The sequence below is a fragment of the Rhizobium sp. 768_B6_N1_8 genome (assembly GCF_051811225.1).
GTDB lineage: Bacteria > Pseudomonadota > Alphaproteobacteria > Rhizobiales > Rhizobiaceae > Rhizobium.
This window is the reverse complement of sequence record NZ_JBPWPV010000001.1, coordinates 2,393,987-2,448,595: the sequence shown is the minus strand read 5'-3', so window position 1 is coordinate 2,448,595 and position 54,609 is coordinate 2,393,987. Positions and strand designations below refer to the sequence as shown.

At 61.4% G+C, this 54,609-nt stretch carries 59 protein-coding genes, 1 pseudogene and 1 riboswitch (2 of these 61 only partly in view); of the genes and pseudogenes, 30 read left to right on the top strand and 30 right to left on the bottom strand.

What is annotated here, in order from left to right; genetic code table 11:
• Together AB8B33_RS12600 and AB8B33_RS12595 are read right to left on the bottom strand one after the other, a co-directional pair.
• Window positions 1-236: the start of a catalase gene (locus AB8B33_RS12600; protein WP_439015633.1), read on the bottom strand. The gene continues 1,879 nt to the left of window position 1, outside the view; 236 of the gene's 2,115 nt are visible here — the first part of the coding sequence; it begins with the start codon at window positions 234-236; its stop codon lies off the left edge, out of view.
• Between the two features lie 150 nt (window positions 237-386).
• Window positions 387-1,193 carry a hypothetical protein gene (locus AB8B33_RS12595; RefSeq protein WP_439015632.1) on the bottom strand — a complete coding sequence of 269 codons (807 nt, stop codon included), beginning with the start codon at window positions 1,191-1,193 and terminating at the stop codon, window positions 387-389.
• A 194-nt stretch (window positions 1,194-1,387) separates the two neighbouring features.
• On the opposite strand from AB8B33_RS12595, the gene AB8B33_RS12590 reads away from it, so the two are divergent.
• Window positions 1,388-2,221: a hypothetical protein gene (locus AB8B33_RS12590; protein WP_439015631.1), complete on the top strand. Its 834-nt coding sequence runs from the start codon at window positions 1,388-1,390 to the stop codon at window positions 2,219-2,221.
• Window positions 2,222-2,420: 199 nt separating this feature from the next.
• Here the strand turns inward: AB8B33_RS12590 and AB8B33_RS12585 are convergent, their stop codons facing one another.
• The 5 genes from AB8B33_RS12585 to AB8B33_RS12565 form a co-directional block, all read right to left on the bottom strand.
• Complete coding sequence (locus AB8B33_RS12585; RefSeq protein ID WP_439015630.1) at window positions 2,421-2,816, bottom strand: hypothetical protein; 396 nt, start codon at window positions 2,814-2,816, stop codon at window positions 2,421-2,423.
• Entirely contained in the window at window positions 2,813-3,016 is a 204-nt protein-coding gene (locus AB8B33_RS12580; protein WP_025669549.1) for a hypothetical protein, read from the bottom strand. Before AB8B33_RS12580 ends, AB8B33_RS12585 begins: the two co-directional genes overlap by 4 nt.
• A gap of 153 nt (window positions 3,017-3,169) precedes the next feature.
• The gene (locus tag AB8B33_RS12575; protein ID WP_113325223.1) at window positions 3,170-3,421 is read right to left on the bottom strand and encodes a hypothetical protein; all 252 of its coding nucleotides are present in this window, start codon (window positions 3,419-3,421) and stop codon (window positions 3,170-3,172) included.
• Window positions 3,422-3,476: 55 nt separating this feature from the next.
• A complete protein-coding gene (locus AB8B33_RS12570; RefSeq protein ID WP_439015629.1) occupies window positions 3,477-7,343 on the bottom strand; it encodes a hypothetical protein in 3,867 nt (1,288 codons plus the stop codon).
• Window positions 7,344-7,373: 30 nt separating this feature from the next.
• Entirely contained in the window at window positions 7,374-9,827 is a 2,454-nt protein-coding gene (locus AB8B33_RS12565; RefSeq protein ID WP_439015628.1) for a hypothetical protein, read from the bottom strand.
• A 74-nt stretch (window positions 9,828-9,901) separates the two neighbouring features.
• Between AB8B33_RS12565 and AB8B33_RS12560 the strand changes: the two genes are divergently transcribed.
• A complete protein-coding gene (locus AB8B33_RS12560) occupies window positions 9,902-10,237 on the top strand; it encodes a hypothetical protein (RefSeq protein WP_439015627.1) in 336 nt (111 codons plus the stop codon).
• A 35-nt stretch (window positions 10,238-10,272) separates the two neighbouring features.
• Here the strand turns inward: AB8B33_RS12560 and AB8B33_RS12555 are convergent, their stop codons facing one another.
• The 3 genes from AB8B33_RS12555 to AB8B33_RS12545 form a co-directional block, all read right to left on the bottom strand.
• Complete coding sequence (locus AB8B33_RS12555) at window positions 10,273-11,172, bottom strand: hypothetical protein (protein WP_439015626.1); 900 nt, start codon at window positions 11,170-11,172, stop codon at window positions 10,273-10,275.
• 196 nt (window positions 11,173-11,368) lie between these two features.
• On the bottom strand, window positions 11,369-12,385 hold the full coding sequence (locus AB8B33_RS12550; protein WP_439015625.1) for a carbon-nitrogen hydrolase family protein: 1,017 nt from the start codon (window positions 12,383-12,385) through the stop codon (window positions 11,369-11,371).
• A 284-nt stretch (window positions 12,386-12,669) separates the two neighbouring features.
• Window positions 12,670-13,539 (bottom strand): aldo/keto reductase family oxidoreductase, encoded by an 870-nt coding sequence (locus AB8B33_RS12545; protein WP_439015624.1) that lies wholly within the window; start codon window positions 13,537-13,539, stop codon window positions 12,670-12,672.
• Between the two features lie 133 nt (window positions 13,540-13,672).
• On the opposite strand from AB8B33_RS12545, the gene AB8B33_RS12540 reads away from it, so the two are divergent.
• Both AB8B33_RS12540 and AB8B33_RS12535 read left to right on the top strand, forming a co-directional pair.
• Window positions 13,673-14,590 (top strand): LysR family transcriptional regulator, encoded by a 918-nt coding sequence (locus AB8B33_RS12540; RefSeq protein ID WP_439015623.1) that lies wholly within the window; start codon window positions 13,673-13,675, stop codon window positions 14,588-14,590.
• Window positions 14,591-14,694: 104 nt separating this feature from the next.
• The gene (locus tag AB8B33_RS12535; RefSeq protein WP_439015622.1) at window positions 14,695-15,366 is read left to right on the top strand and encodes a VOC family protein; all 672 of its coding nucleotides are present in this window, start codon (window positions 14,695-14,697) and stop codon (window positions 15,364-15,366) included.
• Between the two features lie 67 nt (window positions 15,367-15,433).
• Here AB8B33_RS12535 and AB8B33_RS12530 read toward each other — a convergent pair whose 3' ends face one another.
• The 7 genes from AB8B33_RS12530 to AB8B33_RS12500 form a co-directional block, all read right to left on the bottom strand.
• Window positions 15,434-15,847, bottom strand: coding sequence for a hypothetical protein (locus AB8B33_RS12530; protein WP_439015621.1), 414 nt, complete (start codon window positions 15,845-15,847; stop codon window positions 15,434-15,436).
• Between the two features lie 228 nt (window positions 15,848-16,075).
• Complete coding sequence (locus AB8B33_RS12525; protein WP_439015620.1) at window positions 16,076-16,828, bottom strand: hypothetical protein; 753 nt, start codon at window positions 16,826-16,828, stop codon at window positions 16,076-16,078.
• A gap of 59 nt (window positions 16,829-16,887) precedes the next feature.
• Complete coding sequence (locus tag AB8B33_RS12520) at window positions 16,888-17,523, bottom strand: hypothetical protein (protein ID WP_439015619.1); 636 nt, start codon at window positions 17,521-17,523, stop codon at window positions 16,888-16,890.
• 607 nt (window positions 17,524-18,130) lie between these two features.
• Window positions 18,131-18,928, bottom strand: a complete 798-nt coding sequence (locus tag AB8B33_RS12515) for a class I SAM-dependent methyltransferase (RefSeq protein ID WP_439015618.1) — start codon at window positions 18,926-18,928, stop codon at window positions 18,131-18,133.
• A gap of 343 nt (window positions 18,929-19,271) precedes the next feature.
• The gene (locus tag AB8B33_RS12510) at window positions 19,272-19,994 is read right to left on the bottom strand and encodes a DUF6892 domain-containing protein (protein WP_439015617.1); all 723 of its coding nucleotides are present in this window, start codon (window positions 19,992-19,994) and stop codon (window positions 19,272-19,274) included.
• Window positions 19,995-20,148: 154 nt separating this feature from the next.
• Window positions 20,149-20,334: a hypothetical protein gene (locus tag AB8B33_RS12505; RefSeq protein ID WP_439015616.1), complete on the bottom strand. Its 186-nt coding sequence runs from the start codon at window positions 20,332-20,334 to the stop codon at window positions 20,149-20,151.
• A 166-nt stretch (window positions 20,335-20,500) separates the two neighbouring features.
• A complete protein-coding gene (locus tag AB8B33_RS12500) occupies window positions 20,501-21,445 on the bottom strand; it encodes an AEC family transporter (RefSeq protein ID WP_439015615.1) in 945 nt (314 codons plus the stop codon).
• A 115-nt stretch (window positions 21,446-21,560) separates the two neighbouring features.
• Here AB8B33_RS12500 and AB8B33_RS12495 point away from each other — a divergent pair, with 115 nt between their 5' ends.
• Window positions 21,561-22,451, top strand: coding sequence for a LysR family transcriptional regulator (locus tag AB8B33_RS12495; protein WP_439015614.1), 891 nt, complete (start codon window positions 21,561-21,563; stop codon window positions 22,449-22,451).
• Between the two features lie 113 nt (window positions 22,452-22,564).
• On the opposite strand, the gene AB8B33_RS12490 is transcribed toward AB8B33_RS12495, so the two are convergent.
• Both AB8B33_RS12490 and AB8B33_RS12485 read right to left on the bottom strand, forming a co-directional pair.
• Entirely contained in the window at window positions 22,565-23,509 is a 945-nt protein-coding gene (locus tag AB8B33_RS12490; protein ID WP_439015613.1) for a DUF3616 domain-containing protein, read from the bottom strand.
• Window positions 23,510-24,027: 518 nt separating this feature from the next.
• Complete coding sequence (locus AB8B33_RS12485) at window positions 24,028-26,655, bottom strand: ATP-binding protein (protein ID WP_439015612.1); 2,628 nt, start codon at window positions 26,653-26,655, stop codon at window positions 24,028-24,030.
• A 153-nt stretch (window positions 26,656-26,808) separates the two neighbouring features.
• On the opposite strand from AB8B33_RS12485, the gene AB8B33_RS12480 reads away from it, so the two are divergent.
• The 6 genes from AB8B33_RS12480 (at window position 26,809) to AB8B33_RS12455 (ending at window position 30,509) form a co-directional block, all read left to right on the top strand.
• The gene (locus tag AB8B33_RS12480; RefSeq protein ID WP_310386499.1) at window positions 26,809-27,096 is read left to right on the top strand and encodes a DUF4242 domain-containing protein; all 288 of its coding nucleotides are present in this window, start codon (window positions 26,809-26,811) and stop codon (window positions 27,094-27,096) included.
• Between the two features lie 488 nt (window positions 27,097-27,584).
• Window positions 27,585-27,959, top strand: a complete 375-nt coding sequence (locus AB8B33_RS12475) for a hypothetical protein (protein ID WP_113324795.1) — start codon at window positions 27,585-27,587, stop codon at window positions 27,957-27,959.
• Between the two features lie 69 nt (window positions 27,960-28,028).
• A complete protein-coding gene (locus AB8B33_RS12470) occupies window positions 28,029-28,745 on the top strand; it encodes an SDR family oxidoreductase (RefSeq protein ID WP_439015611.1) in 717 nt (238 codons plus the stop codon).
• 104 nt (window positions 28,746-28,849) lie between these two features.
• Window positions 28,850-29,311: a MarR family transcriptional regulator gene (locus AB8B33_RS12465; RefSeq protein ID WP_113324793.1), complete on the top strand. Its 462-nt coding sequence runs from the start codon at window positions 28,850-28,852 to the stop codon at window positions 29,309-29,311.
• Between the two features lie 84 nt (window positions 29,312-29,395).
• A riboswitch (Fluoride riboswitch) is annotated at window positions 29,396-29,457 on the top strand.
• A gap of 76 nt (window positions 29,458-29,533) precedes the next feature.
• On the top strand, window positions 29,534-29,965 hold the full coding sequence (gene crcB, locus AB8B33_RS12460; RefSeq protein ID WP_439015610.1) for a fluoride efflux transporter CrcB: 432 nt from the start codon (window positions 29,534-29,536) through the stop codon (window positions 29,963-29,965).
• Window positions 29,916-30,509, top strand: a complete 594-nt coding sequence (locus AB8B33_RS12455; protein ID WP_439015609.1) for a GNAT family N-acetyltransferase — start codon at window positions 29,916-29,918, stop codon at window positions 30,507-30,509. The genes crcB and AB8B33_RS12455 overlap by 50 nt, the downstream gene beginning before the upstream one ends.
• A gap of 273 nt (window positions 30,510-30,782) precedes the next feature.
• Here AB8B33_RS12455 and AB8B33_RS12450 read toward each other — a convergent pair whose 3' ends face one another.
• Together AB8B33_RS12450 and AB8B33_RS12445 are read right to left on the bottom strand one after the other, a co-directional pair.
• Entirely contained in the window at window positions 30,783-31,865 is a 1,083-nt protein-coding gene (locus tag AB8B33_RS12450) for a MerR family transcriptional regulator (protein ID WP_439015608.1), read from the bottom strand.
• A 316-nt stretch (window positions 31,866-32,181) separates the two neighbouring features.
• A complete protein-coding gene (locus AB8B33_RS12445; RefSeq protein ID WP_439015607.1) occupies window positions 32,182-32,874 on the bottom strand; it encodes a hypothetical protein in 693 nt (230 codons plus the stop codon).
• Window positions 32,875-33,138: 264 nt separating this feature from the next.
• Between AB8B33_RS12445 and AB8B33_RS12440 the strand changes: the two genes are divergently transcribed.
• The 3 genes and pseudogenes from AB8B33_RS12440 to AB8B33_RS12430 form a co-directional block, all read left to right on the top strand.
• Window positions 33,139-33,897 carry an SDR family oxidoreductase gene (locus AB8B33_RS12440; RefSeq protein WP_113324787.1) on the top strand — a complete coding sequence of 253 codons (759 nt, stop codon included), beginning with the start codon at window positions 33,139-33,141 and terminating at the stop codon, window positions 33,895-33,897.
• A 153-nt stretch (window positions 33,898-34,050) separates the two neighbouring features.
• Window positions 34,051-34,377 (top strand): hypothetical protein, encoded by a 327-nt coding sequence (locus tag AB8B33_RS12435; protein WP_113324786.1) that lies wholly within the window; start codon window positions 34,051-34,053, stop codon window positions 34,375-34,377.
• A gap of 72 nt (window positions 34,378-34,449) precedes the next feature.
• Window positions 34,450-34,707: pseudogene (locus AB8B33_RS12430) on the top strand (SDR family oxidoreductase); the annotation flags it as partial.
• Here AB8B33_RS12430 and AB8B33_RS12425 read toward each other — a convergent pair.
• The 5 genes from AB8B33_RS12425 to AB8B33_RS12405 form a co-directional block, all read right to left on the bottom strand.
• Window positions 34,628-35,695, bottom strand: coding sequence for a DMP19 family protein (locus AB8B33_RS12425; protein ID WP_439015606.1), 1,068 nt, complete (start codon window positions 35,693-35,695; stop codon window positions 34,628-34,630). The pseudogene AB8B33_RS12430 and the gene AB8B33_RS12425 sit on opposite strands and share 80 nt — an antisense overlap.
• 130 nt (window positions 35,696-35,825) lie before the next feature.
• Entirely contained in the window at window positions 35,826-36,122 is a 297-nt protein-coding gene (locus tag AB8B33_RS12420; RefSeq protein ID WP_439015605.1) for a hypothetical protein, read from the bottom strand.
• A gap of 71 nt (window positions 36,123-36,193) precedes the next feature.
• Window positions 36,194-36,526, bottom strand: coding sequence for an HNH endonuclease signature motif containing protein (locus AB8B33_RS12415; RefSeq protein ID WP_439015604.1), 333 nt, complete (start codon window positions 36,524-36,526; stop codon window positions 36,194-36,196).
• Between the two features lie 43 nt (window positions 36,527-36,569).
• Window positions 36,570-36,974, bottom strand: coding sequence for an SMI1/KNR4 family protein (locus tag AB8B33_RS12410; protein WP_439015603.1), 405 nt, complete (start codon window positions 36,972-36,974; stop codon window positions 36,570-36,572).
• On the bottom strand, window positions 36,962-38,281 hold the full coding sequence (locus tag AB8B33_RS12405) for a DUF7256 domain-containing protein (RefSeq protein ID WP_439015602.1): 1,320 nt from the start codon (window positions 38,279-38,281) through the stop codon (window positions 36,962-36,964). The genes AB8B33_RS12410 and AB8B33_RS12405 overlap by 13 nt, the downstream gene beginning before the upstream one ends.
• A gap of 228 nt (window positions 38,282-38,509) precedes the next feature.
• Here AB8B33_RS12405 and AB8B33_RS12400 point away from each other — a divergent pair, with 228 nt between their 5' ends.
• The 4 genes from AB8B33_RS12400 to AB8B33_RS12385 all read left to right on the top strand — a co-directional run bounded on the left by AB8B33_RS12400 (window position 38,510) and on the right by AB8B33_RS12385 (window position 40,281).
• On the top strand, window positions 38,510-38,953 hold the full coding sequence (locus AB8B33_RS12400) for an SRPBCC family protein (RefSeq protein ID WP_439015601.1): 444 nt from the start codon (window positions 38,510-38,512) through the stop codon (window positions 38,951-38,953).
• 269 nt (window positions 38,954-39,222) lie between these two features.
• Entirely contained in the window at window positions 39,223-39,744 is a 522-nt protein-coding gene (locus tag AB8B33_RS12395) for a cytochrome P460 family protein (RefSeq protein ID WP_439015600.1), read from the top strand.
• Between the two features lie 88 nt (window positions 39,745-39,832).
• Entirely contained in the window at window positions 39,833-40,102 is a 270-nt protein-coding gene (locus AB8B33_RS12390; RefSeq protein ID WP_439015599.1) for a DUF4952 domain-containing protein, read from the top strand.
• On the top strand, window positions 39,991-40,281 hold the full coding sequence (locus tag AB8B33_RS12385; protein WP_439015598.1) for a DUF4952 domain-containing protein: 291 nt from the start codon (window positions 39,991-39,993) through the stop codon (window positions 40,279-40,281). The genes AB8B33_RS12390 and AB8B33_RS12385 overlap by 112 nt, the downstream gene beginning before the upstream one ends.
• A 50-nt stretch (window positions 40,282-40,331) precedes the next feature.
• Here the strand turns inward: AB8B33_RS12385 and AB8B33_RS12380 are convergent, their stop codons facing one another.
• Both AB8B33_RS12380 and AB8B33_RS12375 read right to left on the bottom strand, forming a co-directional pair.
• A complete protein-coding gene (locus tag AB8B33_RS12380; protein WP_439015597.1) occupies window positions 40,332-40,838 on the bottom strand; it encodes a hypothetical protein in 507 nt (168 codons plus the stop codon).
• A 156-nt stretch (window positions 40,839-40,994) separates the two neighbouring features.
• Window positions 40,995-43,130 (bottom strand): M48 family metallopeptidase, encoded by a 2,136-nt coding sequence (locus AB8B33_RS12375; protein ID WP_439015596.1) that lies wholly within the window; start codon window positions 43,128-43,130, stop codon window positions 40,995-40,997.
• Between the two features lie 226 nt (window positions 43,131-43,356).
• Here AB8B33_RS12375 and AB8B33_RS12370 point away from each other — a divergent pair, with 226 nt between their 5' ends.
• The 12 genes from AB8B33_RS12370 (at window position 43,357) to AB8B33_RS12315 (ending at window position 53,779) form a co-directional block, all read left to right on the top strand.
• Window positions 43,357-44,763, top strand: a complete 1,407-nt coding sequence (locus AB8B33_RS12370) for an adenylate/guanylate cyclase domain-containing protein (protein ID WP_439015595.1) — start codon at window positions 43,357-43,359, stop codon at window positions 44,761-44,763.
• A gap of 72 nt (window positions 44,764-44,835) precedes the next feature.
• Window positions 44,836-45,507 carry a VIT1/CCC1 transporter family protein gene (locus tag AB8B33_RS12365; protein WP_439015593.1) on the top strand — a complete coding sequence of 224 codons (672 nt, stop codon included), beginning with the start codon at window positions 44,836-44,838 and terminating at the stop codon, window positions 45,505-45,507.
• Window positions 45,508-45,710: 203 nt separating this feature from the next.
• Window positions 45,711-46,157 carry a DUF805 domain-containing protein gene (locus AB8B33_RS12360; protein WP_439015592.1) on the top strand — a complete coding sequence of 149 codons (447 nt, stop codon included), beginning with the start codon at window positions 45,711-45,713 and terminating at the stop codon, window positions 46,155-46,157.
• A 310-nt stretch (window positions 46,158-46,467) separates the two neighbouring features.
• On the top strand, window positions 46,468-46,911 hold the full coding sequence (locus AB8B33_RS12355) for a DUF805 domain-containing protein (RefSeq protein WP_439015591.1): 444 nt from the start codon (window positions 46,468-46,470) through the stop codon (window positions 46,909-46,911).
• 29 nt (window positions 46,912-46,940) lie between these two features.
• The gene (locus tag AB8B33_RS12350) at window positions 46,941-47,669 is read left to right on the top strand and encodes a hypothetical protein (RefSeq protein ID WP_439017246.1); all 729 of its coding nucleotides are present in this window, start codon (window positions 46,941-46,943) and stop codon (window positions 47,667-47,669) included.
• On the top strand, window positions 47,662-48,942 hold the full coding sequence (locus AB8B33_RS12345; protein ID WP_439015590.1) for a hypothetical protein: 1,281 nt from the start codon (window positions 47,662-47,664) through the stop codon (window positions 48,940-48,942). The genes AB8B33_RS12350 and AB8B33_RS12345 overlap by 8 nt, the downstream gene beginning before the upstream one ends.
• A complete protein-coding gene (locus AB8B33_RS12340) occupies window positions 48,929-49,885 on the top strand; it encodes an AAA family ATPase (RefSeq protein WP_439015589.1) in 957 nt (318 codons plus the stop codon). Before AB8B33_RS12345 ends, AB8B33_RS12340 begins: the two co-directional genes overlap by 14 nt.
• A complete protein-coding gene (locus tag AB8B33_RS12335) occupies window positions 49,886-51,193 on the top strand; it encodes a DUF58 domain-containing protein (RefSeq protein ID WP_439015588.1) in 1,308 nt (435 codons plus the stop codon).
• Complete coding sequence (locus AB8B33_RS12330; RefSeq protein WP_439015587.1) at window positions 51,190-52,269, top strand: stage II sporulation protein M; 1,080 nt, start codon at window positions 51,190-51,192, stop codon at window positions 52,267-52,269. Before AB8B33_RS12335 ends, AB8B33_RS12330 begins: the two co-directional genes overlap by 4 nt.
• Window positions 52,266-53,174, top strand: coding sequence for an RDD family protein (locus tag AB8B33_RS12325; RefSeq protein WP_439015586.1), 909 nt, complete (start codon window positions 52,266-52,268; stop codon window positions 53,172-53,174). The genes AB8B33_RS12330 and AB8B33_RS12325 overlap by 4 nt, the downstream gene beginning before the upstream one ends.
• A 62-nt stretch (window positions 53,175-53,236) precedes the next feature.
• The gene (locus AB8B33_RS12320) at window positions 53,237-53,566 is read left to right on the top strand and encodes a hypothetical protein (RefSeq protein ID WP_439015585.1); all 330 of its coding nucleotides are present in this window, start codon (window positions 53,237-53,239) and stop codon (window positions 53,564-53,566) included.
• A 12-nt stretch (window positions 53,567-53,578) separates the two neighbouring features.
• Window positions 53,579-53,779, top strand: a complete 201-nt coding sequence (locus tag AB8B33_RS12315; RefSeq protein ID WP_310386452.1) for a hypothetical protein — start codon at window positions 53,579-53,581, stop codon at window positions 53,777-53,779.
• A gap of 167 nt (window positions 53,780-53,946) precedes the next feature.
• Here AB8B33_RS12315 and AB8B33_RS12310 read toward each other — a convergent pair whose 3' ends face one another.
• Together AB8B33_RS12310 and AB8B33_RS12305 are read right to left on the bottom strand one after the other, a co-directional pair.
• Window positions 53,947-54,231: a copper-binding protein gene (locus AB8B33_RS12310; protein ID WP_439015584.1), complete on the bottom strand. Its 285-nt coding sequence runs from the start codon at window positions 54,229-54,231 to the stop codon at window positions 53,947-53,949.
• A gap of 23 nt (window positions 54,232-54,254) precedes the next feature.
• Window positions 54,255-54,609, bottom strand: partial view of a cupredoxin domain-containing protein gene (locus AB8B33_RS12305; protein WP_439015583.1) — the 3' portion only. Its footprint extends 125 nt past the window's final position; the window shows 355 of its 480 coding nt (coding positions 126-480); its start codon lies off the right edge, out of view — the gene reads right to left on this strand; it ends in the stop codon at window positions 54,255-54,257.

Here is a 54,609-nt window from a genome sequence, read left to right as displayed (position 1 = left end):
TGGTCGAAGTGGAATATCTTTTCGCGGAAATGGAAATCCTCCATCAGGGCTGGTCCGCGCGGGCCGACCTTCAGCGTGTTCTGATCGTCCGCCACGGGGGCGCCCTGTGACGTCGTCAAGACCTCGGCGCCCTCTTCGGCGATCTGGTGGAGCTCGCCGCCGACGCCCCTGTGAAGGCGCTGATCGTGGATGGTCACTGTGGCGGATGCGGCAGTTTTTTCGGTCTTGCGTGACATTGGTCCCTCCTTGGGTCGATGAGGGAATGCACTCGGCTGTTGATTGTTCCTGTCCGGGAAACGGCGTTGGCGGACGCTGGAGCGTGCGCTTTTTATGCCCATAGCCTCGGCGTCATCGATTGGAGACATGCCTGACAGCCGTCCGCACCATCAGCGCGCGGAAACCTCCAGCCTATGCCGCATCCAGACATTCGGTTCCTCATAGAGCCCGAGGCCAGTCTCGCAATCGGCCATTAGCGGCGCCAGCCCGCCCTCTACATGATACGGCCCTGATACGGGGAAGCGTAGCCCGCTCCATCCCGTCCATTGCGACAGCGGCGCCTGAACCCGCATCGAGCGCGGTGCAATTTTCGCGATCCGCGCGCCAAGCTGCCAATGCTTGCGCACCCACGGATCGAAGGGCGCGCCGTCGGCTGTCGTCCAGCCCATGTAATCGGCAAAGGACGTCAGCGGATAAGCCGGTTTCTTCGTGGGCCGCACGGGTGCGACGAGCGCATCGAGGCCGCTTTGCCGGGCACTGTCCTTCATGTTGGCGATCAGGCGTTCGGCGAGATCCGAGCCGCGCATGTCGGGCGCCACGACGATGGCGAGCGCGGAGAGAGCGTTGGGCTTTTGCCCGGATGCGGCGGCTTCGACGCCGGTTGTGAGAACCGCATCCCACCCCTCGTCGGGTAGGGAGGTTTCATCATCGGGCTCGGGCCAATGGAAGGGAATGCTGTTCGATGTCGCCAGAACCCTCTCGTTTTCGTGCGCGTCCCGGCCGAGGATGAGAAACTGGTGGCGGCGCAGGCGCTCAGAAAACAGGCTGTCCCAGTCTCTTTCGACGACCGCGTCGCTGCCGATGAATTTCGGCCAGACGGCCGCCCCCAGTTCGGCGAACGCGGGGATGAGATCTGGCCGCTCCTCGGCGGAGACAAGGGTCAGCGTGCTATCGGTTTCATGCGGGTTGGCGGGCATGGTGGGCGTCTTTTCTCCCTGATACCGAAACGAGCCTAGAATAAGCATAGGTGAACGAAGGCTTTGCGAAATTCGCCGGGAGATGCCGGCAAGGCACGAGGCAGCTTCGCGCCACAAGCGAACGTTGCAAACAGAGCAACTGATCCGTAATTTCAAGTGATTTCAGCAAAGTTCTTAACGACGGATCGATGGTTATGTTAGACGTATTTTCTGCGAGCGATCGCTTTGGCTCCTTTGTCTTCAAAGACCACGCGGCAGGGAAGCGGCAGTTTCTGCGCGTTTTCTATTTCCTACCTGACAAAATCACCGCCGACACCCGTATCGCTGTTGGAATGCACGGACTTGACCGCAAAGCATCCGATTTTCGAGATGTGCTCGGGCAACCCGCAGACCTCCACCAAATGATTGTTCTCGTTCCTGAATTCGATACGGAGGCGTTTCCGGATGTATATGCCTACAACTATGGAAATGTGAGGCCTGATGGCCCTGACGCTGCGGTCCTTCCACGGGAACATTGGACCTTCGGCATTATAGACAGGCTGTTCAAACAGGTCAGAGACAGCTTGGGATCGCGCCGAGAAACCTTTGGGTTATTCGGCAACTCAGCAGGCTCCCAGTTTGTTCTCCGTTATCTGGCACTCAACGGAGCCGCCCTTGTCGACCAGGCGGTCGCATCGAACAGTGGAATCTATATGCTTCCCGATCTGGAAGTCGCGTATCCGAGCGGAATGGGTGGTCTTGATCTGGATGCGGTTGCACTCAACCGATATTTCGGCGCGCGCTTGACCATCTTGCTTGGGGAGTGCGACTGCGATGGAACAGCTTCTGATCTTCCACGCAACGAAGAAGCCATGGCGCAAGGCCCACATCGCCTTGCACGCGGCCTGTGGCATTTTAAGCTCTGCCAGGGCCTTGCGACCTCATGCGGGGGACAACTTGCGTGGAGGATGGAAATCATTCCTGGCGCAGGACATGTCGATCAGAAGATATTCGACCGCGCTATCCGTATCCTTTCAGGCTCATCGTGAAATTTCGTCCGCTTCGGGCTGAAGGCGGCCATTAGCGGCATTAGCTGAGTGATCACGGGTTTTCCTGGAATGGGGTATCAAGAGAGCGCCTGGCGCCGGCCGAAGGCGTTTCGCAAGGTCACCGGAGGAATTCGGCCCCCAACCCGTCGCTCTCTTGATGGGGTGATGATGACAGGCAATGGTTGAGTCGGTGTCTTGCCTATCTGTTCAATCGCCGTGCCAAGAGTGCCCCGGCATCGCCGATGACGATGGCGGGGATCAGCACCAGCGCCATGTCATTGATGCGCGGCGGCACGTCGATGACGACCAGATCGAGCGCGAACCAGGGATTGAGGATCTGCACCATGTAGATCGCCGCCCACCAGAGCCCGAAAGGCACGACGATCAGCAGACGGCCGAGGCGGGTGGCGCTCCAGCGGTCGGCGGCTTCGGCCACGGCGATGTCGCGGGCGGCCTCGATGCCCTTGATGACTTCCGCGGCGGCAAGCTTCTGCTGGTCGGTCTCGGCCGCGAGCTTGGCCTGATAGGCCGAGAGCAGCGGGCCGGTGAATTTCTCTATGATGCCGCCGAGCAGCAGGTCCGTCAGCCACTTCATTTCGCCCATCCGCAACGGTGCGCCAGATAATACCAGCCTTCGGCTGTTGCCGCGATGAGTGCGCCGGAGGCCACCTGAAGGGCCATGGCGATATCGGGATCGCGCGAGATCATCTCGCCGAGATCGGGTGCGATCAGCCCGCGGGTGACGAGGACGGCGGCGAGGTAACGCAGGAGAATGCGGATGAAGACGAGGGTCATGTCTGCTGCCCTGATGGTGATGGATGGCGGCAGGATGGCCTGGGAAGAGTTGTCAGGCTGAACTCGGAGAGTTTAGATCAGGAAAATACTATATCTCTTTGTTTTTGCGTAATTCCTTACGCAAAACAACTACGCACTTTTGTTGGAATTGCTCTAGAGAAAGCGGGCGAGCGCGCCGGACGCAATCACTTTGATCAGCAGGCCTGCGAGCGGTGTCAGCACGATGGCGACGACTGCCCAGAGCGCCTTGCCGATGCGGTTTGCGAGCTTCTCGACGCTGCCTTCGATGCGCAGCAGGGCGGCATTGATATGCGGCTGCTGCGCTTCCAGAGAGACGACACGCTCCTTCAAATCGTTGATCCTGCCATGCAGCTTTTCAAGCTCGTTGCGGGTTGTTTCGTCCATGATGCCATTCCTCTTTTGGCATCATGGATAGGGGGCGAACGGTTGAGAGCGAAAATCACTGCCCCGCGATCTTTGCCAGGCCGGCATTCGCCGTGCTGAGCATCGCGTCGGCGGGCGACTCCGCCGAGAGGCCGGTGGCTTCGAGGATTTCGGTGATATGCTCGTTGCCGATGCCAAGATCGCCGCGCGGCGGGTGGATGGCCTTTGCGAGCGCCCTTGTATCGCTCGTATCGCTCGCCCTGCCCGCGGACGGGCTTTGCGCATGGCGGATTTCGGGCAGGGCGGCCATGATTGAATAGCCGGTATGCTCTGCGAGATATGCCGGCCATGTACCGTCATGATCGTGTCCGCCGAGGGCGGCGGTAAACACCCTGTCCGTCATGGTGAGCGCGATCAGATCCATGGCGAGTGCAATGCCCTGCCGGGCGGCCGCGTCCTGATCGGTGGCTTCGGCGCTCTGATCGATGGCTGCGGCGCTCTGATTTATGCCTGCGGCGCTAGCCTTGAACTTCTCCGCAAGATGTGCGCCGAGGGCCTTGAAGATGCGTAGGGTTTCGCCCCCGCCGGCATGGGCCGGGAACGGGTTGAATATTGCCTGCTGCATGGCGGTATCGGCATGGGCAAGGGCATTCGCTTCATCCCCGCCGAATTGCTTGAGGCCCTGGTGATAATGCGCGAGCCAGGCCGGTATCTCGATGAAACAATATCGCAGCGTCTCCTCAAGCCAGCGGGCCAACGTCTCCCACGCCGTTCGGGCATCCGAAAAAGCCTGACGACCCCGCATGAGGGGCGAGCGGATGGTGACTTGGTCGATGATGCCGGTGCGGAAGGCATCTTGAAGCGCGGTGGCGAAATCGCCCCTGCCTGTTGCGGCGATGATGTCGTCCAGCCGGTAGCGGTGCGAAAGCGCTGTCGCGAGATCATTGGCGAGGCTTGTCGCGGTGAGGTTCTTCTTCATGAGGCGTGCCATGCGGCCGATGCCATCTGCGGCGCGCAGCTCGCCGGCGCCGGCTTCGTCCAGCCAGACTTTAAGGCGGTGCGAAGTTGCGAAGTTTTTGGTCCGCACGAAGGCGGCCCCCAGCTTGGGATCGTCCAGCAGGCGCCTGGCATTGGCAAGCGGCTCGCAGAATTCGAGATCGTAGAGCAGATGATTGACGTGCCGGTGCATCACGGCGATATCGAGATCGAGCGGCCGACCCATGAGATCGGTGCGGGACCGGCCGTGGCCGGCCTCGGTTTGCGACTTGGTGACACGGCCCGATGCCAGCGCCTGCGCCCGGTCCGGCGGCCCGTCTGCGCTGTCATAGGCCAGCGGATAGTAGCCGCCCTTCAGCGCCTTGCCGGCGATGGTGATCGGGGCGGGCTCTACCCATTGCGGCGCGATGCCGGTCAGGCGCTTTTCGCGCGTGGCGATATCGGGCTGGAAACGGCCAAGAAAATCCCAGACGGATTGCACGAAATCCGCGTCGCGCTCATCCAGCGAGGCGAGCACGGCGCCAAGTCCGGCCTCATCCAGCGCGCCGGGGATGCGAGTATCCGTCAGTCGCCGGCGGTTTGCATCATTGCCAGCATTGAGTGCAATGGCGATCGCCTCCCATTTTGACAGGGACTTGCCGAGCGCCGGCAGGTAAAGGGGCTGCGCCATCTCGCTGATCTCCTCGGGCGAGTAGAGATCATAGAGCGCCTGCAGGTCGGCGGCGGTCTTCTCTCTGCGCAGCGCAAGCCGGTCTGCAGCTGCATCGAGCGGCGCCTTGATGGCCTGATAGGCGATGCCGCCGATCTGCCGCAACTGGGCGCCTGCTTCCAGCGCGTGATCGAGATGCGGGAGGTTCAGGAATCCGTCGTCGGCGGGTGGCGAGGTCTTGACGATGGCGTCGCCGAGCGCGGTGACGGTCTCGTCATAATCCGCCTCGCCATCGGCATCGGTCAGCCGGCTGGCGCGCTCTGCTGCATGTTCGAGATTCTTCACCGCAGCCATGACGGCGCGGAAACGCTCCAGCGTGATCTCCTTGTAGGACTGGCGCCCGGAGGCGATCAGCACGCTATCGGGAATGGCAAGCTCGTTTTCCCGGCCGGCTTCCTTCATGGCCAGGATGTAGTTTCTAAGCGCCATGCGTGGATCATTCTGCCCGGCTTGCCGGCCATTTGTTTCGCCGCCAAGGCCGTAGCGCTCGAGCAGGGCATCAATCGCGCCGAGATAATCAATGTGGCCATTGTCGCGGCGGCTCGCCTCCGCAAGCTTTTCGCGCGCCGGGCCGCTTGCCAGACGCGCGGCATCAGTCTCAAATGTTTCGACTTCGGCTGATATTTTGAGGCCTTCGGCATAGATCGCATGATTGAGAAGCTGCCGGCGCTTGGCCGTGATCAGCTTGCCGATCCGCTCGTCTTGATCGGGGTGAGGGGCCGTCTGCGCCTCGCCTTCGCTAGCGAACCCCCGGCTTGCCCTCTCTCGCCAGCTTTCATCCTGCGCCAGCTCATGGCCGATCCGGGCCGCCTCCATGCCGGTGCGCCGGCCGGCAGCGAGAAAACGCGCGCCGTCCATCGCATCGCCGACCTCCATGCCCGCGGTGGCCGAAAGCGCATAGGCTTCAGCCTCATCGACCGTCAGCCCCTCGCCACCACCGGCGACCTCGACGATCGCCTTCAGTTCGGCCGCCAGCCATTGCGCCCGCCTGTCATTATGGACAGCGGCAATCGCCCGCTCTTCGGCCGAACCATCGATCAGCATATCGCCGTGGCGCCGCAGCATGACACGCTCGACTTCGAACGCGATCGCATCCGCGCGGGCCGGCGCCAGCGCCATGGCCGCCACCAGCTCATCGCCGGAACCAAGGCCGAAGAGATCGGCAACGATATCGGGATCGAGCCCGCCTTCATCGGCATAAAGCGGATGCTCGCCCCGTGGCAGGGCGTTGAGAATGGCGGCGCCATAGCGCGCCACGAGGGCAGTCTTGTCGAAACGGATGTTGTCTTCCGGTGCGGGTGTTTCTACATGCAGCCAGCGGCGGTTCGCCATCCATTCGATGGCGCGGTAGAGGCTGGTGGCGTTGATCTCCTTCTCCACCTCGCGCTGCACGGAAGCCTTTTCCGCCTTGTAGGTCTTCTCGTCCTCGCGCCGTACTGGCTCCATCATCTGGCGCAACAGCTGGGCTTTCGCCTCCTCCGAGGCGAGCGCTCGTAGCTTCAGCAGGTGGTCGTATTGCGGCTGTGTGAGGGCGGCGGCTCGGGCATCGGCAAAGACGGGCACTTCGCCGCCGACATCCTGCCGGGCCATCTCGATGGCTGTGTCGCAGGCCAGCAGGCGGAAGAAAATGGCGGCGATGTCGGGGGCGATGGAGATGTCGAGGGCGACGAGGCGGCGGTAGATCGACAGCAACCAGTCGCGGAATTGCTCGAAGACGCTGCGCATCTCGGGTGAGGGGGCCTTGGCTTCGATCAGATAGGTTTCGGCGGCATGTGCGAAGCGGGACTGAATGGCGGTGTCGATAGCAGCGTCTTTGATACGGCTGCCGGTGGTTCCGTGGTCGAGAGCGGCGAGCACGTCTTTTGCGGTGATCTTGACGCCGGGCGTGGCGCGACTGCCATCGGCGGCGGCGGCGCGGGCGTTCTCGCGCCACCAGCTTTCGAGATGGGCGAAATCTTCGGTCACCGGACGGATGCCGTGGGCCGCCATGTCCTGCATGGTTTCAAGGAAGTAGCGACTTGCTCCAAACAGCATGGCGGAGAGATCGGGCTTGCGGAAAATATCGAGGATCGTCAGGCCGTCGGCGCTGTTTGGCGCGCGGGCATCGGGATTACGATCCGGATGGACAAAGAGAAGGTTGGTTGTGGCGGGAATATGTGCTTCCGCCGCCTGGCTGTTGGGCAGAGCTTGCGCGAAAAGGTCATCGCTATCAGCTGGATTGTTGGTCAGATTGTTCAACGGGAATCCCCTTGGGAAATCGACTGGCGGTCAGGGCTGCTGCTGGTGGCTGGTGATGCTCAGCCCGTCTGGATTGCGTTTTGTGTTTCCGGAATTTGCGACGCGGCCCGTTTTCTTCAGGACAGCAGAAGGCGACGCCGCGCCATCGCCGACCCTTACGTAGCCAAGGGGTATCGGTTCGGGATCGGAATCGCTGCGTTTGCTCATCGGGACGGGGCGGTGCGCAGGCGCGCCCATGTGCGAGGCAAGGGCTTCGGAATAGTTAAAGGCGTCGGCGCCAAAGCGCATACTGTCCCTAAAGTCCGCGTCCGCTTTGGAGGGGGAGGAATGGGCTAAGTAGCCGCTCATAGGGAGTTTGAGATCACTGCCGGTATCTTTTACTACCTGCATGTCGTGAGTGCCGCTCAGTCCGAAAGGATCCTTGCCCGTCGCCTTGACATATTTCTCAACACTCTCGCTCGCCGCGTAGGCATGTTTGGCTTTCGTGTCTTCCAGCACTTCAGCAGTATATTGCCGGTGCCCTTCGGGGTCGCGTTCGCGAAACTTCGACGACTCTACCGTCGTTGCTAGTTCCTCAAATTGCTGGCGGTCTTGAACGGCCGCTTGGGGTTTTGATGCGGAAATGTGTGAGGAACCGCGCTTGCGTAGAAGCAGTTTCTCGCCGAGATCAAGCAAGAGTTCTTTGCCCACACCGGCAAAGCCGCCCGCGATGAACGTGTCCTTGACCTTTTCGAGAATCTCTTGCTTTGGGTCGATGAGAAAGTGCTTGATGGTGTTCTGGGCTACGAGCTGAGTTGCCTGTGCCGCACCATCCTTGACGATTGTTTTGACTAAATGTTGCACGACCGTGCCTACGGGAAGGAACTTCAGTACCGACGATGCAGCTTTTCCGAATGGGATCAGATCGGCGAGCGCGGTCGGAGCGTAGAGCATGGCCGCTAAGGTCTGCTTATCCTCCGGCAAATTCGCTTCTCTCGCAGCAGCAGTTCCGTCTCCTGCCGCTCGCAACGATTCCACAATAAGGCCGCCTATGATGCCTGCGATGCTTGAGGGGCCGAGAGCAAATGTCGTTCCCGTCGCAGGCAGTGCCTGGCCGAGGGTTTCCCCGATCTGCCGGCCGTAACTGTTTTCGTATCCAGGCGCTGCCGGCAGCATGGTCTTGCCGTAATCGGCGACGTGTTCGCCTCCATGCTGCAAGTTTTCGGAAATCTCTTTCAACAGAGGTTCGAATCTCTGCTCGACGTCTTCGGGCGTCAGGTCCCCTGCCAGCACTTCGGACATCGCCCTCTGGGCGAGATCGCGCGGAAGGATGCTTTGCTGATCGATTTTCAATCGCAGCTTATCGATTTCATCAGGAGTTAGCGTTCCTGCTCGGGCGATTTCGTCTATGAGCGCCTTTTTCCCTTCAGCGGGGCGGGTGTTGAGAAGCTGACCCGTGCCCTCCATTATGCGGCCACTGCCTACAACGACACCCGTAGCGGTACCCTTGCCCAGCTCCTTAAAATTTTGGATTCCGCTCTCTGTCGTTACCTTGCTGTACCGAGACTGTAGCTGCGCATTGATGTCATTGATGTCATCAGCTGTAGCCCTTCCTTCATACACGGCACCCAAGTAGAGCGTAGCAGTGGCGGCGTCGAACCAAGGCTGCGTCCGGACTTTTTCTTTGAGTACCTCGTACTGTTCGGGAGACAGCTTCCTTGCGTTACGGATCTCAGCGATGAGTTCTTCTTTTTTCCTATCGTCTTCGCTGAGACTGCTTTCGGCGGCGGAAGGAGCGTTTTCCGCGATCGGCGCGATGGAGCTTGGAGGAGAAGCGGCCGGTTGCGCAGCGTTCTCCGTGGCCGGACCCGCTGGCTGCGCTGTGGGCTGGATCGGTCCTCCCAGTGGATCAGGAGGTGGAGCGTTCGAACCCGCTGGATCGACCGGCGAAGACACGGGCTGCGGATTCGAGCCCGCATCTTCTGGTGGTGGATTGGGGGGGGTGTCTGGCCTAACGGCATTTGAGGCTGGCGCCTGTTGCGGTGTCGCTGGGCTTACGGGGCTTGTCGACGGAGGAGCTTCGGGATTTGTGGATGAGGCGACCGGCTCCTTCGCTGGAGGCTTTATGTCACCGAAAGCCTTCGGCACCTGGCCGAACCGCTGCGCCATCTCTTCGAAGGAAGAGAGGTTGTGGATATCGTCCTTCGCCAGAATCGCTGCAGAGGGGTTTTCGCTGAGCCAGCTTGCCGTCCGCGGCGACATTGACAGAATAAGTCTGTTGCGTTCGGCGTCGATAATTCTCTGAAAAAACTCGCGATTCCCCGGCATCATCTGGGGAGGCGGGGGAGGATTTCCAGTAACGCGCACGTACGTGACCGCGAGATCCCTATCTTCCGCAACCTGCTCTGGATTTTCATCCGAGGATTGAATAATGCTGCTTGCAGTGGCTGCGGCCTGCCGGGCTTGTTTCCGCGACAAGGCGTTATTGTTCTGCACATTATCCATGTCTGTCTCCCGTTCGGCCGAGAGACAGGGGTAGGTGCGCAAGAGTTGTTTTCTAAATCGGGGGAGGAATGCCGATGGCTGATGGGACTGATATGCGTGGGGCTTCGACCGCTGGCAAAGGCGGCGTGGGAACGGGAATTGCGATCCTGGCGGCAGTCGCGCTGGTCTGCACTGTCGCGCGGTTCATCGCGACGGGTGCGACCTATCCGGCGGCAGGGGCGCCCCGATTTATCGGCGAGATGATTGGCGGATCTCTGCCGTCGTTCGTCGTCGGGTTGATCGTATTTTTCATCGTCCGTTTTGTGAGGCGCAAAAGCGCAGATCGCTTCGCAGGCGTGTTATCCGGCTTGATTGTCGTGCTTGTGCTCGCGGGCCTTGGTTATCTCGGTGACCTCAAACATCTCGCTTAGTGAGGGTGGGGCAGGCTGCGTCTTTCGCATCTCTGTCAGCGTATTGCGGCCGCCGGCCGGAATGGTGGTTCGGGATGCTCGGGCGGAACCCGGTCATAATGGTCGAAGCGCCTGCTGTAGCTTGCCCGTCCATCGGACCGGGCATTGAGCTGGTTGCCGTAGCCGAGCAGGTTTGCCAGCGGGGCGAGGGCGTGGATGATAGCAGAGTCTTCATCCAGATTCAGCCGCTCGATCCGGCCGCGCCGCGCCCGCAGATCGGCGGCGATCAATTCGGCGTAGTCTGCCGGGGTGACGACGTCCAGCCGCATGACCGGCTCGAGAATGACAAGCTCCCCCATATCAAGCACCTGGCGCAGCGCCATACGCGCGGCGGTTTCGAAGATGAGGGGTGAAGAATCGATATCGTGGAAGGCGCCATCGAACAGGATGACGCTGATATCGACGACGGGATCACCGGCGATCATGCCTGGGCCGATGACCGATCGCAGGCCTTTTTCGACAGCAGGAATATAGGCTTCCGGCACCGCGCCGCCGACGATCTCTGACCGGAATTTAAAGCCTCGGCCGATATCGTTTGCTGTGGCGGTCAGCTTGATGCGGGCGAACTCGCCGGTTCCGCCGATCTGTCGTTTGTGGGTGTAGTCGATCTCGGTGACCCGCGCGATGGTCGCCCGGTAGACGACCTTCGGCGGACTGATGTCGGCGTCGATTGCGTAGGCGCGCTTGATCTCATCGAGAGCGATGGCGAGATCGGCTTCGTTTGCGGCTCTCAGGAGCGCGTTGCCGGTTTCAGCCTCAATCCAAGTGATGGATGGCCAAGTGATGGATGGATCATTTTCGGCAAATGCGCTGAGGGCGAGCCGTAGTCGCTGCCGGTCTTTGGAGGATCGGGGTGCAATTGACGCCTGAACAAGGTCCTTCCTGGTCTCATCCATAGTGGGGCTCGATGAGAGAGGACATGGCAGACGGGCTGGGCTTACCACGCAGCCCGCTCAAGTCTCCACATCAGATCTCCCGTGGTCGGCTTTCGGGCTCGACGATAGGGATTTCACTGATAGTTGCAATTCCTGCGAAAGGCGTAGGCGGACGCGATCGGATGCCGACGAGCAATTTGCCCGCCGGCTATGGACTTCAGAACGCCTCGCGGCTGTCGCTTCTGGGGTCGCCTTCGATCTGGTGCAGCCGGTAGAGATCGCCGCGGGCGGTGCGCCGCCAGGGCCGCGCGGGGTTCTCCGGATTGGTGGTGATGTCGGCAAAGGCGATGCCGGGCGTGCCGTCCGCTGGGCAGAGGGCTGCCCATTGGCCATTGGGAGCAGCGATCCCGCAGGGGGCGATCACGCTCTGCGGGGCGTGGGAGGCGTAGCTGACCCAATAGGTGTTGCTGGCGGCGAGACCCAGCACTTCGGCGGCAAAGGGCGGGGCTGCGGAGGGTGTTTCTCCCGATGTCGAGAAGAGCACGCAGTCCACATCGAGCCTCTCATATTCGATGAAGATTTCGGGATAGTGCGACTCCATGCCGGCAGCGCAGCCGAAGCGCAGGCCGTCCACTTCGAAGGTGACGGGGATCTTGCCCGGCGAATACATGAAGGAGATTTTGGTGTGGGAGAGCAGGCGCTCGTCATAGCGCGTCACCAACTCGCCCCGGTCGGAGACGACGTAGAGGCTGTTATGCGGCCGGTGCGGCGGGGTCAGCCGGTGGGGTGCGCCGAAGACCGTCCAGAGTTTGAGCTCCCTTGCGAGCTTTCTTATCTCCTCCAGCTCCTCGTGTAGAACCTCCCATTGGTAACGGCTCCAGTCGGCAGCGCCGATCTCGGCGGGGCCGATTTCGGAGAGGATGCGCTTGTTGGGAAAGCAGATCGTTCCCTCGGAAAAGTGGAGGAGGCGGGCGCCGGCATCGTGCGCCTGGCGCATGAGGCGGCGCATTTCGGCGCCGTTGGCGCGGAAGGCGTCGGCATCGCGTGGGTCAAGGCGGACCGTCGTCTGGGCGACCGCCAGCCGCAGGGATTTGCCGGCGGGCTCATCCGTTTGCGGTTCTGTTCGGGATGTTGCTTGCGGTGCGCGGATGTGGCTGAGGGCTGAAGTATAGGATTCGCCGGTCTTTGCGGCGCGGGTGCGCACCCTGCGTTTGAAGTTTCCGTTTCGGGTCATTGTCAGGCCTTTCCGTCACGGGCGCATGTTCCCCGGCAACCACGCCCGAGCGATCGGACCAAGGTTTTCGAACCCGAGACGGAAGTCCCTTTGCCTCCGTTTAAAAGACCCTGCCGGGGAGGATCGATGGAGGTTGGGCGCAGGCCACGCCTGACCCAGAAGATGTCGCTGCCGGCGCGATTCGTCAATCTGGGGAGGTGCCCGTGAGGAGGCTGTGACGCGACTTCCTGGATGGCGGCGGATGATCCGCCGCCATATGTTTGCCTTGCGTAGAGTCAGGCGCCTTACGCTGCGGCAATGCCGTTGAGCTCAGCCATTACATCATCGGGCAGCTCGATATCGGCAACTGCGAGGTTTTCCCTGAGGTGACCACGCGAGGATGTGCCGGGGATGAGCAGAATGTTCGGCGCGCACTTGAGAAGCCAGGCGAGCGCCACCTGCAGCGGCGTGGCGCTGAGGCGGGCGGCGACATCCGAGAGCGTCGAGGACTGCAGGGGCGAGAAACCGCCGAGCGGGAAGAATGGCACGTAAGCCGTGCCTTCGTCTGCGAGCTTGTCGATCAGCGCGTCATCCTCACGGTTGGCGAGATTGTACTGGTTCTGGACGCAGACGATGTCGGTGATCTTGCGGCCGTCATCCACCTGCTTTGCGGTTACATTCGAGAGGCCGATATGCTTGATCAGGCCCTGCTGCTGCAGCTCGGCGAGAGCCGTCAGCGGTGCCTCGAGCGAGCCTTCGGCCGGACCATGCACATCGAACATGGCGCGCAGGTTCACCACTTCGATAACATCGAGGCCGAGGTTTTTCAGGTTGCTGTGGATCGCCGCCGTCAGCTCTTCCTTTGAAAAGGCCGGCCTCCAGGAAGCATCGGACCCGCGCAGCGCGCCGACCTTGGTGACGATGACAAGATCGTCTCTATAGGGGTGCAGCGCTTCCCAGATGATCTGGTTGGTGACGAAGGGGCCGTAGAAATCGCTGGTGTCGATGTGGTCGACGCCGCTTTCGACGGCTTCGCGCAGCACGGCGATCGCCTCGTTTCGATCCCGCGGCGGGCCGAAGACACCCTTGCCGGCGAGCTGCATGGCACCGTAGCCGAGCCGCTTTACCGTGCGGTCACCGAGCTTGAAGGTTCCGGATTTTTCGACAGTGGACATGAAATCTCTTCTCCGATTGAAGGCAGGCCCCGATTGAAGGCACGAGGGAGATAGGCCCGTATCATTGCTGCGACAATCGGCTATAATCCGGACGGGCTGTCCTGTATGGAGGACAATCGGTGAGATCAGGATTATGAAGCAAGGTTCGCCAGAAATCAGTGATGTCAGCGCTTTTCTCGCTGTGTCAAGGGCCGGTGGTTTCCGCGAGGCGGAGCGGGCAGGGCATATGAGCTCATCGGCGCTCAGCGATGCGGTGCGGCGGCTGGAGGCGGAACTTGGCGTTCGGCTGCTCAATCGCACGACACGCAGCGTGGTGCCGACGGAGGCCGGCCGCGGGCTGATGGAGCGGCTCGGCCCCGCCTTTAGCGAGATCAATGCGGCGCTCGATTTCGTCAAAGATTTTCGCGATCGGCCGGCCGGCACGCTGAAGCTCAATGTGCCCGTCAGCGCGGCGCGACTGGTGCTGCCGCGCATCGTGCCGGCGTTTCTAAGAGCTTATCCGGATATCCGCCTCGAAATCGTCACCGAGGAGAATTTCGTCGATATCATTGCCGCAGGCTGCGATGCTGGCATCCGTTATGACGAGCGGCTGGAACAGGACATGATCGCCGTGCCGATCGGCCCGCGCGTCCAGCGTTATGCCGGCGGTGCTTCAGCCGCCTATCTCGCAGAACACGGGCGACCGGAGCATCCGCGGGATCTGCTTCAACATGCCTGCATCCGCGGGCGTTTTGCCGGCCGCGCCATCCCGGTCTGGGAGTTCGAGCGCAATGGTGAGATCGTCAGGGTCGATCCGCCGAGCCCGCTGATCGTCCAGAATGGCGGCGGCACGGATCTCGCCGTGGATGCTGCAGTCGCCGGAACCGGCGTCGTCTTCACCTTCGAGGATTGGCTGAAACCCTATTTTGCAAGCGGCGCTCTGGAGCCGGTGCTGGAGCCCTGGTGGGAGAGCTTTTCCGGCCCTTTCCTTTATTATCCCGGACGGCGGCTGGTGCCGGCGCCGTTGCGCGCCTTCATCGATTTCGTCAAGGTGATGCCGCGGGAGGCGTGAGAAGAGATCATCGGCCCGCAACGTGGTAGAGTGGGGCGGGCGATGCATTCGCCGCATCGCCATCATCAACAACACCATCGTGGTGACGATGGGAGGGGGAGATCATGAGCAGCGCAAGCAATATGACCGGCAACGGCACGAGCGAGATGAAGCTGGAAATCATTGTCGTGCCCGTTTCGGATGTAGACCGGGCCAAGGCATTTTACGGCGGGCTCGGCTGGCGCCTCGATGCCGATTATTCCTCTGGTGACAATTACCGGGTGATTCAGTTCACCCCGCCGGGCTCGAACGCCTCCGTCATTTTCGGGAAAAACGTGACACCGGCGGCACCGGGCTCTGCGCAGGGGCTCTATCTCATCGTCTCCGATATCGAGGCGACCCGCAAAGAGTTGCGAGCGCGCGGTGTGGAGGTCAGCGAGGCCTTTCATCCCGAGGGCGAGGTCTATAGCGGGCCCGACGTGCCCTATCTCTTCGGCCGGCGCCGGGTCAGCGGTCCCGATCCCGACCGCGGCAGCTATCGCTCCTTCGCTTCCTTCAGCGACCCTGACGGCAACGGCTGGCTCTTCCAGGAAATCACCGCCCGGCTGCCGGGTCGCATCACCTCCGACCTTGCCGCCTTCGGCACGGCGAAAGACCTTGCTGCAGGGCTGCGCCGGGCAGCCGAAGCCCATGGCGAGCATGAGAAGCGCAATGGCGGCAAGCATGACGAAAACTGGCCGGACTGGTATGCGGAATACATGATGGCCGAGCAGACGGGCAAGCCGCTGCCGCAATGAAATCATTGGCGAGCGGGGCCGGCCGGATTGGCTGGCCCCGCCGACCATTTTACGGCAGCTCACATCATCAAGGCTCGATCTGGGCCGCCCATTTCCAGAGATCGTCCATCTGGTTCGGCGGAATGCCCATCGCCACCGCGAGCAGATCGATGCGGGGATCGTTGCGGGAATATTCCTGTGCGTCCTCGATCATGATGCGCACGGTTTCCTTGTCCTTCACCGACATGTCAGCCATGCCGTTGATGAGGGAGAGGACATCGGCCTTGAAAACTGGCGGCTCGAGTTCGAGTGCGGCGAGCCAAAGCTGCCATTTCCTGAGGGAAGGGAAGGCGTCTTCGAGGCCGAGCGGGTCGCGGAGGAATTTGGCGATTAAGGGTTCCTGGTCGTCGTGAGGGGTGACATCTGGCATCCCTGGTTGCGGAGCCCCCAGAATTTCGAGGATTTTTCCCTCACTGTCCTGTCTTACATAAACCGTGGTCATGCCCAAAACCTCTTGCTTTGCCAATCATCCCAGCCTGTCAAGTATGCTGCCACACTTGCTGTACCGGCTATGTCCACCTCGCGCATTACCTGAGCCGAGGCATTCGTCCTGACTGGGGTTAGAGCCCCAAGTTCAGTTCCGCCACCTCCTGAGTTACCCGTGGCGCGGCTACGAGCAATCATCAGGCCAGTGAAGAGAGAGGATACTGGGCCTATAGCGGAGATGGCGTCACCATTCGTCCCTGTGCTTATGTCGATAAATACCAAGGCATCCACCGAGATGCGTGATGTTCTCGTCATCGAAGCTCAGGCCCGTCGTGCCGCCGACATAGCCGAAAATGCCGTTATCGTCGCGGTAGACGATATAGCGCGCCGCACCCGCAACGGCGCTCCAGGCCACGCGGTTAATGCCGCCCTGGATGGCGAGGTCGTTGACGGTGGCGCCGGCATTGGACGGCAGGCTTTCCTCGCCGCTATCGGCGACGGAAGAGACACGGTAGCGGTATGTGGTTGCCACATAACCCGGCTTGCCTGCTGTATCGCCGGGCTTGGTGACGACAGGTGTTCCTGCCGGCGGGTTGATCAGCGGCTTGAACTGGACCGTCGTCAGTGTCCAGTTGTTGTCGGCCAGCCGCCCGAGTTTGCGTACGGGGTGATTGACGTGGCAGAGGTAGAGCACGTCGGCTTCCTGCACGAACACGAGGTCCTGCACGTCTGCTGCCGTATAGGCGGTCGCAACCTCGTAAGGGGCGGCGCCCGTCAGCACCAGCCCGCCATCGCGGAAGATGCGGATGTATTTGTCGCCGAATTCGAGGATATAGGTCTGCTCGGTATTGAACTGGAAGCGGATCAGCCTGGCCTGTTTCGAGCTGTCCTTGATCTCGTGGATGAATTGCAGCCCGGCCCGGTTCGACACACCACCATGCGGGTGCACGAAGACATTCAGCGCCGTGCGCAGTCTGATATTTGGTGAGATCGACACGGGCGCCGAGGGCGGGCGAAAGTTCGCCGGCGGTGAAGGAAGGCTGGTAGGCGCGAAAATCAGCCATGGGCGCGCACCGCGATCAGTTCGCTCACGAAATTCTCGCTCGTGTGCCTCACCTGATTGGCCTCGGCCTGCTCAGCCGCCCGCTGGCTGCTCTGCGCCAGCGCCATCGCATCGGCGCGGATCTTCGGATCGCGCGTCAGCGGCATGGCAAGGCGCACGGCCAGATGCCAGGCGAGCGCCTCGATGAAGAGCGGCGAATATTTCGTCGGGTCGGTGAGCCGGCAGGTATAGCGCAGCAGCGCCGGCGAGAGATCGCAATAGAGCCGGTCGCCCTCGAGCGCATAAGCATATTGCATCTCGCGCCCGGCCTCATCGAGATCGGGCTTCAGTGTTTCGGGCGGTATGACGGCATCGGCGGAATAACGGGGCCTGATCCAGCGGATCTGCAGGCAATCGGCCGGCCGTGCATAGGAGTGGCGCCACACACCCGGCTTGTCATTGTCGAGCGCGCCCAGCGCCACGGTCTTGCCCGCCACAGCCCAAGGGAAGGATTGCAGCAGTACATCGCGGGTCTGCGCATAGAACTGATTGCAGGCGCGCGCCTCGGCGCTCTTTTCCGTGAGATCGTTGATATTGTCCTTGCCGATATTGGAAAGGGCGAGATTGCAGATAGAGACGACGGTAGCCATGAACCAACCTCTTGAGTTGGGATAGGGCTAACGTGGGGATGGTTGTTGGGGTGAAGTGGGGGCGGCGTAAGGCGGAGGAATGGGCTGGAGAGGGGGCCGCGTGCTGTGTTCGGGCGACAGGGCACGCGCTTTCCTCCCTTGTATCTGCACATTGGTGATTTTGTGCGATTGAGCCTCTTGTCGGGTGGCCACCCGGCAAGAGGCGTGGCAGCGTCGCCCGTTCTCCCCTCCGGTTACAACCGTGGATGAGCCAGGGATCGTCACCATCGTCACGTACGACCGAACAGTCGCTTGGTTCCAACCGCACGCACAAGGCAGGTTACCGTGAACAGAATCATATGTGGAGTGGATGTTTCGAAGGGTTGGCTGGATGTGTTCATCCGCCCGTCCGGTGTTTCCCGACGGTTCAGCAACGATGCAAGACTGGCTAGACGACGCCTGATCCGAACTGGCGAGGCGGCACCCCCAACCTCCCTCATTCCTGTGACAAGCACAGGAATGAGGGGAGGAGGGATGCCGCTCCATAGCAAGGTCCATGCCGGAGGAGATGCCCTTCGCCGGTTCTCATGCTGCCGACCGCGCTCGAGCGCGGTCGAGCCCGAACCACTCACCCCGCCTTGCGGCTGACAAACAACCCCGTCTCCTTGCCCACCTCCAGCACGCCGCCGCCCGTCTGGAACGCCTCCGATATCGCCGCCCGGAAAGCCGTAAGCTCTTCCTCGCTTGCTCGGTCACCTGGTGGATACGATGTCAGCGCCAGAAATACATCCTCCGGCTCCGTTATCCGCATATGCGCCGGGTGCTCGCGCATGGTCACATTGCCGAACTCGGCCAGCATCAGCCGTTCGGCCGTCTCATAGCCGAAGGCGGCGCCGGCGGGGTCGTAGGGCGGGCTGCCGAAAACTGCGGTCAGCGCATACATGCCGCGCATATTACCCGCGCCGTTTGTCGTCACCGCAAGGTGACCGCCCGGTTTCAGCACGCGGTGCATTTCGGCGATCGCCTTGGCCTGATCGGCCACATGGTAAAGCATGTGCATGGCGATGACGGTGTCGAAGGAGGCGTCGGCAAAGGGCAGGGCGGCGGCATCGGCCTGCTCCCCGGAAACGGCGGCGAAGCCGAGCGCCTGGCAGCGCTCCAGCCCTTCCTGCAGCATGCCGGGGGAGAGATCGGCGAGCGTGAGGTTCAGGCCCTCCGGCAGCTCGTTTGCCACCGAGGCCCAGAACCAGCCGGGGCCGCAGCCGATGTCAAGAACGGCATCGCCCGGTTTCAGCGGCAGTTGCTGCGCCACCCAGGGAAACCATCCGGTTTCGGCAATCGTATATTCGCGGTTCAGGCGCCCACGCGCGGCTAGCTTCTTGCTGTCGCTATATTGCTCGGCATTGCCTGTGGTGATCGATGACATGATCGGCCCTGCTTCCCTCAATGCCGGCTGGAATGAATACGGCAGCTGATCCTGCATCTTTGCGGCGTGGCGGGCAATTACGATATCCGGCTTTTGAGGTGTCGAATTGGCCGGTGTCGATGATGCGGCCCGCCCGCAGACGGGTCTGTGACAAACAAGTCGTCGGCGGAATGGTTGTCGCTGTTGTCGGCAGCTGCTAGGTCACCCTCCAGCCATCGCCCGGCCTCGAAGGAGAAACAGTGAAGAACCCGATCTTTCTCGTCATCATGTGCGCCTTCATCCTGGTGGCGATCGCCGGCCTTGCGATCAGCTCCGCCCGGCTGATCGGCCTGTTCTAACCAGCTCATTGATAGGCCGGCGGCTCTCCCTGATCGCTTGATATCCAGTGAACCCAGACCGACACGCCGCGTGCCTTCAGCCTCTCCATCACATGCCGGGCCGGACTGCCCGGCGTCATCACATCGCGATAGATATCGTTATCATAGATCTTCACGCCGCGCAGAGCGGGCATGTCGAGCAGCGCGGGCAGGTTGGCGAGATCGACACCGAGGGTGAGATATTGCAGCTTCAGCGGTGGTTTCAGCGTTTCGAGATCGACGAAGCGGACCATCGAGGTGAGATCTAGCGCGGTGATATTGGGGCAGTTGGCGATACCAGCCATGCTGGCGACATCGAAGCTGTCATCTTCGCCGCTCCAGAATTTCCAGATGTAGGAATAGATGGTGTTGCCGCCGTCGAAATAGAGCGTGTCCACCTGGTCCAGCATCTCCCGCGTCAGCGGATAGCGCTCCAGATAGGTGCGCACCGGCAGGAGCGGATGATGGCCCTCAGTGTCGAGATCGACGGCGCGGCCGAGCACATGGCCTGCCAGTTCCTGACGTGTGCCGAGATTGAGAATGCCCTTGTCCATCATCACGGACATGACGACGAGCTTGAGATTGGGATCGCCGAAGGGCGCGCCCGGCTCTCCCGAAGGTTCGGGATAAAAGGCGGCGCGGGTCGTTTTCGCCGTGCCAAGCATGGTTGCGGCCGTTGCGCCGACCAGCAGATTGCGTCTTCGGATCATGCCGCCTCATGCACCAGGGATCGGATCTCCGCGACAGAAGCTAGTGCAGCCGGTGGATGAAAAAAGGTGGGCTACCGCACAATAGCCAGGTGAAATCTGCGCGCGCTGAATGGAGTGTCCGGCCTGCTCCCGAATGCCTGATGCTGCCGGGCGATTACCGGAAACGCGGTTCGCGGCGGGCGTTGTGCAGAAGTTCACTGGCGGTGGCGAAAGCGCCGAAGAGCTGCAGCAGCCGCTTCTCCTCCTTGCCGTCGATCCGGTGTCGGGTGCAGAACTCAGTAACGGACCAGACCTTGGTCAGGGCATCATGCTCGACATCTGCAGGCTCTACGCGTTCCATGGCTGCATCCTCCCTGACCAAAGATACCGCCACGCTCTGAAATGGCGACTAACGAAAAGTGATTAGTCAAGGACATGCTGCAACGCCGCGCCGGTTCAAGAGGCGGGATATGGATAAACTGCTGCGCCGATTTCTTGGGCTCTGAGATGGATGGTGCCGCCAGTTCCTATACCCGCCCCGCCAGCGCCAGATAGGCAGAGATCGTCAGCACCGAAAGCACCGTGGAGGCGAGCACGACGCGGCCCGTCAGGCTCGCTTCGCGACCATAGAATTCCGCCAGCATGAAGGGGCCTGTGCCTGTCGGCAGCGCTGCGAGCAGCACGGCGGTATGGGTGGCAGCCGGTGGCAGGTTGAGGAGCGGTGCGGCGATCAGCCAGGTGACGACGGGCTGGGCGATCAGCTTCAGTCCGACGAGAATGCTTGTTGTGGTCGCCCGGGCGCCCGCTTCGCCGGCCTTGGTGCCGGCCAGAAACAAGCCGAGCGCGATCAGCGCGCAGGGGGAGGCGGCGCCGCCCAGGAGCTTCATGAAGGCATGCACGGGGGCGGGGAGCGCCACACCCGAGAGCATCACCAGAGCGCCGAGGACGGGTGCGACCAGCAGCGGGTTTTTCGCCAGCGAACGCGCCGTCTTGAGCGCGATATCGCGCCGCCGGGTTTCGGATTGAAGCCCGCCTTCGATCAGGATGATGGCGACGGCGAAGAGCACGCAGACGGTGAGGATGGTCGAGATCAGCGTCGGTGCCATGCCGGTGTCGCCGATCAGTGACAGGACGAGCGGAAAGCCGATGAAACCGGTATTGGCGTAGCTCGCATTCAGCCCGTCTATCGCAGCATCCGCCAGATGCCGGCCCCTGGCGACGCGCCAGAAGAGCGTGGCGCCGAAGATGACGGCACAGCCGGCGGTAAACGCCAGGATGAAGCCCGGCTGCCAGATCTCGGCGGGTTTGGCATTGGCCATGATATCGAAGAGGAGCGCGGGCAAAGCGAGATAGACGACCAGCCGGTTGACCTCGCGCGTGGCATTTTCACTGAGCGCCCCAGTCTTGCGGGCGATCCAGCCGGCAAGGATGAGGGCGAAGATCGGCAGGACAATCGAAAGGTTCGTCAGCATGGGCAACTCGGGCAATTCGGCACAGCTCCGTACCTGGAGCGGTCATTGCCTAGCGCCTGAGATCGAGATAATCCAATGTCATCTGCAATGCTGATTGATACTTCTGGGGTATCGAATGGACACACGCCATATGCGCTATTTCGTGGCGCTGGCCGAAACGCTGCATTTCGGCCATGCGGCCGCGCGCATGAACATGAGCCAGCCGCCCTTCAGCCGGCAGATATCAGCCATCGAAAAGACGCTCGGTGTGCGGCTCTTCGAGCGCAATTCGCGCAATGTGGCGCTGACGCCGGCCGGCCGGCATTTCCTGGCCGATTGCCGCGCGGTGCTTGAACGCTTCGATGCTGCCTGCCGCGATGTGCAACTGGTCGCCAGCGGCATGAAGGGTGAGTTGAAGCTCGGCTTCATGATGCATGCCGCTCATAGCGTCATCCCGGCGCTCGTGCGGCTTTATTCGCGGGCGCGTCCGGATGTGCGGCTGATCCTGGAGGAGCGCATACCCACCGATATCGAGGAGATGCTCACCGAAGGCAAACTCGATGCCGCCGTCACCTTCGGCGGCGGTCCCGCACCGCATCTGCGCACGCTGCTGCTTGCCCGTGACCGGCTGTGCCTGATCGTGCCATCAGGCCACCCGCTGGCCGAGGCCGAAACCATCGGGCCGCAGTCGCTTGCGGGCGAAAAACTGATCGCCGCGCCCGCAACCGTGGCGCCAACGCTGCGTTGGGCGATCGGCCTCTATTGCGCTGCCGGCGGCGTCATCCCGCATTTTGCCTTCGAGCCGCGCCTGCAGCACACGATCATCCGGCTGGTGCAGGAGGGGCTGGGCGTGGCGCTGATCCCGCAATCGCTTTGCAGCGATCTGGCGGAGGGCGTGGTGTACCGGCGGCTCGACAATGCGCCGGAATTCGATGTCGTGCTCTGCGCCTCGCGCACGGCGAAGAACCCAGCTGTGCCGCAGTTGTTCGAGGTGGCAGCCGGCGCGGGTGTCGAGGGGCGGGTGTGATGGCGTTTACGGTCCCAGACCCTCACCGGGCGACGGGGACCTGTTCTTAGCCCAAGGCGGCGTTGATCACGCTCGGCACGCATTTGCCTTGCCGGATCAAACGTTGCCGAAACTCAGAATTTCAGGTCGACGGTGGGAAAGAAGGCGTCCTTCGGCGGATCCTTGTCGGCGCATTCCACGCCCTTGATCAGCGCGCCGCCGCTATCGCTGAGGATTTCGCCCTCCTGATCGTTCCAGACCACGATTGCTTCCGGCGTCATCCCCTTGAAATCAACTTCCGGACCGGGCGTTACCCGGCCTTCCTTATTTCCATCCCACCAGAAAAGCTTTGGTGGCGGGTTGCCGCCATCTGGCTCGGAGCCTGCAAGGACGAGATATCGGTTGCCGACCAGCGCGATGTCACGCACGCCGCGGCCAGTCGTTCCCGGTCCATCGGAAAGGTCCATCATGACGGGAGGGGTAATTTGCGCAGAGCCCACGTCGCCGGTACCCAGTTTGACCACTTGCATCGGATTGGCGAGTTCGAGCACGATGGCGCGATTATCGGATAACGGTCCCCGCAGGCCGATCAGGAGATGCCCTTCGGGTGTCGCTGCCAGACCTTCAATGTTGAGATGGGTCTTCAAACTGTCTTCGCTGCTGCCGAGTGCTGCGGCCATGTCCGCACGAAGATTGCGATAGACTTCGCCGGAATTGGACAATGTCCCGTCGGCGGATACGGCGGTTGCCAACAGTTCCTTGCGCTTTTTCTTGTCTTCCCCACTGCTGTTGAGCGAATGGGATGTGAGCCAGAAAATCGTGTCGCCGACACGGGCGCTGCCTTCGATGTCAGTCACATCATCGACGGCGAAATGTTTGACCGGTTTCGGCTTTCCCCGCTGATAGATCATGATCGCAGAGAAATCGTCGCTTGCGACGGCCACATGAGACTTATCGACCAATGCTGCGGCCGAGGCCTCGCAAATGCCTCGGTACGCGTGGTGCGCGGCATTGGCTGTCAGCGGACCAACGAGTGAGGAGAACACGGCCAAAAGGATAACGCGGCTGCTATTGCTCATGCGACAAGCCCCCGTCTCGATGCGCAACCTCCCGGTGAGGTGGCAATATGCAAGTAAACTATCGCAGAAGGTGCGCGTCAAGATAATTTTAGTAATAAATCATATGTAGTCCATTTTGCGTGGTTATATAAATTTATAGTAGTCTATTTTTCAGGAATAAAATTCATCTTCATGGATTTGTTTTGCAGAATGTTTCGGTCAGTCAGCTTTGATGGTCTATGAATGTGCGGATCCGATACTTTTATTCTCTAATGGATTTCACCTGTTCTTTCGGGTCCCGGCAGCAACGGGTCAGGGCTGAAAACTGAAGCTGTGCCGAGTGACACCCCCTCTGTCCTGCCGGACATCTCCCCCACAAGGGTGGAGATCGACAAGCGGCCTGACCTTCGCCCCTCTCTACCGTTTCGCCGGCCGCAACGCTGATAATTTGAGGAAACCTGCGCTCCTAGCCAATCTCCCTCCTTGTGGGGGAGATGCCCGGCAGAGCAGAGGGGGTGTCCCGCGCGCTGTGGCTCACCTTATCCCAGCAGCCCCAGCCTCCGCCCCTCGGCAGCGGCCTGTCCCCTCGATTTTGCGCTCAGCTTGGCAAGGATCGAGGAAATATGATGATCCACCGTCTTGGCCGATACGAAGAGGCGCGCGCCGATCTCGGCATTCGAGCGACCCTCGTCGATCAGGCGCAGCACGTCCATTTCCCGTGTCGTGAGGCCGGCAGCATTGGCCTGGGTGCTGGCCCGTGGGCCGCGCGTCGCAAGCCGGCCGCTGCGCCTGCGGATCAGGTCCTTCACGTGGGTGATAACGGCAGTGGCGCCGAGGGCTTCCAGCGTCGTCAGGGCGCGGTAGAGCGCGTCATTATCGCCGTCGAGCAGGGCAAGGGCGGCGAGATAGGGCGCGCGGCGGTCGGTCCAGATATCGGCGGCCTCCTGCCAACGGCCGTTGAGCATGGCGATGACGGCGGCGTCGCCGCTGGAGTCCTCAGGCGCAAGGCCGGTTTCGCCCAGAATATGCGCCCAGAAGCCGATCATCGAGCCGGCGGCATCGTCGCTGCAGAGGGAAGCGGCCTGCCGCAGGCCGGCGAGCGCTTCCTCCCGGTCGCAGAGGCCGAGCCAGGCGCGTTCGGCCACCAGCGCGGCATGGGCGGACAGGCGTTGGAATTCAAACGTGTTTTCGAGGAATTTCGCCATTTCCTGCAGCAGTTCGCCTGATGTTTCGCCTCGGCGCGTTCTGAGCGTCGCCAGCGCCACGAGCGAGGGGTAGCGGGAGAGCGCCGGGGCATTCTGGTTGTCGACCACGGCCTGCGCTGCTGCGGCTGCCTCCTCCCAACGGCCGAGGAACGTCAGCAGTTCCGCGAGCTCGCCACGCATATAGTCGCGCCAGGTATCGAGGTCATGCTCGATGCAATAGGCAATGCCGTGCGCCAGCACGTTCTCGGCGGCATCGACTGCGTGGAGCTGGATTTCCACCCAGGCGCGGTTGGTGAAGGCGCGGGCCGCATGTTCCTGGAAGCCATGGTCGAGGGCGATTGCCAGCGCCTGATCGAGCGTTTGCCGGGCGCGCTCCGGCTCCCGCCAGCAGATGGCGGTGCCGACATTGTTCAGCGCATGACAGAGGACCTCGGGCCTGGCGATATCGTCCGATGTCATGAGCGCGATGGCGCGCTCGCCGTAGAGGGTTGCGGTCTCGGCATCGCCCGCCAGCATGCCGAGCTGCGACAGGTTGGAATAGCCCATGGCGAGCTCGGCCGGGCTTGCTGCCTGCTCCAGCACCTCAACAGCCTCGCGGCCGAAGGCATCGGCGCCCTTGCGGTCTCCGGCGAGATAGCTCAGCCGCGACAGCCAGCGCAGGTTGTCGCCGACATGCCTGATATCGCCGAGCGCCCGATAGAGCGCAAGCGCGCTGGTCTGGGCGGCGATGGCCCGTTCCATCTGGCCGGTCAGGTGGCATTCGAAGGCATAGCCCTCGTAGAGGCAGGCGCGCTTCGCATCGCTTAACTCGCCGGCATGGGCGAGCGCCAGCTCGTAATGGCGCATCGCCTGCCGGTGGGCGCCGAGCCTGCCGGCCTCGGCTGCGGCCTTCGGGGCGAGCTCCGAGATCGCGCTCATGTCCTGCGCCTCATTGGCATGGTGGACCATGCGCGCGACCGAGGCCTCGGCCCGGTTGCGGAAATAGGCAAGCGCCTTTTCATGCAGCGCCCGGCGGCGCAGCGGCGGCAGCGATTGCTCGACGGCCTGCCTGGCGATCTCATGGCGGAACATGAAGAGGTTGCCCCCCGGGCCACTACTTGTGGGCACCAGAAGCCCGCAAGCCGTGCAGGCTTCAAGCGAGGCGCGGGCATCACTGCCGCAGATCGCCTCGATCAATTCAGGCGCAAAGGCATCGGGCGAGGTGGAGGCGGCCCAGAGCGCCTCCCTGTCGGCCTCGTCAAGGATATCGGCCCGTGCCAGCACGGCATCGCGGATGGTTGTCGGCAGATGGTCGCGGCTGAGTGGCGGCAGGCAATCGCTGCCGGCGCAATCCACGAGCTCGCTGACGAAATAGGCATTGCCGCCGGTGGCGCTGAAGATCGCCTCGCCATCGAGACCTTTCCGGTCCGCAAGCTCCAGCACGGCGGCTTTCGACAGCGGCGGGACAGTGATGCGCAGCCAATGGGCGGGCGGAATATCGGCGAGCAGCCGCCTGAGCCGCGTCTGGCCCGGCGTATCGTCATTCCGCGCCGTTGCGACCAGCAGCAGGCAGGTGTGGCGGATGCGGCGGCCGATATAGCGGATGAGGTTCAGCGTGGCGTCGTCGGCCCAGTGAATATCCTCGATGACGAGCAATGTCGGCTGGAGCGCCTCGGTCAGAAGATCCAGCACTTCGGAGAAGAGAGTGATCCAGTTGCCGCTGGAAGCCCTTGTCAGCGTCCAGCGGGCTTGCCGGGCAATATCGCGCCAGGGCCCGAGCGGCTCGGCCGTGCCGAAATTCTCGCAGGCGCCCGAGAGGACGCGGGTTTCCTCAGGCACGGCGCCGGCGAAGGCTGCGGCGAGGGAGGATTTTCCCGCCCCTGCTTCCCCTTCCAGAAGTACGACCCTGCCATTGCCGTTGGCGGCCTCGCGCAACAACGACTGAAGATGATCGAGATTGGGGGCGCGCTCGATTAGTCGCATGGCGGATTATTGCCAGCATCATTGCCGGCTGGGAATAGGAACGTGCCAAAATAGGGCGGCGAGCGCCAGAAAATGGGGAGATATCCCGATGCGCCGGCCCCGGCATCGGCCTAGCGTCCGTTTCGTCAACAAGGATGCGAACAGGAGGTCGCCATGCCCAGATATCTTATCGAACGCAACATTCCCGGCGCAAGCAAGCTCACCTCGGAAGACCTGTGCAACATTTCCGCAAAGTCGAACCAGGTCGTGGCCGGCCTCGACCGGCCCTATACATGGATCACCAGCTATGTCGCCGGCGACAAGATCTACTGCGTGCATGAGGCCGACAGCGCCGAAACCGTCTACCGCCACGCCCGCGAAGGCGGCTTCCCGGCAGACCTGGTGAGCGAGATCGCCTCGGAATTTGGACCCCAGACGGCTCGGCAGACCGCCCGCGCATGAGTTACCACGCCGGCCGCAACGCGAGGGGCGGCGGCCGGCGCTCACCTCGTTCCCTCCTCGGGTAAGGCTGGGGAGGGAATGGGGGGACGGGAGAATTATTTGAACGACCGGGCTGATGGTCGACGCTTTGGACCCGGACGATACCTGACAGTTTTTATTGCGTCGTGTTTTGTTGTTTTGATCTCGGGCGTCCTTGCAGGGGCGAGGGGGACATCCCTGAGAATGCCGAGGTCGTGTTGGATCTCCTTCTCCCGGCGGGAGTTTGAAGGACGGATCGAGACCCGTGGCTCGACAACGGTCAGGTGAGCCGAAGGCCGTACACATCTTCGAATCCTTTCTCTACCTCTTTCCTTCCATCGATCCCCCATCATCTCAGAGGTCAGCGTTCAATCTTGACGAAAAGAGCATATGCTCCTACGTCTACCTTAATAGGAGCATATGCTCTTATTTGACCGCAAAACCGCATCAGCACGTAAAAGCAGGAAACCATGTCACACGATAAACATGACCGTCATCCCTTTCTGGACGACCTGACCGCCGACGCCGAGCTCGTCAGCTCCGTGCTGCGCGGACCCGTTGTCGGCCGCGACGAGATCACGCTCGCCGTCAATACCGTCGGCACCTTCTATGCCTTGCAGACGCCGACCTTCTTCGAGGTCGTCGGCTCTCGGCTCTTCCTCGAATATGAAGCCGTTCTGGTGAGCGGTGAAAAATTGACCGCGGCTGTCATCGTCGATCGCAACCCGGACGGATCCGTGCCGCACGTCAGCGTACGCATGAGCCCGCTCGGCTCCGTCCTGTCGCTTGCCGCCGGCCTGCGAGAGGCGCTCTCGGCAAAACTGCCGGAGCATTTATTTCTCTGAATCGCAGTCACCCGCCGGACCGGGCGTGCAGAATGCCGCCTGATCCCGCCTTTTCAAAGGATATGAGCCATGGATATCGCTAACAGCACAGTCTTCATCACCGGCGCCAATCGCGGCCTCGGCCTTGCCTTCGCACGTGAGGCCCGCCGCCGCGGGGCAGCCAAGATCTATGCCGGCATGCGCAACACCGCTGGCTTCAATGAGCCCGATATCATCCCGGTCAGGATCGACGTCACGGACAAGGCATCGATCGCCGCCGCTGCCGGACTCGCCGCCGATACGACGCTGCTGATCAACAATGCCGGCATCGCAGAGCTGATCGACGGCCCCCTGTCTGGTGATGTCGAAGAACAGTCGCAGCGTCTCTTCGACGTGAACTATCATGGCGTCGTGCGTGTCACCCGGGCCTTCGAGCCGATCCTTTCGGCGCAGCCACAGGCAGCCATCATCAATGTCCTCTCCGATATCGTCTGGCTTCCGCGCCCAATCCTTACCCCTTACGCGGCATCGAAGGCTGCGGCCTGGAGCTACACGAACCAGCTTCGCTTTCACCTGCGCGAGAAAGGCATCCAGGTGCTCGGCCTGCATGTCGGCTTCGTCGATACGGATCTGACCGATGGCATCGACGTGCCGAAGGCAAGTCCGCAGGATGTGGTGCGCCAGACCTATGACGCGCTTGCCGCCGGCAGGAGCGAAGTCATGGCCGATCGCGGCACGACCGTGCTGAAGAGCACGCTTTCGGCCGACGTGCCTGGCTACATCACACCGCCGGAAGGCGTCATCTGACGCCGGCTATCGCGACGATGCCGTTGAACCATATTATCGGCGCGGAGCTTTTCTGAGGGCCGCGCCCATGGCACCTATGAGGCGGGAATCGAAAGGAACATGCGATGTTGTTGGCCGACCAGCCGCTTGGGATCGATCAGTGCACCTGTTCTGCCATGAGAAAGGCAAGCCGCCAGATCACCAGGCTTTACGACAGCCACCTCGAACCCGTCGGCCTGCGCATTACCCAGTTCCTGATGTTGGCTGCCCTGGAGGAAGCCGGCGGTGCCACCGTGAACACGCTTGCCGAACGGCTGGATATCGAACGGACGGCCATGGGCAAGATGCTGGGCTTCCTTGAACGCGACGGCTTTGTCGCGATCAGTCCGTCGCCCGCCGACGGCCGGGTGCGGATCGTCGAAATCACCGACGAAGGCCGGCGGCTGCACAAGAAGGCAGAGCCGCTCTGGGAAGCGGCGCAACGTGAATTTGAAGAGCTGAATGGGGCTGCGAATATCGCGGCGTTGCGTCAGGGGCTGAGGGATGTTGTCGTTGGGGAATTGGTGGCGGACGCCACGAGGGAATGAATTTTCAGGTGCGGGTGTGTCTCCCTCGACGATGGAGAGGCTGACACTCACCCTTGCCAGCCCGCCGCAGCCCAGGCTATACATCCCGGCGATGGGGATGGAGTGCCCCCGAAACCGCCCACAAGGCTGATGACTCCTACCGTGTTTAACCGCGGTGGGAATCTGTCCGGAGCCCGCCGCAAGGCGGGTTTTTTATTGCCCGCCCGAGATTTTGGAGCGAGCATGTCCTTCTATACTTGCCTTATCGTCATGGCCGGCGGTGCGCTCGGCACCTTCGCCCGCTATGCCGTATCGATCATCGCCATGCCGATCAGCCGGGATCTGCCCTGGGGCACTGTGATCATCAATGTTACGGGCTCGTTGATCATCGGCCTGTTCAGCACGCTGACGCTCGCCAATGGCCGGTTTCCGGCCTCGGACAATATGCGCCTCTTCGTGATGATCGGGCTCTGCGGCGGCTACACGACCTTCTCCTCCTTCAGCCTGCAGACACTCGACCTGCTGCGCTGGGGCGCAACGGTCAGGGCTTGCATCAATGTCGCGGCCTCCGTCGTGCTCTGCATCGGGGCGGTGGCACTCGGGCATCTGATCGCGACGCGGATCAATGGCGGGGTTCCGCAGGTGGCGCAGGCGGCGATCGAGGAGCAGGCTTGAGGTGGGATCGTCTGCGGACCAAAGACTCCAAAAAGTTTATCGCCGGGGCTGCGAGGATAAGTACTCCAGCGTAAACACACCTTGCAGCAACAAGACACGAGGCGAGCGGGCGATGAAAATGCAGCTCCTACAGGTGCAGGACAGAAACCAGTGGCAGGACTATCACGCGATCAGGCGTCACGTTCTCTTCGAACTGCGCGGCCAGGCTGACTATGATGAGATGCATCCGGACGAGCGTCGGGAAAATCACTTTCCCCTGCTGTTCATTTGCGACGATGTGCCCGTTGGCACCGTCCGGCTGGATATCGGGCCCGCGCACGCCGACCCCGGAACCGTACGGCTCGTCGCGATCGTTCCGCAGTATCAGCGGCAAGGAATTGGTAGGGCCATGCTGCACGCGCTTGAACGACTTGCCGCCGACAAAGGCCTTACGCGGCTGGAGGTTCATGCCGCACCGGATGCTGTGGCCTTCTACAAAAAGCTCGGATGGCTCCTCGTCGATGTGGACAGAGCCACTCCGCTCCTTACAAAGCAAATTTCCTGACATGGCTGCAGCAAATCCGACGTCTGCGCGCAAGGCGAAATGCCTTCCATGCCGCCAATCTGAAATCGGGTAGCTGCCGCACGCGAGATTTCTTGCCCTCGGCAAGGCCAAAATGCTGGCGTAGCTTTGGGTATCGACGCCAACCCTAACCTCCCTCATTCCTGTTTCCTCGTGCTGACCACGAGGGCACAGAGATGAGGGAGGCGGAGGAGCAGGGCGGTGCCACTAGTTAGTCCCTCCCTTGCAGGGAGGGGTCGTCACGAAACGCCTCCGTCACAGCGCCGGTCGAATAAACATCCCGCCGAATCTTCCGTCTGCCGCCAGCGCGAAGCTCCATTCGAGATTACCGTTTTCGAAGGTCACGTCGTAAACATCCCAGCCTTCCGCCGTCACGCCCTTGAAGGATATGTCCCTGAGCGGCCCCATTCGATCGAGATCGGCCTTGATCATGGCGGATTGTTCGCGTGCGGCGGCGGCGAGCGGCGGGCTCATCCGCTCATAGTTGGGTTCGCCGCGCTGGTGCTGTTCGATGACCCGCTCCAGCAGTGCCCTGCTGTTTTCCACCGGCTGCTTGTCGCGGATGCGCGCAGCAAGCGCCTCTTCCAGATCGGTCGCGGCGCGTTCGTCCATGCGGGATGCTTCCAGTTCATAGCCGTTCTGGTGCAGCACGAGGCCGGTGACGGTGCCGCCTTCGTCGCGGGTAAAGGTGATCTGCGCCTGAACCGCCTTGTAGAAGAAGCGATCGACATCTTCGGCGAAGATTTCGAGTTCCGGCTGGCCGGTCAGCCGCGTGAAGAGCCGCCCGTCGCGCAGGCTCACCACATAGGCCGACGTGCCCAGATGATAGTGTCCGGCATAACCGGCATAGAGGGCAGGGTCGATCTTCTGTTCGGTGCGCGGCCGTGCCTGCTCATAGCGGCGCCAGGCGATGGCATCGGCTGAGGTGTCGGTCATGTTCGTGTCCTTTGCGAGCTTCAGCAGTTCATCGATCGAAAGAATGTCGCCTGCGGCCATCTTCGCCCGCAGCGCGTCGATGATGGCGAGGCTGCGTTGCGTGCGGGTCAGCTGGTCCTGCAATGCGAGGTTCTGCATGGCGAGCATGCGGTCGAGATCGGTCGCGTGGCCGGCGAGCAGCCGGGCGATGTCCTGCAGGCTGAGCCCCAGCCGCTTCAGAGCCAGGATCTCGGTGAGCCGTGCAATTTCCCTGGTGCCGTAGAGCCGCCAGTTCTTTCCCGTGCGCGGCGGCCGGATGAGGCCGGTCTCTTCATAGAGCCTCAGCGCACGCACCGTCATGCCGATCCGCTCGGCACATTGCGCCGCCGTCAGCCAGCTCTGTTTTCCTGTTTTGGCGTCCATCAAGCCTCCCGCGATGTCTCGGAACCCTTCTAAGCTATGACGCTGGGTCCGGCTCAAGAGGTTTTTCGCGGGTTTTTTCGATTTCGTCTTGATGCCTGTTGCAGGGCGGCCGGGATGTCGCTCGGAACCGGGCCACAGCATCGGCCCGAAAATCGGAATCGATCTTCGGAAAGCCTGATGCGTCGATTCAAAGAGTTGGAGCGTCGGTGCGGCGAATGGCGCAATGCAGGGGGAAAGAGATTATTCTGCCCATGGGAAAACCCATGACAGGTGCAATCGATCCGCCGGGTATGCCGCCCGGCGGATCGAGCGGCCGTTAATTCCCTGTCGAGGTCGGGGCGGAGTAAGACAGGGATTCACGGATCTGGTCGATTTTGCCGTCAGCGTCACCGACGCCGAGGATGGTCTTGGCCTCGGCGAGGACTGCCGGGCTCACTTCGCCGCTGCGCGTTGCGGAAGCCAGCGCATCCTCCAGTGCCGCGTCGCCGAGCACCGGATCGTCGATTGCAGGCTCGATGCCGTTGTCGAGTTCAAACTGGGCATAGGCAACCGCGTAGGCAGCGATCGCGGTCATCTTCGGATCGGACGTGTGCAGATAGGCCTTGTAGCTACGGTTGAGAGAGTTCAGGCCCTTCAGTTCGGAGGCCAGGTTCTTTTGCTTGATATCGGTTGTGGTGTTTTTTGCATTGAGCGATTTCGTCTTCGCCTCGCCGGATTTGCCCTTGGCTCCGTTCTCGGATTTCGAACCGCCGTGCAATGAACTGCCCGTCTGGGAATTGCCGGACTGGTGGCCGCGGTTTTCGTGGTTGCCGCTTTGTCCGCCGCCATTACCGCCACCATTGCTGCTGCCGTTACCGCCCCCATTGCCTCCGCCATTACCGCCCCCGTTGCCGCCACCGTTTTCACCGCCCTTTGCCATGGCGGCAATATCGGCGCCGGTGATCGTCAGCGGGCTGGAAGCCATGATCATTGAAAGCGCAGCTATGGACGCCAAAGTTGCGACACGCATCCGTCTCTCCCTCGCAGGATAATTCATCAAAAATCGTGAGACAGCCGACTCGGGAAGGCGGCTATCGAATGAAGATGATGTTAGGCGCGAAACGCGGGGCGTGCATCGGACCGAGGTCCGGCATCCGCCGGACTATGGTCTTAGAGAGCGGGAGATGGTTAACGGGGTTCAGCGTCGGCCGGCGGGTCGCCGATCCGGAATCGGGTGGCTGCCGCTTCTCATATTTCCTACCCCTCCATGACCATCAAAACAGGAGGTTTGGACATGGAACTGGAAGACAAGGTGATCATCATTTCCGGCGCAAGCAGTGGCATCGGAGCGGCCGCCGCTCGGCTCTTTGCAGCGAAGGGCGCGAAGCTCGTGCTCGGTGCACGGCGGGCGCAGAACCTCGACACGCTGGTTTCCGAGATCACTGAAAGCGGCGGCACGGCCGTGTCTCTGGCCGGTGATGTGCGCGAAGGAGCTTACGCGCAGGGCCTCGTCGACCGGGCGCTCGATGCTTATGGCCGGCTCGACGGCGCTTTCAACAATGCCGGGATCGTCGGCGAGATGGGCGCCTTTGCCGAGATGAGTGCGGCCAATTGGGAGGCCGTGATTTCCACCAACCTGACGAGCGCGTTCCTTGCGCTGAAGGCGCAGCTGCCCGTGATGAAAGCGCAACGCAGCGGCTCGATCGTCTTCACCTCATCCTTCGTCGGATACAGCAATGGCGGCCTGCCCGGCATGGGGGCTTATGCGGCCTCCAAGGCGGGCCTGATCGGCCTCGTACAATCGGTCGCCGCCGATTACGCGGCCGATGGCATCAGGATCAACAGCCTGTTGCCGGGTGGAACCATCACGCCGGCGGGCGGCGAGAATAACCCTGAATTCCTCGACTATATATCGAGCCTGCATCCGATGAAGCGGATGGCCGCGGCGCAGGAAATTGCGCAGGCGGCACTCTTCCTGCTGTCGGACCAATCGAGCTTCATGACCGGCAGCCCGATGATCGTCGATGGCGGCATGTCGGTTCGGCTGCTTTAGCAGAAGTGGCCTCGGGCGGTGTTGCGCCGCCCGAGGCGGGGAATTTCGCGGCCGTCCCGAGGGGCACGTCCCAGAGGGTCACCGGCGCTTCACGCCGCACTCGATTCCTGACATATTTGCAGGGAGACAGCCAACCGTCGTGGATATTGCGTCATGAACTCGCAGACACGTGAAAAAAGCACCATGCGCGCACCTACCGGGTCCGTTACAGGGCTTTGCTCTGCGTCCGCCACCATGTTTGCAGTCGGAATGGCCTTTCTGGGTTACTGGGGGGTCTATGAACAGGGGACCTGGCGTGCAATCGATTATCTTGTGATGATTGTTGCTGTCATCGGATTTGCGGCACTTGGCTGCGTGCCCTGGATTGTGACCACACCTGTCGCGGAGGATGAGGCAGACAAAGTCGTCGTCGCCAGGCGAGCGATGGCACTGGGAACGGCGTTAATCTGGATGGCCGTCTGTATTACCGTATTTGCCTGAGTTGCCCTGTGTGACCCCATACAACCGCAAAATGGATTCATTTGAAGCGATCAGGCCCTAACCGCCGGCGGCGAGAATAATCCTGAATTCCTCGACTATATTTCGAGCCTGTATCCGATGAAGCGGATGGCCGCGGCGCAAGAAATTGCGCAGGCGGCACTCTTCCTGCTGTCGGACCAATCGAGCTTCATGATCGGCAGCCCGATGATCATTGATGGTTCGGCTGCTTTAGGGGTGGGGTGGTTCTGCTCTATCGCGGCAGCAGATTTTCACGCTTGGCGAGCGCGATCAGGGCAGGCGTTATCTCTCCGTCGTCGACCTCATAGGTGAGGGCAGAAAGTGCCTCGTCCCATGCGCCCCATTCGCCGCCAAAATTCAGCACCCGCCGCTTCTGCATGTCGGTTGGATAGGGCTTGCTGAACATGTCGATGCCGCGCTCGATAACATCGGCATGTGTGGTCAAGCCGAGTTCGCGCAAGGCGACTGCGACATCGGGGGCATAACCGCCGGACGAATTGAAGAAGAATTGATGGACGCCGCCATTCAGCATCTCGGCGTTGAAATAATCGACGACGTAGATCTGCTTCAGCGCTTTTGGAAGGCGATCGATCTCGGCGTCCTCCATCGCATTGAGTTTTCCCGTCAGGTAGCTGAGCCGGTCTTCGTCACCGATCTTTTCGCGCGCCTTGGCGGACCATTCGACGAGATCAGGTGTACGCTCGACATAGCTGCCGATGGCGCCCGGAAGCTCAGTCATCTCGCCGAAGGCGGCATTGAGCGCGGCAAAATCGGCGTCCTCACTTTTGGCTGCGAGGTCGCGCACTGCGGCAAAGGCCTGCGCCTGCCGCGTCAGGCCGGCCGCAGTCAGCGCCTGCAGCACCGCATCCGCGTTGCGTGCCGGGTCTGATTTTTTGCTCATCTCGGTCATCTCGTGCAGCGTGTCGTCGCTGACGGACTGGCCCTGGGCGACCAGCAGTTTTTTGGCCTCCTCCTGGATCTTGCGCGCCTCGGCAATCGTGGTGAAGAAGCGATGCAACTCGCCGCCCGGCACCACATAATGCAGGTATGAGAGCCAGAAGAGGTTGCGCACCTCAGGCTCCAGCCTGCCGATATCGGCCAGTATCGGCCCCTTGTCGTCATCATATTTCACCCGCATGATCTGCGGCAGGAAGGTCGTCTCGATGACGAATTCGGTGGACATGGTCGTCAGAGCCTGCAAATCGCGCGCCTCCGGTTGCGTTTGATCGGATGCCGCGGAAGCTTTCGCCACGATCGCGCTGGCGAGCAGAGCGGCAAGCAAAAGACTGGCATATTTCATGGATATTTTTTCCCGTGGCGCGGGTGAATTTGGCGGAGCGTTTGCAGAGTTCAAGCCCGTCGAGCGCTCTCGGCTGCTTTAGCAGAGGTTGGCCTCGGGCGGTGGTAGCGCCGCCCAAGGCAGTTACGGACTATTGTGCCCTGGCCGATGTCCGTTCGAAGGCACCAGCGAAGACAACCGCCATGGCGCCAATCATCAGCGCTCCGGCAAGCAGGAAGGTTAGCTGCATGCCGGCTGAAATCGCTGCCGGCGTCGCATGAATGAAATCCTCTGTGCCGGCGCCATAGGCGAAGACGGCGCCCATCAGGGATGCGCCGGAGATCAGGCCGATATTGCGCGACAGGCCGAGCAGGCCGGAGGCTGTGCCGCGCCGGCCTTCCCATATGGAATGCCCGACCTTCCGGCGGCTGCTCGATGTCGCGGGCAAGCGGGTGGGCAAGGATAAGGGCAGGCGGGCAGGCAAGGTCGGGTAGGTTCGGCAGCGCTGACGAGCCCGCCTCACTCCCGCCGACGGTTGCTCCGCCGCGTGCCATCGTAAAACCCCGGCGGTTTCTTCCGCACCCAGGCGACAAAGGTCTGGATGGCGGGGTGGGCAAGCAGGGCCTCGACGGTCGTGTAGGACTGTTCCAGCTCCGCTTCGCTGAACTGCGCATGGATCTGGCGATGGCAGATGCGGTGCAGAACCTGCGTCTCCCGTCCGCCGCGGCTTTTGGGTACGAGATGGTGCTCGTCCCGCTGTTCTTTCGGAACGACCCGGCCGCAGAGCGGGCAGATATCAGGCGTCGGTGCCTCATACCAGGAGGTGACTTCTTGGTTTCTCTTTCGCGCCATCAGGCAAGATTAGCCGCAAGCCGGACCGGCAGGCAACCGGCCATTACCAGCCGTCGCCGCGCTCGATTGCCTCGATGAATTCCTCGAAAGAACGGCCGAGAACGCGCACTTCGTTCAGCCAATTTCCGGCAAAGACGAAGGGAATGGAGACATAATCGCCCTTGACGAAGCCATAGGCCGTCGGCCCACCATTCGAGCCGATCAGCAGCTGGTCGTCGCGAAACTCGAAGATCTCGTAGCCGTCAGCCCCGGAGAGTTCCGCCGCACTCCACAGGATCAGATAGCCCTGGCCGACCTCGCCGTTGAAGCCGTTGGAGGAGGCGAGGAAGGCCTTGATCTCCGCCGGCAGGATAATCTTCAGTTTCGCCTCGCAGGCGGCGATATCGGCCGGGCTTGCGCCCGGCAACTGGCAGCCGTCGCCAAATTTCTCCAGCATCAGCAGGCCCATTCGAGCTTCATCTCCTTGAGGTCGATCTGGGCGATGCCGTCGCCGAAATTGAAGCCGCCGAAGATCTCCGAGATCTCGATGTAGAAGGGCGAGAAATCGGGATAGCCCTGCATGGGAAACATCGTGCCGCCGAGATGGGCGTGCCAGTCCTGAAAGCGCTCCAGCCCCAGTTTCTGGCCTTCCTCCGAATAGGCGGCGATATAGCCGCTGAACTCGTTTTCGTGCCTGAATTCGCGCGCTGGCTTGCCGACATTCGGGTCGCCCTCGCGCAAGGTGATCTCGATCGGCCAACCGTAATCGAGCGCTTCTGTTCCCGGCAAGTTCTTCCAGCCCCTCGGAGGCCGGGCTGCGGCCAGAAGCTCGTTGACGGCAAGTCCGCCGGGCGAAAAGACGTTTTTCGCCTGCTGCTCGGCCACCGTCTTCGGCAGGTTGAATTCGCCGAAATAATCGAGCGGGGATTTCGAGAGCCAGCCCGGAATAGGGGCGCCTTCGATCTCCGGCGGAGCGCCGAGAGGTGCTGCAAATTCCTCATCCGTCAGCCAGAAGAGAGTGTAGCCGTTGTCCATAAATTCCATGTCGAAGCGACGCGGATCGGCCCGCCGCGCGCCGCCTGCTCCGGCATTCCTGCTTGCCGGCGGCGTTTCCCATTGCTCGTCGACGAAGAGCGAGATCGCTACATACTCATTGCCGAGCGTGCGATATTGCGGCGGCAATTTTACCGTGAAGGCGTGGCGAAGCGGCATTCCGTTGGTGGCGCTGATCGGCCACATCGAGGCATCGATGCCGGGCGGGCGGCCATAGCACCAGCCGTTCTCGGGTCGCCTCGCGAGATTGACGGGGTCGGCGAGCGTCAGGTCGTAGGCCTCGGCGAGATCGGGATCGGCATATTTATAGGGTCGTTCCGGATAGATCGCCGTCGGGTCCGTGAGGCTGATCATCCTGACGACATCCTCCCTGATGGCGACGCCGAGCTCCAGCGTATCCGACAGGTTCATCTTCAGAATGGTCCAGCCATATTCCTCTCTCTCGTCGGAGATGCGCTCGGCGCCGGGATAAAGCCGATGCAGTTCGCCCGCCGGCATTCCCATCCTGACGCCATGGATTGGCCCCGGAAGATCGAAGGGGGCGCGGAAATAAACCTCGCCGAGCCTGCCATCGGCGGTGATGCGCGTGCCGAATTCCTCGATATGCAGACGGCCTTCCGCCTGGATGCCCGGCTCCTTCCAGTTCGCCCCCAGAGCCGCCTTCAGCTCCTCCACAGATACACCCGGCTGCATCGGCGCCAATCTCGCATTGTCTATCGGCATGCGCGTCCTCTCTCGCTGATAATCCCGCGCAAGAGATAGGACGGGTTGGAGACAGGGCAATGACCGCTATATTCCTGCGTCGGGCACCAGGCGGTATTGGGTCCGCTTCGGGGAGCGGGGAATGACCGACACCGGGCGGAACCGAAAATTTCCGATCGCAGTGTCGGATCGGCGAGATCAGGCCCGTCCTCGAGGCATTGCCAAAGTTCAATCCAAAGGAGGATCAACATGCCGAGCACGATCAAACTTCACCGCGTCCTGGCGACCAGCCCGGACAAGGTCTATCGCGCCTTCCTGGAGGCGGACGCCGTGGCCAAGTGGCTTCCACCAAACGGCTTTACCTGCACGGTCCATCATCTGGAGCCTATTGTCGGCGGAACGCACAGGATGTCTTTCCGCAACTTCACGACCGGCCACAGCCATTCCTTCGGCGGCGAATATCTGGAACTCGTTCCCGGCCAGAGGCTTCGCTACACCGACACGTTCGACGACGCCAACCTGCCCGGCGAAATGGACGTGACCGTGACCCTGACGAAGGTTTCCGTCGGCACCGAACTCCATGTGGTGCAGGCCGGCATCCCGGATCTCATCCCGGCAGAGGCCTGCTACCTCGGCTGGCAGGAATCGCTGCGCAATCTGGCACGTCTGGTCGAGCCCGATATCCAGCAATAAGCGTCAGAACCCAAGGGGAGGCCCGGGTCTGGGAACTGCTTTCAGCCCCGGCATTTCTTTGTTGGTGCATCCGGTCGTCCTGGGAAATGGCCTGTCTATTTGATGGCAAGGGCCGTCGGGTGGGTCACACGTATCGAGAACAACACAGAGTGGGGCAGGGCCTGTAGGCGGCCTGTCGCGGAACCGTTTCTACCATATCAAAGTATGGTTTCGCCTGTCGGAATATCTGCCAGGATCGCCGCGTGAACCTGATGGCGGAGAGTATTTCGATGAAGAAGATAATCGTGGTGTCGTTGACGGTTGGTTTGGTTACCGGCTTGATCGGTTACAATGCCAGTGCGTCCGGAGAGACCGATAAGGGGCGCACCCCGGTCCTGACTGAAATGCCTGGCGGCTACCGCGACTGGCCGCTCATCGCCGTGGCGCACGAAGAGGGCAAGCTCAACGATCTCAGAGCCATCCTGGGCAACGATATTGCGATCAAAGCCTTCCGGGAAGGGGCCGCTACCTATCCTGACGGCACCATCATTGCCCGCCTGGCTTGGGACTATCACCCGTTGGAAGAAAGCAAGGAAGCCTTCGGCACTCCCCAGTCATTCGTCGCCGGGGCGCCCAAGAACGGTGTGCAATTCATGATCAAGGACGCAAAGAAATATGCTTCGACCGGCGGCTGGGGATATGTCGAATTTGACGACGGTACACCCTCGACCACGGCAATGCCCGAAGCATGTTTTTCCTGCCACTCGATCGTCAAGGACCGCGATTTCGTGTTCAGCCGGTACGCACCCTGACTGGCGTATCTGTCCCGAAGTTGATTATTCGCTATAAAGCATCCATGCCGCGCATAAGAGCGTCCAGGCGGCGCAGTCGAGGTTGGATATGAAGTTCGCCGCTTGTCTTTTTGCCATATGGTCGTTGTGCAACGCCTTTGCGCCGCCGCTGATGGCAGCGTCCGCTCCCATCCTGGTGACGGCGCAGGGTTGCGGCGATTTTCTGGCACAGATCCAGAAGAAGCCCGATCATGTAGAATTTGCCGGGTGCAGCTACGCGCCCCGGATCGGCAGGGCAAACCGCTTGAGGCGACATATCGCGTATCCGGCCGGGATGCGGCTGCCACCGAGGCCTATCTCATCAAGACTGTGGGTTTGAACCGCCTCAAACGCTCCTGCTGCCTATGGGATTCTCCCGCCAGCCAGTTCCGTGATTCAATGGGCCGTGACTTTTTGATCTCCATGGTCTCGGAGGAAACCATGGTTTCCAGCCGCAGCGAGTGGCACCGGATCACCGTGTTCGGGATAACGGTGGAGACGTTTACGGAAGACATGTGAGAAAGCGGCGCGAAGCGGATCGCAATCCGCAGAACCGCCGTGTCGGACCATCATTCGATCTGCATATCCAGCTGCTGCGCGATGGTTTCGTAGTGACGGGACGAGGCTGCATTCCCCTGTTTGGCGTATAGCCCGGCAACTTCCCGCGCGGCCTTTGCTGCTGCGCGGAACGCGTCCAGCCTGACCTGAGGTTCCAGTTCCGCATCGCCGCCGATATCGCCGTCCTTGAAGCCGCCGACACGATAGCCTTCGTTGTCGATCACGCCGATGACGGGCACTCCGGCTTGCATTTCCCCGTAGAAAGCTGGGCCGGCGCGATCGCCATCGCGGCGACGCAGCATTCCCGGTCCAGAAGCCTTATTTCCCGGGCATGCGCCGGTCCAGTATGTTGGGCCCGTCGTCAGGGACACAGGAGACACGAATTCGCAATGGCTGGCCGGATCCTTGGACCACGTCAGGCCACCCGCCGGTTCCTGCGCCTGCAGAGGCGGCGCGCACCACAGGGATGCGACGACCGCAAGGGTGGCTACGACCTTCAGTGAGTTTCGCTGCTGCAACTTTGTTATCTCTCTATCTCTGATCCGGAGTGACCCAGTCCAACGGCTCCAGCCAAACGTCTAGAGCATTTCCGTTTTTCCTCAAATCACGGAAATGCTCTATCTCCTTGTTTTCACACAATTCCGCACGCGAAACCGCTGCGCACTTTGCTGACTTCACGAGAACTCGGAAAGCTCCTTCAGCGCGTGAGCCGCGTTGTGGTAACGTTCGACGAGCGCGCTGAATTCCGTGGCCTTCATACCGCGAATGCCCATTGCCCCGATGGTGACGACGCGTTGTTTGCGGTCGATCTTGCTGTAAAGCGCTCGCCACTTCTTTGCGGGAAGCGAGGCAGACGGGGCCAGCCAAAGGCGCAGCGCAAACCGGCTCGAGGCAAATACCTGATGGGCGGCGACATCGGTCCAGGCAACCGGCCCGTCGAGCATCGAGGCCCGCAACTCCGCCGGCGTCAGGACCATGAGGGGTTGAGCTGCCGATTTGTGAAGATAGAGCGCGTAAAGGCCGCAGCCGATGACGCCGGCTGCGGCGATACCGGATAGCAGTGTCCTGGCGAAATAATCCTGCGCAAAGCCGAGCTCCGCCGCAAAGACCGTAACCATCACTCCGAACCCTGCAAAGATGGCTGCGACGATCGCCATCGTCCAGATCATCGGCTTGACGTTATCGTAGAGGATCGTTTCGCCCGGCGCCGCGGCGGCGAGTTCTTCGAGCGCCTGCTGGCGAGCCGTGCGCAGGTCGCGCACCTGGTCCAGGTAATCGCCGCTCAGCTGGCTGCAAAGCGCTTTCCAATCCGAAAATAGCTCGAAGGCGAATGTGAGGCCGGCTGGTTTTGGAGCGCGCGTGGCGAGGTCAAGCAGCCGTTTGTCGACCGTGAGCCCCATCGCCTGAATGCGCTGGATGGTCGGTGGATGCGTATCGGTCGGATGCGGCTGCCGATCTTCGAGCAGGGAGACCGGATCGGACCAGCCATGGAGACGAACGAGATCCGAGGTCTTGGCAACCAGGTCAGGCTCAGGCTCCGAATTTTCCGCAGCCAGCGCTCGATTGGCGACGAGGCTGAAGACGTGATCGAGGGCGGGAGGGATCAGCCCGGTTCTGATGAGGGCAGAGGCCGCGCCGACGACGGAGCTGGACTGCGCGCCGCTTCGGTCCGCATCGAACTCGCGAATGCGGCTCCAATGGTTTACCGCATGGTCGAACTGCTGGAGGGCATGAAAGCCCAGCATGGCTGCCGGATACAGGACGAAGCTGCCGCCGTCGCCACGCTGCAGAGCTGAAAGCGATCGCCAGAGGCCGGCATAGATCGGCGTGAACCTTTGGCTGTACAGCGTGTCCTTGCCGGAAAAATGCGCCAATTCGTGACCGATGATCGCCGCGACCTCCGGCTCGTCGAGCAGGTCGAGATAGGGAGCGGGCAGGTAGAGTGTTCGCCCGCCGATGACTTTATCTTCCGGCCAAAGCCGCAATTCGCTTTCGGTGACGAAGAAACCGTTGGTGAGACCGACGACAACGGTGTCCGGCCGCACGGCTTTCTGCCGGTCGGCGAGATCGCGGACGAAGCGGAAAAGCCCCGGTGCATCGGCTTCTTCCACCCTGCGCCCGGAAACATCCATTGGCTGGGGAGCGAACAGCGCAAAGACGTTCCTGAGACCGCGCAATGCAAGGAAGGCGCTGTAGGCGGCAAGCCCGGCCAGGCCAAGGGCCAGGACGAAAAGCTTGGCGCTGCCGGACGAGAAGTCCGCCCATAGGCCCATGCTGATCGCTTCGAATACGGCTGCGCAGACGATACCGATGCAAAATCCAATGACAAGGGCCGCAAGGACGAAAGGCAGAATGATGCGTAAGCGTCCGAAACTCCTGACCAACTGCTCCTGAGATCGCCGTGCCCTCAAGCCGCTGATGGTCGCCGTGGCAAGCCCGAGGATGCCGCTGACGAATGCCAGGATCGCGCCACCGATCGTGCCCCAGGGGAGCGGCCGGCGGATCGATGAAATCTCGAGATCCTGTTCTGCCTGGTCCAGTGCCGCCTCGATCTGCGGTACGGCGACCATTGCAGAGAGCGACCTCGGCCCCGCGTCTGACTGAAACGTCAGCATGGCTCCCGGTTCGGTTTCCGCGATTTTCCTGACCTCGGCGAGCGTTGCCTTGAGGTCTTGTGCCTGTTGCTGCGACTGTGTCGCTGTCTCGGCAGCGCGCTCGGCCTGCCATAGCCCGAGACCGAAGAGCAGTGCCGGAACAAGGACCAGCCAGATCACAAGGCTCATGCTGTGAGGAATCTTGAATTTCCGCATTGTCCCTCCCCTGGTCGGGTGCCCGGTCACCAATAAAGTGCCTAGGAATTATTCCCGTATCAATTGTAGGGCAAGCGGCTGAGATCAACTGACTTACAAAAATTGACGTTCGATCGAGCGCAATGCAACTTCGGGCTGTCCAGATTTCTATCAGGAGATTTCGTGATATAATCCCGCTCTGCGACGGATTATCCGCCGTAGCGTTGCGTGCACGGAGACTTGTCCCATGAGCGAAGTGGACGCGCTTTTTACCGCTTTGCGTCAGGCGGCTGACCCGCAGACGGTCGAGTGCATAGAGGATGTCGTCAGGCACGGCTCGGATCGCGAGCTCAACCGCATCAATGCGCTGGCCTTCGCCAAAGCACACAATCTCGATGAGGAGAAGGTGATCGCGGCGTTTCTGCATGCCGCCCGCATCGGCGCCTTCGAGATGACCTGGAATGTGCTCTGCCCGGGATGCGGCGGCGTGCTCGATACGGGTGCCACCCTGAAAGCCGTCGACCGGGATGCCTATCATTGCGCGCTGTGTGCGGCCGGCTACGAGCCGACGCTCGACGAGATGGTCGAGGTTACCTTCACGGTCAGTCCGCGCGTGCGCAGGATCGCCGCCCACGATCCCGACCGGTTGCCGCCGCTCGAATATTACCGGCAGATCTTCTTCTCGTCCGGGGTCGACCTGCCCGATGACCTCGAAGAAAGGTTTGCGCGCATCCTGCTGGAAATGGTCGAACTGGATCCCGGCGAGCGGGCCTTCGTCTCGCTGCAGCTGCCGGCGGAGTTCATCATCATCTTCGATGCGGTGACGCATTCGGCGCAGTTCCTCGACGTGCAAGGCGAGCCGACCAGCGAACGCCAGAACCTGTCGATGGTCCTCAGCGACGGTCATGCGCAGAACGAAACGCTGACACTGCGCCCCGGCCTGCTGCGCCTGACGCTGGAAAACCACACCGATCGCCGCGTGCTGCCGAATGTCTGCATCGCGTCAGACGAGATGCATGACATTCTCGGCCACAGGCGGCCCTTCCTGACGGCCAAGCGTCTGCTGACCAATCAGAGTTTTCGCGACATCTACCGCACCGACACGCTCGATGTCGACCAGCGCTTGAAGATCACCAGCCTGACATTCCTCTTCACCGACTTGCGCGGCTCGACCGCGCTTTACGAGCGCGTCGGCGATCTCGCCGCTTTCGATCTGGTGCGCACGCATTTCCGGGTTCTGCACGAGATCGTCGCCACCGAGGCCGGCGCAGTCGTCAAGACCATCGGCGATGCCGTGATGGCGACCTTCCCGAGCCCGGACCGCGCGGTGGCGGCAGCACTCAGGATGCGCGAAGCGATGCTGCGGCTGAATGCCGAACGCGGCAGCGAGGATCTTCTCCTGAAGATCGGCATCCACGAGGGCCCCTGCCTTGCCGTCAGCATGAACGACCGGCAGGACTATTTCGGCCAGACGGTCAACATCGCCTCCCGCGTGCAGGGCCTTGCCGAACCGCAGGTAATCCTGACGACGGAGGCGGTCGTCGGCAATGAGCAGGTTTCGGAGATGTTGCGCGACAGCGGCATCAGCCAGGTTTCCCGCATGGAGGAACTTCAGGGCATCGGGCGGGAAGTGAGGATTTTCGCGCTGTCGTGAGGGATCGGACGTTTCGGGCCGTGCGGGCTCGCGAGCAGTGAAATAACCGCGAACGAGACAAGGGCACAGACGATGAATATGTCTCCGGGTTCCATCTTCGCAGACCTCGATCCCGGCGATGCGCTCGGCGAGGTGCTTTTCGGGCTGATCATGGCGCTGACGTGGACGGTCGGTTCGAGGCTTGTGCTTGGCGAGGAAGGATTGGATGTCCGCGACCTCGTCGTTGCGACCATCGGATGCAATGTCGCGTGGGGAATTATCGACGCCGTCCTGTTCATCCTGGGGACGACATTTTACAGGAGCAGGCGTCTTCGGCTGTTTCGGCAGATCAGGGCGGCCAGGGACGAAGCCACCGCGCTCACCGTCATCGCAAAAGAGTTTCCGGTCGAAGGATCACCGCTCTCTGCAGAGGCTGCCGATGCGGAGGCGCTTTATCGCTCGATGCTTGCGCTCACGCGTCGTGCCGAGCCGGTAAAACTGTCCCTGACGAAAGCTGATCTGCGCTCTGCGGTCGCAATCTTCCTGCTGGTCTCGGCCACCGCGCTTCCCGCCGTCATCCCTTTCTTTCTGATCGACAATGCTGACCGGGCGCTGAGAGCGAGCAACCTGTTTCTGGTCGTCCTGCTGTTCGTGACGGGTTATGCATGGGCAGGTTTTTCAGGTGGCCGGCCGTTTTATGCAGGTATGGCGATGACCTGCCTTGGATTGTTTCTGGTCGCAATCGCGGTCGCCCTCGGCGGCTAAGGGATTAAATGCCTGACGCGGGGCGCGCTGATGAGAAAACTCAACGTGCAATCGTTACTTTTTCAAATTGTGAGTCCGATATACCTAGCTTATTGCAATTTCTGCGTTTGAATTGTAGCACTTTCTCATCCGAAACGGCTGCCGGTTCAAAGCGATCGTGAGTCGTCGCCGCGCCGGCAGGAAGCAGAAATGGGGGCATTTCGATGGGGTTTACTGAAGCTGTTCGCACAGTTCTGAGAGAAAAATATGCAACCTTCTCCGGCCGGGCATCCCGCTCGGAATACTGGTGGTTTTACCTATTCTATGTCCTGGCCTTTACCGCATTTGGAATTGTCGTCGGTGCGGTCGCCGCTGCTTCTGGCGGTGGGGATGGACTTTCGTCGCTTGTCGTTGGTCTCATGGTCATAGGCGGATTGTGTCTGCTTGCAACTATTTTGCCGGTGTTAGCCGTTCAGATACGCCGCTTCCATGATCGCAACATTTCCGGCTGGTGGTACCTCGCGCTGGTGATCCTGGGGCTGGTTCCCTATGTCGGTTTGATTGCGAGCATCGCCATTTTCGTGATCAGCGTGCTTCCGGGCACTGTCGGCCCGAACAAGTTCGGCCCGGATCCGTTGCGTCCGGAAGTGAGAGCCGAGGTTTTTGCCTAAGGCATCGCCATCGGGAATGTCGGGTTTGCTGGCTGCGCTATTGCCATCTTGACCCTGTTTTGCCTTGTGCAGGGGCGGGACAGGGCGGACAGCGCGGCGGCCCGCTTCCGATGGAATCGGACGCCTAATTTCAGCTATGTGATGAAGAAATTGAACGCAAAAGCGTTATCATTTTTGAATAGTGACGGATACGACTGATTTATTGCAATTCTGTGTTTGAATCGTAGCTGTTTCTCATTCGAAACAACTGTCATTCCAAGGCGATGGTGAGGGGTCACCACGCTTGCAACAAGCAGAAATGGGGCATTTTATGGGGTTTACCGAAGCTGTTCGGACGGTTCTGACGCAAAAATATGCAACCTTCTTCGGTCGGGCCTCCCGCTCGGAATGCTGGTGGTTTCAGCTGTTCTATTGGCTGGTGCTGATCGGACTTGGAATTTTGGCTGCTTTGGCCGCCGGTTCCGATGGTCAGGATGGACCTTCGTCAATGCTCATTGCCGTCGGGATCATCGCCGGACTGTTTGCGCTCGCAATGCTGCTGCCGCAGCTATCCCTTACGGTTCGCCGTTTCCATGACCGCAACATTTCCGGCTGGTGGTATCTCGCGCTTTTTATCGCAAACTTGATTCCCTACCTCAATGTTGTTGCGGGCCTCGCGATCCTCGTTATCACCGTGCTCAGGGGCACGGAAGGTCCGAACAGGTTCGGGCCGGATCCGCTGCGGCCCGAGATGAGAGCGGAGGTTTTTGCCTGAGCCGCACGACCATTCGTCACGCCGGCTTGCTGGTGGCTCTATCGCTGGCCGCCTCGGCCCAATTTTCCCCTGCGCTGGCGCAGGACAGCGGTAGTCAGCAGGGCGGGAAGGGTGACCGGCCTCTCACCACCGTCGGCAGCGAATATGCCGCGCAGTGCGCGCTGAATGGCGTGCGCTGCAAGCTCACTTATGGTGATGGCTCGGAGAAGCCCAAGCCTGTGCCGGATGCGACCCTTTCGCGCGACAATCGCTCGTTTAATCCGCAAGAGCCCGCCATCAGCGGTTCCCTGAGCGTTGTGGTGGTGCTTGTCGCCCTTGTCGTCATCATCGGCCTGGTGATGTTTTTCGGTAGTGGCGGCGTGCTGCTGTCGTCGGCGCCGCGCGATTTGAAGAAGCGGCAGGGAGAGGCGCCGGAGAGCTGGCATACATCGGATGCTTCTGTCGAAGAGAGGCCCAATGATTTCCTGCAGCGGATTGCCGCCATGGCCGATCGCCGTCAGGCGCTCGTGCTTTTGCTCCGGCACTGCCTGTTGCATGCGGCTGACATAACCGGAACGCGGCTGTTTCGATCGGATACCGAGAGAGCGGTTTTTGCCCGTCTGCCGGCAACCATGCCCGACCGTGAGCGGCTGGAACATCTGCTCTCCGAGGCGGAGCTTGTTCATTATGGAGGCCGCGCGCTGCAGGAAGGGCATTTTGATACACTTCTGGGCTCGGCGCGGGCCTTGCTATCGGTAGGCAGGCTCGCCCATGCGTAATGCCGGTCCCATTCTGATTTTGGTCGTGTTGCTAGGGCTTGCGGCGCTGGCGCTGTTTGGGTTGCCGCGGGACAATGATTTCGACCACTCGCCACTTGGCAACAAGGGCTTGGAAGTGTGGCTGGAGGCCAAGGGCATTCCCGTTGTCCGCTCCGATCCGCATATCGTACGGGCGGGCTCGGAAGTCTCACTGCGCATCCTTTCGCTGCCGATCTCAGCGGCGGAGGTTGCCGCATCTGCGGTAGACGAGGAAAAGGGCGGCGCGGGTCCCCAAAGCTGGACCCGCGAGGCGGTCGGCCAAGGGCTTGCGACGCTGATCATAATGCCGAAATGGCGCGCCACTCTGTTGAAGAAGGGCGTTGCCGGGCAATCAGATCTTCTGGACCTCTCCCTCTTGCAGAACGAACTCGACAAGACGGATTTTGGTTTTGCGGGTCTGCGCCTGCAGCGTAACGGGCCGGGTTTCGAGGGAGATCAGGTGAGCTATCGCGCTGAGCCGTCGCACAAGATTTCTCTCTATCAGGCTCAGACTTTCGACAGTGCAAGCTTGCCAAAGGAGTGCCGGCAGATGCTGAGCATACCTTCGGGCGTACTACTCGTGCGGTGCAAGAAAAACGAATATGTCGATCTGCTGTCGGATCCCGATCTCCTGAACAATCATGGACTGACGCTTGCCGAAAACGCCGCCTTTGCCGTCTCGCTGATCAATCATCTGCGCGCATTGAACGATAAAGGGCCTGTCTACCTCGATGCTTCGGGGGCGCCGCTGGATGAAGCGAAACCCAAAGATGAAGGCCGCACCTACGAGCGTTCCGGCTCCGATCTCACCCGCTTCTTTGCCTATCCGCTCTCCGTCATCTGGGGCACGCTCTTCGTCGTCGTGGCGATCTGCTTCTGGCGCGGGTTCTGGCGTTTCGGGCCGCCGCTTAGGGATGCGTCCGGAAATATCGAGCTGTCGAAGAGCGCGGCGATCGAAGCGACCGCGCGGCTGTTGCGCCTGTCCGGCAATGACGGGCGGATGGTGGCGCAGTTCGTGCAAAATCTTCTGGCCGACAAGGCGCAGCTGGTCTTCGGCCCGGGTTTCGCCAACCAGGCGGGTATCGATCGGTTGTTTCAGCGGCTGGGGCGGCGCGATCAGGCGCAGGCCGAGGCTTTGAAAACCGCATCGCAGGCGCTGATCGAGCAGGGCCATGTCATGCGGCGGTCAGATCTGCATCGCAATCTCGAAATATTCAGGAAATCGCTGGGGAGCATCGACCTTGGATCTAGGTGAATTTCGCAATCTCATCACCACTATCAGGGGTGAAGTCGGCAAGGCGGTGCAGGGACAGGATGCGATCATCGATCTCGTGCTGATCTCGATATTCTCGGGCGGGCACTGCCTTGTCGAGGGACCGCCCGGCACGGCAAAGACGCTGCTTGCCCGTTCGGTTTCGGCCGCCATGGCGCTCGATTACCGGCGCATCCAGTTCACGCCGGACCTGATGCCCGGCGATGTGCTCGGCGTCAATCTCTTCAACTTCCAGACCAACCAGTTCCACCTGACCAAGGGTCCGGTCTTCACCGACATTCTTCTCGCCGACGAAATCAACCGCGCGCCGCCGAAGACGCAATCGGCGCTGCTGCAGGCGATGAACGAGCGGATGGTGACGCTTGACGGGGTCGATTATTCGCTCGGGCGGGATTTCTTCGTGCTGGCCACCCAGAACCCGATCGAGCAGCAGGGCACCTATCCGCTTCCCGAGGCGCAGCTCGATCGCTTCCTATTCAAGCTCGTCGTCGATTTTCCCGATCGCGATACGGAAATCTCGATCCTGTCGCGCCATGCCGATCAGGCGCTGAAGGCCGATATCAGCAAAGCCGGTATCCGGCCGCTGGTGACCAGCGAGGCGCTTGCGGCGGGCCGGGCGCTGATCGATGCGATCCATTTGGACAAGTCGATCCTCACCTATATCGTCGATCTCGTGCGCGCCACGCGCTCCGATCCCGATATTCTCTATGGCGCGTCGACGCGCGCTGCCGATGCGCTGGCCGCGGCCGTGCGCGTGCGCGCTGCTTTCGAAGGGCGCGATTACGGGTTGCCTGACGATGTGCAGGCGCTGCTGACGCCGGCTTTGCGCCACCGCATCGTGCTGTCGCCTTCCGCGGAGATCGACGGGCGCACGCCCGACGACGTGCTGCGCAGCCTCAGGAACCGCGTGGATGCGCCCCGGTAAATGCGGCCGTCCTCGCTCCTGATCGCGCTTGTTCTTGCCATGGCGGCGCTGACGGCCATCGTTAGCGTGTGGTGGCGCGACATGAGCGTGCCGCTGCTCGTCGCCTGGGTGGTGCTGGCGGCCGTCACGACCGGCGATCTCGTCATCTCGGCGCTATCGGGCGGAATGGCCGTTGATGTCGATCTGCCGCAGCAGGGGTTTGTCGGCCACTCGATGCCCCTCACGGTCGGCATCAGCAGGCAGAAGGGCAAGCTGCCCGAGGGTATCGACATCAGGATCGATGCCGCGCCCGAACTCATTATCGGTGAGCGGCGGATGGAGCGTGCCTCGTCCGGGCCGGTGAGGGCGTCCTTCGATCTGCAGCTGACGCGGCGCGGGCAATTTTCGGTGCGGGAGCTCTGGCTGAAATGGCCATCACGGCTGAAGCTCATCGACAGGATCGTGCGCCTGCCGGTGGCGCGCGAGATCTCCGTCATTCCCGATATCTCGCCAGTCCTTTCAGGTGCGATCAAGACACAGATCCTACCGCTCGAAGCAGGGCAGAAGGATCTGCGGCTGCGCGGCGAGGGATCGGAATTCCATCAGCTGCGGGAATTCGCCAGTGGTATGGACCCGCGCAGCATCGACTGGAAGCGCTCGGCGCGCATGCGCAATCTCGTGGTGCGCGAGATGCGGGCTGAGCGAAACCACCAGATCATCCTCTGCATCGATTCCGGGCGGCTGATGGCCGAACAGCTCGGCGGCTTCACCAAGCTCGATCGCGCCATCAATGCCGCGCTCGCCATGTGCTGGGGAGCAGGGCTCGCCGGCGATCTCGTCGGCTTCTACAGTTTCGACAGCCGTCCGCGCCTTTTCGTGCCGGCCTTGCCGGGGCGCGCCGCCTTTGCGCGGCTGCAGACGGTATGCGCCGAGCTGCGCTACGAAACGCAGGAAACCAACCATACGCTGGGCCTGACGCATCTGTCGGGCCGGCTGAAGCGGCGCTCGCTGATCGTGATATTCTCCGATTTCGTCGACAGCATCACGGCGGAGCTGATGATCGAGAACATCCAGGTGCTCGCCCGGCATCACTTCATCGTCTATGTTGCTCTGCGCGATCCGATGCTGGCAAAGCTGACGGAGCCGGAGGAGACGACGCTCGATGCCATCGCCCGCTCGGTCGCGGCCCGCCAAATCCTCAACGAGCGGCGCGCCGTGATGGAGAAGCTCGCCCGTCTCGGCGTGCTCTGCCTCGACAGCACGCCTGACGCGCTGACCTCCGATCTCATTGCCCGCTACATCGAAATCAAATCCCGCGAGATGATATGACGGATCTGCGCATCGACCCCAGGATGGATAGCGGCGCCACACTTTATGCCGGCGGGGTGCCCAACGATCTGCTGCGCTCGGCCCGCTTCCGGCTGGAGCGCGAGGCGCACTGGCGCCAGCTGGACGAGCTGGTGAGCCGGGCGGAGGAGGGCGGGGCTGCGGCGCTCAGCTATAACGAGGTGCGCAATCTGGCGGCCGGCTATCGCCAGGCGATGAATTCGCTCAGCGTCGCGCGCGATATTTCGCTCGACCGGGCGCTGGTCGCCTATCTCGAAAGCCTCTGTGCGCGCGCCTATCTCGTCGTCTATGCGCCGCAGGAAAGCCTTGGCGGGCTGATGTCCCGCCTGCTGCTCAAGGGCATTCCGCAGGCGGTGCGCCGCTCAGCCCTGCCTCTCTTCATCGGCTTCCTGGCGCTCGTTCTCGGCGCTCTTGCCGGATACAGGCTCTGCAGCAGCGATCCGAGCTGGTTCTATACGTTCGTGCCGTCGGAGCTCGCCGATCAGCGCACGCCGGACGCATCGGCCGATTACCTGCGCTCGACGATCTACGGCAATGAACGGCATGAGAGCGACGGGCTCGCCGCCTTTTCGGCCTATCTCTTTTCCCACAATACGGGGATCGCCGTACTGATCTTTGCGCTCGGCGTCTTCGTGTCCATACCGAGCTTCATTCTGACTTTCTATAATGGCCTGATGCTCGGCGCCTTCTTCGCGATGTTCCGGCAGAAAGGGCTAGGCTACGATGCCTTCGCCTGGCTTTCCATCCACGGCGTCACCGAGCTTGCGGCGATCTCCATTGCCTGCGCCGGCGGGGCAGGGCTCGGGCTTGCCGTTCTTCTTCCGGGCGCTCGAACCCGCAAAGAGGCTCTGCGCCACCAGGGACATGATGCCGTCAAGCTCGCGATCCTCGCGGCCCTGATGCTGGTCGTGGCAGCCTTTATCGAAGGCTTCCTGCGCCAGCTTGTCCAGGACCCGGTCTGGCGGATCGGCATCGGCTGGGGCATGGGTGTCTTCTGGGTCGCATGGCTCTCGCTTGCAGGGCGCGAAGGCAAGGCTTCGCATGGGGCCGCCAGATGAAGCAGCCGGACCAGATGATGACAGACGGCAAGCGCGTCATGCAGTTCATTCCGCCGGAAGGCGTGCCGATCAGTTTCGCGATCGCCTCGATCGGAGCCCGTTTGGGTGCGCAGATACTCGATATCATCTTCACGACCCTGCTTTTCGTCATTATCGCGCTTGCCGTCATCTTCACGGGGGCCTTGCCCTTGAGCGCCATGACGGTCCTGATCACATTGATGGGCTTTCTGCTGCGGACACCCTATTACGTGCTCTCGGAGCTGATCTGGAACGGGCGCACGCTCGGAAAACGGATAACGGGCATCCGCGTCATCAATGTCGATGGCCGACGCCTGACGCCGCATCAGGTGGCGGCGCGCAACCTCATGAAAGAGGTGGAGATTTTCGCTCCGATGGGCCTTCTGGGCACGATCGGCGAACAGTCGGGGCTGGAAGGTGGATTGACGGTCGTTTGGCTCCTGGTGGTGGTGATCGTTCCGCTCGCCAATCGCCGCCGGCAACGCATCGGCGACATGATCGCCGGCACACTGGTGGTCGACAATCCGCGCTCCGTGCTGCTCTCGGATCTCGCGCTGTCGTCTCCTGCCAAGGCTTCGTCGCAGCCGGCATTCGAATTCCTGCCCGAGCATCTCGATATCTACGGCAAATACGAGCTGCAGACGCTGGAGGACGTGCTTCGCGACACGACGAAGAAGTCCAACACCGAGGAGATCATCAAGATCGTGCGCACGATTACGAGAAGGATCCGCTATGAGGATGCCGTGAAGCCCGGCCAGGAGATGCTGTTCCTCAATGATTTCTACCGCGCCCAGCGCGAGCATCTGGAGAGCCTGAAGCTTTTCGGAAAGGCGCGTGAGAACAAGTATCACGAGCATACGAAAACAGAGGCGAGGAAGCTTGTTTGACGGCGGAGAGTGTGGGGTTCGCCAGCTTATTGCGCCAGAGATTATACTGGAGGGATACTGTAATGAAGCTACGTATTTTTTGTGCTTTTGCGCTTGTTTTTGCTGCTACGGGTTACGTTCAGGCTGGCGATCGCACAGCCGCCGCGGCAATCTACTTTCATGGAATGACGAAATCGGCATGCGGCTTCAAGATGACGCCAGAGTCGGCAATGAAAGCTGCAACCACTCTTGGAATGTCGAATCCTGTTGGTGAGCCGTTACTTTCGGCGTTGTTTGCAGTTTGCGAGGAGGTGAAAAAAGGAAACAAAGACAAGGTCATCGAGATCCGGGTTCGCGACAGCCACAATGTGCTGCGCAAGGTCACGCTTGAAAAAGCCAAATGGTGGCAGTGAAGGGCCGCCGGGATGGATAAGTCGGCATCCGATCAAGACAAAGACGGCTCGAAGGCCGGGATTGATAAAAAGTTGCCGCTTGAACAGCCTGTCTATTATGGCAAATGGAACATGCTTGTTGCATGTGCCCTGGAAGAAGGTTTCAGGCTTGTCATGAATGATTTCAAAGCATGGCGCGCCGTCACGAAAAACAAGCGTAAAACTCCGCGTTAGGTCGTCAAGAGCGCGCCGAGTCTGCCGCCATATCAGCCGTTGCCGCGATCTTCGGAGTATCCGTGCGCTATTCGCACGCGCAAAGGACGCCCCAATTCCTTGATCCATGCACCGAAAAAAGCAAATGGAAACGGCCTGGGTCCGCGATAGACCCAGGCCTGATCGGCCTACTTGACGTCAATCACGGTCAGCTTGCCGTCGACGCGGTCGGCGACGAACTCGATGTTCTGGCCTGCCTTCAGTTTCTCGAGCATCGCGGCATCCTTGACGCGGAACACCATGGTCATGGCGGGCATGTCGAGGTTCTTCAGGTCTTCGTGCTTGATCGTGACCTTCTGCGCCTTGGTGTCGACCTTATCGACGACGCCCTTGGTGTATTCCTGTGCGATTGCGCCTGCAGCGGCGGCGACGGACAGCATGAAGACGAGGGTGATCTTGATTGCAGTCTTCATTTTCGGTCTCCTCTTTAGATGTGTCATTCGGCAGCGACGGTGACGTCGCCGTGCATGCCGGCCTCGTAGTGGCCGGGGATTAGGCAGGCGAACTTGAATTCGCCGCCGGTGGTGAACTTCCAGACGATCTCGCCGGACTGGCCGGCCGTCAGGCGGAGCGAGTTCGCATCGGCATGTTCCATCTCGGGGAATTTCTCCATGACCTTCTTGTGCTCCAGGATCTTGTCTTCCTGGTCGAGCACGAATTCGTGGTCGCTTTGCCCGGCATTCTTGATGGAGATCTTGACCGTCTGGTCCTTGCGAACCTTGATCACGGCGGGCTGGAACAGCATCTTGCCGTCCTCGGTTTCCTTCATGCTGACGCGAATGGTCTGGGTG

Coding starts and splice junctions, on each gene's coding strand:
- AB8B33_RS12595 (WP_439015632.1), bottom strand. CDS start 1,193: ATGCCCGCCAACCCGCATGAAACCGATAGCACGCTGACCCTTGTCTCC.
- AB8B33_RS12590 (WP_439015631.1), top strand. CDS start 1,388: ATGTTAGACGTATTTTCTGCGAGCGATCGCTTTGGCTCCTTTGTCTTC.
- AB8B33_RS12585 (WP_439015630.1), bottom strand. CDS start 2,816: ATGAAGTGGCTGACGGACCTGCTGCTCGGCGGCATCATAGAGAAATTC.
- AB8B33_RS12580 (WP_025669549.1), bottom strand. CDS start 3,016: ATGACCCTCGTCTTCATCCGCATTCTCCTGCGTTACCTCGCCGCCGTC.
- AB8B33_RS12575 (WP_113325223.1), bottom strand. CDS start 3,421: ATGGACGAAACAACCCGCAACGAGCTTGAAAAGCTGCATGGCAGGATC.
- AB8B33_RS12565 (WP_439015628.1), bottom strand. CDS start 9,827: ATGGATAATGTGCAGAACAATAACGCCTTGTCGCGGAAACAAGCCCGG.
- AB8B33_RS12560 (WP_439015627.1), top strand. CDS start 9,902: ATGGCTGATGGGACTGATATGCGTGGGGCTTCGACCGCTGGCAAAGGC.
- AB8B33_RS12555 (WP_439015626.1), bottom strand. CDS start 11,172: ATGGATGAGACCAGGAAGGACCTTGTTCAGGCGTCAATTGCACCCCGA.
- AB8B33_RS12550 (WP_439015625.1), bottom strand. CDS start 12,385: ATGACCCGAAACGGAAACTTCAAACGCAGGGTGCGCACCCGCGCCGCA.
- AB8B33_RS12545 (WP_439015624.1), bottom strand. CDS start 13,539: ATGTCCACTGTCGAAAAATCCGGAACCTTCAAGCTCGGTGACCGCACG.
- AB8B33_RS12540 (WP_439015623.1), top strand. CDS start 13,673: ATGAAGCAAGGTTCGCCAGAAATCAGTGATGTCAGCGCTTTTCTCGCT.
- AB8B33_RS12535 (WP_439015622.1), top strand. CDS start 14,695: ATGAGCAGCGCAAGCAATATGACCGGCAACGGCACGAGCGAGATGAAG.
- AB8B33_RS12530 (WP_439015621.1), bottom strand. CDS start 15,847: ATGACCACGGTTTATGTAAGACAGGACAGTGAGGGAAAAATCCTCGAA.
- AB8B33_RS12520 (WP_439015619.1), bottom strand. CDS start 17,523: ATGGCTACCGTCGTCTCTATCTGCAATCTCGCCCTTTCCAATATCGGC.
- AB8B33_RS12515 (WP_439015618.1), bottom strand. CDS start 18,928: ATGTCATCGATCACCACAGGCAATGCCGAGCAATATAGCGACAGCAAG.
- AB8B33_RS12510 (WP_439015617.1), bottom strand. CDS start 19,994: ATGATCCGAAGACGCAATCTGCTGGTCGGCGCAACGGCCGCAACCATG.
- AB8B33_RS12505 (WP_439015616.1), bottom strand. CDS start 20,334: ATGGAACGCGTAGAGCCTGCAGATGTCGAGCATGATGCCCTGACCAAG.
- AB8B33_RS12500 (WP_439015615.1), bottom strand. CDS start 21,445: ATGCTGACGAACCTTTCGATTGTCCTGCCGATCTTCGCCCTCATCCTT.
- AB8B33_RS12495 (WP_439015614.1), top strand. CDS start 21,561: ATGGACACACGCCATATGCGCTATTTCGTGGCGCTGGCCGAAACGCTG.
- AB8B33_RS12490 (WP_439015613.1), bottom strand. CDS start 23,509: ATGAGCAATAGCAGCCGCGTTATCCTTTTGGCCGTGTTCTCCTCACTC.
- AB8B33_RS12485 (WP_439015612.1), bottom strand. CDS start 26,655: ATGCGACTAATCGAGCGCGCCCCCAATCTCGATCATCTTCAGTCGTTG.
- AB8B33_RS12480 (WP_310386499.1), top strand. CDS start 26,809: ATGCCCAGATATCTTATCGAACGCAACATTCCCGGCGCAAGCAAGCTC.
- AB8B33_RS12475 (WP_113324795.1), top strand. CDS start 27,585: ATGTCACACGATAAACATGACCGTCATCCCTTTCTGGACGACCTGACC.
- AB8B33_RS12470 (WP_439015611.1), top strand. CDS start 28,029: ATGGATATCGCTAACAGCACAGTCTTCATCACCGGCGCCAATCGCGGC.
- AB8B33_RS12465 (WP_113324793.1), top strand. CDS start 28,850: ATGTTGTTGGCCGACCAGCCGCTTGGGATCGATCAGTGCACCTGTTCT.
- crcB (WP_439015610.1), top strand. CDS start 29,534: ATGTCCTTCTATACTTGCCTTATCGTCATGGCCGGCGGTGCGCTCGGC.
- AB8B33_RS12455 (WP_439015609.1), top strand. CDS start 29,916: ATGGCGGGGTTCCGCAGGTGGCGCAGGCGGCGATCGAGGAGCAGGCTT.
- AB8B33_RS12450 (WP_439015608.1), bottom strand. CDS start 31,865: ATGGACGCCAAAACAGGAAAACAGAGCTGGCTGACGGCGGCGCAATGT.
- AB8B33_RS12445 (WP_439015607.1), bottom strand. CDS start 32,874: ATGCGTGTCGCAACTTTGGCGTCCATAGCTGCGCTTTCAATGATCATG.
- AB8B33_RS12440 (WP_113324787.1), top strand. CDS start 33,139: ATGGAACTGGAAGACAAGGTGATCATCATTTCCGGCGCAAGCAGTGGC.
- AB8B33_RS12435 (WP_113324786.1), top strand. CDS start 34,051: ATGAACTCGCAGACACGTGAAAAAAGCACCATGCGCGCACCTACCGGG.
- AB8B33_RS12425 (WP_439015606.1), bottom strand. CDS start 35,695: ATGAAATATGCCAGTCTTTTGCTTGCCGCTCTGCTCGCCAGCGCGATC.
- AB8B33_RS12415 (WP_439015604.1), bottom strand. CDS start 36,526: ATGGCGCGAAAGAGAAACCAAGAAGTCACCTCCTGGTATGAGGCACCG.
- AB8B33_RS12410 (WP_439015603.1), bottom strand. CDS start 36,974: ATGGGCCTGCTGATGCTGGAGAAATTTGGCGACGGCTGCCAGTTGCCG.
- AB8B33_RS12405 (WP_439015602.1), bottom strand. CDS start 38,281: ATGCCGATAGACAATGCGAGATTGGCGCCGATGCAGCCGGGTGTATCT.
- AB8B33_RS12400 (WP_439015601.1), top strand. CDS start 38,510: ATGCCGAGCACGATCAAACTTCACCGCGTCCTGGCGACCAGCCCGGAC.
- AB8B33_RS12395 (WP_439015600.1), top strand. CDS start 39,223: ATGAAGAAGATAATCGTGGTGTCGTTGACGGTTGGTTTGGTTACCGGC.
- AB8B33_RS12390 (WP_439015599.1), top strand. CDS start 39,833: ATGAAGTTCGCCGCTTGTCTTTTTGCCATATGGTCGTTGTGCAACGCC.
- AB8B33_RS12375 (WP_439015596.1), bottom strand. CDS start 43,130: ATGCGGAAATTCAAGATTCCTCACAGCATGAGCCTTGTGATCTGGCTG.
- AB8B33_RS12370 (WP_439015595.1), top strand. CDS start 43,357: ATGAGCGAAGTGGACGCGCTTTTTACCGCTTTGCGTCAGGCGGCTGAC.
- AB8B33_RS12365 (WP_439015593.1), top strand. CDS start 44,836: ATGAATATGTCTCCGGGTTCCATCTTCGCAGACCTCGATCCCGGCGAT.
- AB8B33_RS12360 (WP_439015592.1), top strand. CDS start 45,711: ATGGGGTTTACTGAAGCTGTTCGCACAGTTCTGAGAGAAAAATATGCA.
- AB8B33_RS12355 (WP_439015591.1), top strand. CDS start 46,468: ATGGGGTTTACCGAAGCTGTTCGGACGGTTCTGACGCAAAAATATGCA.
- AB8B33_RS12345 (WP_439015590.1), top strand. CDS start 47,662: ATGCGTAATGCCGGTCCCATTCTGATTTTGGTCGTGTTGCTAGGGCTT.
- AB8B33_RS12335 (WP_439015588.1), top strand. CDS start 49,886: ATGCGGCCGTCCTCGCTCCTGATCGCGCTTGTTCTTGCCATGGCGGCG.
- AB8B33_RS12330 (WP_439015587.1), top strand. CDS start 51,190: ATGACGGATCTGCGCATCGACCCCAGGATGGATAGCGGCGCCACACTT.
- AB8B33_RS12325 (WP_439015586.1), top strand. CDS start 52,266: ATGAAGCAGCCGGACCAGATGATGACAGACGGCAAGCGCGTCATGCAG.
- AB8B33_RS12320 (WP_439015585.1), top strand. CDS start 53,237: ATGAAGCTACGTATTTTTTGTGCTTTTGCGCTTGTTTTTGCTGCTACG.
- AB8B33_RS12315 (WP_310386452.1), top strand. CDS start 53,579: ATGGATAAGTCGGCATCCGATCAAGACAAAGACGGCTCGAAGGCCGGG.
- AB8B33_RS12310 (WP_439015584.1), bottom strand. CDS start 54,231: ATGAAGACTGCAATCAAGATCACCCTCGTCTTCATGCTGTCCGTCGCC.